Source organism: Campylobacter sp. IFREMER_LSEM_CL1846, assembly GCF_025772105.1.
Classification (GTDB): domain Bacteria; phylum Campylobacterota; class Campylobacteria; order Campylobacterales; family Campylobacteraceae; genus Campylobacter_D; species Campylobacter_D lari_D.
The window spans coordinates 57,077-108,501 of sequence record NZ_JAKMRM010000005.1 but is presented as its reverse complement, the minus strand read 5'-3'; the positions used below and the strand labels follow the sequence as shown (position 1 = coordinate 108,501).

Sequence of the window (51,425 nt, the reverse complement as noted above, 5' to 3'; positions counted from 1 at the left end):
AGTAGGCTTACAAATACTTTATAATAAAGCTAATGAGTATTATATAAAACTTGATGCAGCAAGAGCAGTTCATCAGTATAAATATGATGATGAACATAGAATGAAATTGTATTTAAGTGGAGGGGTGTATTTTTGAGATTGCAAGCTGTTTTAGCTTGCAATTGAAATTAAACATTAAATCTAAAATGCATTACATCGCCATCTTGTACGATATAATCTTTCCCTTCAAGGCGTAGTTTTCCTGCTTCTTTAGCACCACTTTCGCCTTTGCAAGCGATATAATCCTCATAAGAAATTACTTCAGCTTTGATAAAACCTTTTTCAAAGTCATTATGGATCACGCTTGCTGCTTTTGGTGCTTTCCAACCTCTTTGTATAGTCCATGATCTAACTTCTACTTGACCTGCTGTAAAATAGCTAATCAAGTTTAGCTTTGAAAATGCTGTGCGTATAACTACTTCAAGTCCGCTACTTTCTATACCTAAAGATTTTAAAAATTCATAATTTTCTTCATCGCTTAAAGCTATCATTTCTTCTTCTATTTTAGAGCAAAGTTTGATTACTTCATGGCCTGATTTTGCTGCAAATTCTTTAAGATCTTTTACAAATTCATTATCTTCTAAAAGTGAATTCTCATCTACATTTGCTCCATATATCACTTCTTTAGCTGAAAGCAATCTTAGTTCTTTTATAAGAGCATGATAGATTTCATTTTTATTAGCAAAAGAACTTGCGCTATTATTTTGATTTAAATGCTCTAAAAGTTCATTAGCTAATGCCAAGGTTTCTTTTGCGCCTTTTTCATTGGCCTTTGCACCTTTAGTGAGTTTTTCTATTTTTTTGCTAAGTTGTTCTATATCTGCTAGTATAAGTTCTGTTTCTATGATTTGTACATCACGCACAGGATCAACACTGCCCGCAACATGGGTGATATTTTCATCATCAAAACAACGCACAATATGTAAAATCATCTCTGTTTCGCGTATGTTAGATAAAAATTTATTACCCAAACCCTCACCTTTGCTAGCTCCTGCTACTAAGCCTGCTATATCAACAAATTCTATATTTGAGCGTATAATTTTTTGTGGATTAACAATTTTTGCTAGTTCTTTTAAGCGATGATCAGGCACAGGTACCACTGCTTTGTTTGGTTCTATGGTGCAAAATGGATAGTTTGCACTTTCAGCATTTTGTGCTCTTGTTAGAGCGTTAAAAGTGGTAGATTTTCCAACATTTGGAAGTCCTACTATACCAACTGATAAACTCATTTTTGTTTCCTTGAAAGATAAAGTAAATATGAAAGGCACATTCTAACACCTGCTCCGGTTGCACCAAAATTATGATAACCCCAAGCTTTTTCTAAATAAGCTGGTCCTGCAATGTCTAAATGTAGCCATTTGTCTTTGTATTCTTCTCTAATGAAAGAATTTAAAAATAATCCCGCAGTAATGGCTCCGCCATAACGACTTGAAGAGGTATTACTAACATCTGCTATGTTTGATTTTATAAGCTCTTTTAAGTGCGGATTAAAATGTAAAATAGTAGCTAAATCTCCACTTTTTTTACTTATTTTATAAAATTCATTTTGCAAATCTTCATTATTTCCCATGATGGCACTTGTGTATTCTCCAAGTCCTACTACGCAAGCTCCAGTTAAAGTAGCAAGATCTATTAATAAATCAGGTTTTAGATCTTGAGCAAGTGAAAGACAATCTGCTAAAACTAATCTTCCTTCTGCGTCGGTATTTCTAACCTCTATACTCACACCTTCTCTTGAAATAAGCACATCATCAGGTTTATAAGCATTTCCGCCTATCATGTTTTCAGTTGCGCCGATGATAGAATGAACTTCTATATCAAGGTTTAACTCACTTGCACCTTTGATAATAGCCATTGCAGCCGCACCACCGCTTTTATCTGATTTCATCGTTAGCATGTAATCAGCAGGTTTTAAACTAAGTCCACCACTATCATAAGTTAGCCCTTTACCTACAAACACTACTTTCATTTTTGGATTTTGTGGTTTATAAGAAAGATGAATGAGTTTTGGGGGATGAATTGAAGCACGATTTACTGCTAAAAATGCTTGCATTTTTTCTTGCTCTAAGAAATCGCTTTCATAAATTTTACATGAAATATTAGAATTATTTTGGCTCAGTTCAAGCGCATCTTCGGCCATTTTGGCAGGAGTGTAAATTTGTGGGATTTCATTAACGATATTTTTTGCAAAATCACAAGCATTTGAAAAAATTTGACCATAGTTTATACCTATGCAAGCCTCTTCTAGGTTGTATGTTTTATTATTAATTTCATCTTTTGCAATGAAGATATTTTCTAATTTGCTTGGTGTTTTTTCTTTTTTGTATTTGTTAAATTCATAAGCACCAAAAGTAAATCCTTGAATCATAGCATTAAAGCTATTTACTACACATTTTCCTATGACACTTTTTGTTTTTACGCTTCGAATTTCAAGTTTTTTTAAAGCTTTGTATGCATTTGCAAAAGCAAGCCTTATATCTTCATATTCTAAGCTTTTAAGTTCACTGTAAAGAATTTTATTTTGCATATCTATGCAAATTCCTTCACCTTTATAGCTTGAAAGCTTGAAAAGTTCTTGACTTTGAGTGTATTGTTCTATTTTTTTATCTTGTATTAAAATGATTTCAAAATCAGCATTTATAGAGCCGATATTTTCTTCTATAAAATTAAAAGTCATTTGCGAGTCCTTCTTGTAAGTATTGATTTTTCTATTTGTTTCATTCCTAAAAATAAAGCTAATAAAAAGCCAGCAATAATTGGCACTGCAAAATACCAATGATTTCCAGCCCATTCTACTGCAAGCCAAATTTCTTTTCCAAAAAACCATGCAAGTAAAATAGTTATAGCAGCCCAAGCCCACGCACTAATAAGATTAATAAACGCAAATTTTTTAGCACTATAGCGAGTTAATCCTATACTCATAGGTATAATAGTTCTAAAACCATACATATATCTTTGTATGAAGATAATAGGCCAACCAAAACGCTGTAAAAGTAAATGTGCTATGGCAAATTTACGCCTTTGGGTGCGAAGTTTTTTCTGAATGTATTTTTTGTTATATCTTCCTATATAAAAGTATATTTGATCGCCTACAAAGCCACCTAAGCCTGCTATAAAGATAATAAGTCCTAAATTTACATGGCCTTCATGTGCAAAAATACCTGCTAAAATAAGTGCAAGTTCTCCTTCAAGTATGCACCATAAAAACACAATAATATAAGCCCAATTTTTATAATCATACAAAAGTTGTTTTAAAAATTCTTCCATTTTATACCTCTAAAACACTATAAACAGAAGTTAATTTAGCTAATTCTTTAGCACCATCTAGATCTTTTAACTCTAGTAAAAAACAAGCTTCAACACATTTTGCATTGAGTTTTTCTATAAGTTTCACAGCAGCGATAGCTGTGCCACCTGTAGCGATAAGATCATCTATAAGTAAAACATTTGCTTTTTGATTATTAAAAGCATCGATATGAATTTCTATAGTATCACTGCCATATTCTAAACTATAAGATTCTTGTAAGCATTTTGAAGGTAGCTTTCCAGGTTTTCTTATAGGTACAAAAGGAAGTCTTAAACTAGCGCTCAAGGCAGCTCCAAAAATAAAACCTCTACTTTCTATACCAACGATATAATCAAGCTTTGCGTTTTGATATTTTTCAACTAAATGATCCATTAAAAACGCAAATGCTTCTTTGTTGTTTAATAAAGTAGTAATATCTCTAAAAACAATCCCTTCTTTTGGAAAGTCCTTAATAGCTCTAATGCTATCTAGTAAATATTTTTTATCTTGCTCTTTTATCATAATAATGCCTCTATTTTTGCTTCTAATTCTTTGATTCTTTGTCTTAGTTTTTCATTTTCAATACGATATTGTGAATTTCTTGTTCTAAGAGAGGTTAAGTCTGCTTTACTTTTGTTTAATTCTTCAGTTAAAATATCAATATTACCCAAACTTCTTTGAAGTTGTACTTGTAGTTTTCTAATAACAATTTCAGTATCATCAAGGTTGTTTTTTATAAATTCTTTTGCTACTTTTTCTTTATGAAGCAGGGTTTTATAATAAAGTAGCATAATAGTCATATAAATACTAATACAAATTAATACAGTTAATACAAGCCAACTTAAGATCATAATCTTTCCTCTATTTTGCTAATTCTTGCGCAATGTCTTCCGCCGCTAAAAGAAGTGTTGATAAAATTTGAGATAATTTCAAAAGCCATATCAACCCCTATTAATCTAGCTCCTAGTGCTAAAACATTTGCATCATTATGTTCTCTTGAAAGTTTAGCACTTAAAGATTCATTACACAAAGCACAGCGTATATTTTTATGACGATTTGCTGCTATACTCATACCAATTCCTGATCCGCACACTAAAATTCCAAAACTTTTTTCGTTTATTTTAGAGCTTAATAAATGTGCATAATCAGGATAATCACAACGATCCTCACTAAAAGGACCTAAGTCTTCAAAAGTAATATTTTTTTCTTGTAAAAATTTAGTAATTTCTTGCTTTAAAATAAAACCAGCATGATCACTTGCAATATAAATTTTTTCTCTTAACATTTAACATTCACTTTATCATTTTTGAAATTTAAAGTATTAATTTTATCATATTTAATTAAAATTTTTCTTTCTTATATATAATTATTTTTTTATGTTTTCAAATATTTATTTGATATAATAACAATAATTATTTAAGGTAAAAAATGAAGCTTATTCTAATTGGTTCTTCAACAGGTGGCCCAAGCCAACTAAAGTTTTTACTAAATGATGTAGAATTGAAAGATTGTGCAGTAGTGATTGCTCAGCATATGAATCCTGCGTTTATTCCTTCTTTTGTAAATCAATTTAACAAAGAAGCATTAAGCGAGGTGATTATACCAAGTGATAAGGAAGTTTTGAAAAATAAAATTTATATTTGTCAAAGAAATATGATTTTAAGTGGCAACAATACCTTAACATTAAATACTACAGATGAAACTAGTAGTTTTAATCCAGGGATTGATGTGCTATTTAATTCTGCTGTTAATCTTTGCAAATATCATAAAATTTTAGCTTTGATTATGACAGGAATGGGCGATGATGGTGCTAAGTCTTTGTTTGAACTTTATAAAGCAGGAGTAAGGTGTTTGTGCGAAAATGAGGCAGATTCTATAGTATATGGTATGCCAAAAAAAGCTAGAGATACTAATCCAAATTTAAAACCTATGAGTTTAATAGAACTCAAAAAAGAAATAACAAATTTCATCAAATCGTAGGACAAAAAAGATGATAAAGATTACAGAAAATGAAATGAATGATTTTGTAAAAATCGTAGAGCAAATAAGTGGAAATAACTTAAATGCGAAAAAGGATATATTATCTATTAAACTTCCTAAATTTTTACAAGAATTAGGCTTGAGCAGTCTTAGTGAATTAAATGAAAAAGTGCAGTTTCAAAGAAATTTAAAACAAGAAACTATGGATTTTATTACAGTTTGTGAGACTTATTTTTTTAGAGAATTAGAGCAATTAAAAGATGTGATTTTTTATATAAAATCTCTTGATCGCCCTGTAAATGTGCTTTGTGCTCCATGTTCAAGCGGCGAAGAAGTGTATTCTTTAGCTATTTTAGCAAGTGAGAATTTTGTTAAAGGTATGAATATAGTTGGTATAGATATTAATAAAAAAATGATAGATAAATGTAATGAAATGATTTATTCAGAGCGTTCAGTATCTAGATTAAACACTATGCAAAAAACGCGTTATTTTGATGTAAAAGATAGAATGTATCATCTTAAAAAAGAAACCCTAGCTTGTAGATGCCGTTTTGATCTTTGTAATGTCTTTGATGATTCTTTATTTAAATTTGGAAAATTTGATGTGATTTTTTCAAGAAATATGATGATATATTTTGATCAAGATTTTAAAATAAGACTTATGGAGCGTTTTTATAGGATATTGAATAAAGAAGGTAGAATTTACCCAGGAAAGTCAGATCTTGTGCCTGAAACAGCTTATTTTGAAAAAAACTTTTCAGCAGGTGGAGTTTATTATTCTAAGGTGGATTAATTATATTTTTTATTAAACCACCACCAATAAATTGCTGCAAAGATAAAACATACTCCTAAGCCAAAAGTAAAATGACTTAGTTTTATTCCATAAAATTCAAATAAATATCCTGTTGAAAAAGCAATGATTGCACTAAAGGTTAAATATACCATATCATTGTAAGCAATCACTCTGCCATAATATCTTTTGTCGCAATCATTTTGTAAAAGTGTATAGGTATAGCTCCATAAAGATGAAGTGCAAAAACCAGCCATTACCAAGCCTACAAAAGCAAGATAAAAGTTAAATTGCAAGCAAGCCCAAAGCATTATACCCACACCTTGCGCTAAGTATAAATATACCAAAGTGTTTTTATTAATATAAGGACTAAGCACATAAGGGCCTATAAGTAAAGATATGGCTCTTATAGCATTAGAAAGCCCTATGGCTAGAGGTATGGAAATAACTTTTGCGTATTCATATTCTGCTAAAAGAGTGATTAAAACATCATAAGCAGTTATCCCTACAACCCCATGAAGTAAAATCAAATGAATGATTTTTTTATTATTAAATACATAAACTAAGCCTTCTTTGATTAATATAAAAAGATTATTTTGTGTGGTATTTTTTTCATTAGGTAAAATCAAAGTTTTGAGTATAAGCATAGCACAAAATAGCATTAAAGTATCAGCTATAAAGGCTGGCTTTACTCCAAAAAGATCTATAAAAAGCCCTGCTGCACCCATACCCAAAGCATATGATACAGCCCATATGATACTATGAAGCTCATTGCCTAGTTTTAATTCTTGTGGGGTTAAAATTTTAGGTAAAACCGACATTTCTGTTTGAAAATACATACTTGCAACTGCCATACGAACAAAGGTTAAAAAGTATAACAACCAAAGCATGGCTAAAGAATTTACAAAAATTAACATAAAAATAGAAATCATTTCAATGCTAATCATTGTTAGCAATAAATTTTTAGGTTTAAATCTATCCACTATAACTCCATTTATAGGTGCAAGTATAATAGAAGGTAAAAAAACAAAAATAGCTGAAAAACCTATGATATTTGCAGGTGCACCGAGTTCTTTAGTTAAAAGAGTAAAAACACCTACTTGAGAAAACCACGCACCAAAATAACTTATAAATTGTACTATTGCTAAAAGGCGAAAAGTTTTATTATTTTTAAGTAAAGACCTATAAGTCATGAGTATCCTATGAATATATGAAATTAAAGGGCTTGATTATATCGTCTTTAAGATTATTTTACATTTAAATGTTATAATAATCCTTTTTTATAAAAAGGTTTAAGAATGAGTAGATTAGGTAAAAAAGAAGCGTTAAATTTGCTCCAAAATGCACCTTTATATGAACTAGGTGCAATGGCTTATGAGAGAAAATTAGAGCTTCATCCTGAAAAAATAACTACTTTTGTGGTAGATAGAAATATAAATTATACAAATATTTGCTGTATTGATTGTGATTTTTGTGCTTTTTGCAGAAAAGAAAAAGATGATGATTCCTATATTTTAAAATATGAAGAAATAGGGCAAAAAATAGAAGAATTACAAGCTATAGGTGGAACGCAAATTTTATTTCAAGGCGGGGTACATCCAAAACTTAAAATAGAATGGTATGAAGATTTGCTTTCTTATATAAAAACTAATTATCCAACTATTACCGTGCATGGTTTTTCAGCAGTAGAGATAGCTTATATAGCAAGAGTTTCTAAAATTTCTATAGAAGAGGTTTTAAAAAGATTACAAGTCAAAGGACTTTTTTCTATACCTGGAGCGGGTGCTGAAGTATTAAGCGATAGGGTGAGAGATATTATAGCGCCACATAAATGCGACACGGCTACTTGGCTTAGGGTACATGAGAGTGCGCATAATATAGGTATGAAAAGTACTGCTACAATGATGTTTGGTACGGTTGAAAATGATGAGGAAATCATCGAACATTTTGATCATTTAAGAAATTTGCAAGATAAAACAAATGGCTTTAGAGCTTTTATTTTATGGTCATTTCAAAGTGAAAATACCCCTTTGATCAAAAAACATCCTGAAATCATCAAGCAAAGCTCTAATAGATATTTAAGATTGCTAGCTTTGGCAAGATTATATTTGGATAATTTTAAAAATTTACAAAGTTCATGGGTAACGCAAGGCTCTTTAATAGGCCAACTTGCTTTAAAATTTGGTGCAAATGATTTAGGTTCAACTATGATGGAAGAAAATGTTGTAGCCGCAGCTGGTGCAAAATATAGAATGAATCAAGAACAAATGATAGAACTTATTAAAGATATAGGGGAATTACCTGCCAAACGCGATACAGCTTATAATATTTTAGAAAGGTTTTAATGTTAAATTTAGACTTTAATGAAACTAAAATAGACATAATATATGAGTATGAAAATGAGCTTCCTGTAGTATTTTTTAAGCTCATTTTTAAAAATAGTGGAAAAATAGCAGAAAAACACAATAGAGGTTGTGCAAGTATGCTTGCTAGGCTTTTAAATGAAGGAAGTAATGATGAGTTTTTTAAAAGCTTAGAATACCGTGCTATAGAGCTTTATGCTAAGGCTAGTTTTGAACATTTTCAAATTAGTATTAAATGCTTGAAAGAACATTTTGATTTTGCTTTAGAAAAATTACAAGAATTGTTTTTAAGTGTGCGTTTTGAAGAAAAAATTTTACAAAGATTAAAAACTTTAGCTTTGGGTGAACTTGCAAGTTTAAATACTGATTATGATTATCAAGCAAAAAGACTTTTGAATAAGAATGTTTTTAAAGATGAAATTTTTGCTAGTGGTCTTGATGGGACTAAAGAAAGCATAGAAAAGATTAGTTTAAAAGAATTACAAGATTTTATGAGTGAAAATTTAGTACTTGATAATGCTTTATTTGTTTTTGGTGGAGATATTAAAGAAGATGAAGTAAAGATTAAAGTAGAAAAAATTTGCCAAATTCTAAAAAGAAATGCCCCAAATCAAAACAAAAGCTACAAGCTCGTTGATGAGAGTATAGAAGTAAGTGAGCAAAAAAGCACTGAGCAAGCTTATATATACTTTTGCTCTCCATTTAATATACAAATTAATGATGAGAAAATGTATTTAGCTAAACTTGCTTTGTTTATTTTAGGTCAAGGTGGTTTTGGTTCGCGTTTGATGGAAGAAGTGCGTGTAAAAAGAGGCTTGGCGTATTCAGCATATGCTATGCTTGATGTAAATTTAAATTATAGTAGAGTTTTTGGGTATTTGCAAACTAAAAATGAAAGTTCTAATGAGGCTAAAGCTTTAGTTAAGGAAGTTTTTGAAAACTTTGTCCAAAATGGAGTCAATGAAAAAGAATTTCAACTAGCTAAACAATTTTTAGTAGGCTCTATGCCTTTAAGGTATGAAAACTTGGCTAAAAGACTAGATATAATGCTAAATGAATATTTGCATGGTTTAAAACTTGGAAATTTAAAAGAAGAAATGCAAAAGATTAAAAACACTAATTTAGATGAGTTAAATGACTTTATCAAAGCACATAGTGAAATTACCAAAGTGAGTTTTGCAAGCATAGAAAATGAAAGTTGAAGAAAAGGACTTAAAACTACTTCATGCTTTAGGGGTTAAAAATTGTATCGATTTGGCTTTGATTTTACCTAAAAAATTTGATGATTTTAGAATTTCAAAGTTTCCAAAAGATACATTTTGCACTCAAAATGTAAAAATTATTAGCACACAAAATCATCACTCCCAACTTTTTATACTTTGTGAATGTTTAGAATGGGGTATAAAAGCAAATATAGTAATTTTTCATCCTAATAAGTGGCATTTTAAAATTTTTAAACATAATGCTTTAATTTGTATCCATGCAAAGATGAATTTTTTTAATGGAATTTGGCAGTTTATAAACCCAAAAATAGTAAAAAATATAGGTCAAATAGTCCCTAAATACCAAATTAGTTCTATTAAAGATGAAAGCATAAAAAAACTTATTTTAAAATATGTCAATGAAGCTAATTTAAAAGCGCTAAATTTAGAACAAAAATATATCAATTTACTTTTGAATTTACACAATTATGATGATTTAATTCTTTATGAAAATTTTAATGCCATAGTTAAAGACTTAAAATATATAGAAATTTTTAATCATTTAAGGCGTTTAAAGGGTAAAAAAATATCACAAAATGCTTATGAAATAGAACTTTTTGATATAAGCTCTTGGCTTAAGGGTTTAGAATTTAGCCCTACAAATGATCAGTTTTTAGCAATAGAAGATATTAAAAAAGATTTGCAAAATAAAGTCGCTAAAAGGCGTGTGGTGATGGGTGATGTGGGTTGTGGTAAGACTTTGGTCATACTTGCTGCAAGTTTGCTAGTATATCCTAAAAAGGCTATTTTAATGGCTCCAACTAGTATATTAGCAGAGCAAATTTATCATGAAGCAAAAAGACTTTTGCCTGATTTTGTTAATGTATTGCTTTTAAAGGGTGGTAAAAAAGATAAAGATTTAGCAAAATTAAAAGAACAAGCCCATTTTATCATAGGTACACATGCGCTCATTCATCAAGAAGAATTTGAAGCAGTTTTAGTGATGATAGATGAGCAACATCGCTTTGGTTCTAATCAAAGACAAAAAATAAGTGAGCTTAGTAAAAACTCTCAATATGCTCCACATATCGTGCAATTTTCTGCTACACCTATACCAAGAACACTTTCTATGATACAAAGTGAGCTTGTAAATTTTAGTTTTATTAAACAAATGCCTTTTAAAAAAGACATTAAAACTTTTTGCATACAAGATAAAGATTTTAAATATTTGCTTAAAAAAATCGACGATGAACTAGCTAAAAATCATCAAGTGATCATCATTTATCCTTTGGTAAATGAAAGTGAAAATATAGATTATTTATCGCTAGAACAAGCACAAGGGTATTGGATAAACAAATACAAAAATGTTTATGTGACTCATGGAAAAGATAAAAATAAAGATCAAATTTTGCAAGAATTTAGAGAAAAAGGCACGATTTTACTTTCTACGACTGTGGTTGAAGTGGGAATTTCTTTACCAAGATTAAGCGTGATTGTAGTTGTTGGGGCTGAAAGACTTGGGCTTGCTACCTTACATCAGCTTCGAGGTAGGGTAGGTAGAGTAGGGCTTGAGAGCTTTTGTTATTTATATACTAAGCAAAAAGAAATTCCAAGTCGTTTGCTTGAATTTGCTAAAACTTTAGATGGGTTTAAAATAGCTGAGCTTGATTTAAAAAACAGGTTAAGTGGGGATTTGCTAGATGGTAGAGTGCAACATGGAAATCACTTTAAATTTTTTGATTTTGCAGATGATGAAGAGCTGGTTTTAAAAGCAAAAGAAAGTATTAAAAATATGGAAGAAAAAAATGGATAAACATTTTGAAATTTTGATTTCAAAGGGCGAAAAGAAGTATTTTAAGAAAGGAAATATTTTATTTTTTCAAGGTGAAAAAGCAAATAAAATTTACATTTTACTAAGTGGAAAAGTGCGTATATACAAGGTGAATGCAAAAGGTTTTGAGCTAACACTACACGCTCTAACTCCGGTGAATTTTATAGCTGAAATGCCTGTGTTTGAGGGTATTGATTACCCAGCCAATGCAATTTGTGAGCAAGATTGTGAAATTTGTGTTTTTGATTTTAATGAATTTAAAAAATTATGCTTAGAAAATGGAGAATTTAGTTTTTTACTTTTGACTTCTTTAATCGGTAAAATTCGAATTTTAGAAAATTTTATCAGACAAAAATCTTTGGATTTAAAGTCAAGATTAGTCAGCTTTTTACTAGAAAATGAAGAAAAGCTACAAAATTTAAAACAAAAAGAAATCGCTGTGATTTTAAATTTACCCCCAGAATCTTTGTCGCGTTTTTTAAAAGAATTAAAACAAAATGAGCTTATTTGCACAAATAAAGGTAAAATAGTAATTTTAAATAAAGAAAAAATGCAAAATTTAATTAAGTCTTTTTAAGTCTTATTTGTTACAATATTATATTTTAAAGTATGGATGGTTTCATGGATTTTGATTTTTTAGTCAAGTTTAGCCCTATGTTTATACAAGCTTCTTGGCTTACATTAAAACTTGCTATTTATGGGGTGTTTTTTTCATTTTTAGTAGGTTTATTTTGTGTGGGAGTGAGTTATTTTAAATTTTCCTTTTTAAACACAATTTGTAAAATTTATATAGAATTTTCAAGAAACACACCTTTGCTAATCCAACTTTTCTTTTTATATTATGCTTTACCTGAATTTGGAATTCAACTTAGCTCTTTTGCTTGTGCTGTGATAGGACTTAGTTTTTTAGGTGGTTCTTATATGGCTGAAAGTTTAAGAGCGGGTATGGAAGCGGTTAAAAAACAACAATATGAATCAGGACTTTCTTTGGGTTTGAGTAAATGGCAAAATTTCCGTTATATTATTATGCCTCAAGCTTTGGGTATAGCTATGCCAAGCATTAGTGCAAATATCATTTTTTTACTTAAAGAAACTTCAGTAGTAAGCATTATTGCTTTAGCAGATTTAGTATATGTGGCTAAAGATCTTATAGGGCTTTATTATAAAAGCAACGAAGCATTATTTGCTTTGGTGCTTTGTTATTTGATCTTGATTTTACCTTTATCTTTAGTGTTAAACCGTATAGAAAAAAGGTTAAATTATGTTTGAAATTTTAAATCAAGATACCTTTTTTAGACTAGCGCAAGGTTTAAAGGTTACTTTAGAGCTTTCATTGATTAGTGTTTTGATTTCACTCATAGGAGGAGTATTTTTTGGAATTTTAATGCATTCTAAAAACAAATTCCTTTATGTTTTTTGTCGTTTTATGCTTGAGTTTGTGCGTATTATGCCTTTGATTGTTTGGCTTTTTATAGTGCATTTTGGCTTGGCGAAATGGTTTGGATGGCATTTGAGTGCTTTGGGTTCAAGTATTATTGTTTTTAGTATTTGGGGTGTATTTGAGATGATGGATTTGGTTAGATCATCTTTAGCAAGTATACCAAAACATCAGTATGAGTCAGGACTTTCACTAGGTTTTAATAAATTCGAAGTTTATCTTTTTATCATTATACCTTTATCTTTGAGAAGATTATTGCCAATGAGTATTAATCTTTTTACAAGAATTATTAAAAGCACTTCAGTGATTTATCTAATCGGCGGTATAGAGCTTATTAAAGTAGGTCAACAAGTGATTGAGCTTAATTTATTTCAAAATTCTTACGCGGCTTTTGTGATTTATGGTTTGATTTTATTGATTTATTTTATACTTTGTTATCCTTTGTCAGTATATTCAAAGTTTTTAGAGAAAAAATGGAGCTAATATGAGCATTTTAAAAATACAAAATTTACAAAAATATTATGATGATCATCATGTTTTAAAAGATATTAATTTAGAAGTAAATCAAAAAGAAGTAGTGGTTATACTAGGTCCAAGTGGTTGTGGGAAATCTACACTTTTAAGATGTATTAATGGCTTAGAAGAAATGGCTGATGGAGCTATTTTAGTAGATGATGAGAAAATTGATAAAAATTATAAAAAATGGACTCAAATTCGTCAAAAAATAGGTATGGTGTTTCAATCTTATGAGCTTTTTGATCATTTAAATGTTGAGCAAAATATACTTTTAGGACCTTTAAAGGTGCAAAAAAGAAAAAAAGAAGAGGTTTTAGAAGAAGCAAAATACTGGCTTGATAGAGTAGGACTTTTGCATAAAATAAAAGCTTATCCTAAAGAATTAAGCGGTGGACAAAAGCAACGCATAGCCATAGTTAGAAGTCTTTGTATGAACCCTGAAATCATGCTTTTTGATGAAGTTACAGCAGCACTTGATCCTGAAATCGTGCGTGAAGTTTTAGATGTGATTTTAAATTTGGCAAAAGATGGTATGACTATGCTTATAGTTACACATGAAATGGGTTTTGCAAGAGCAGTTGCTGATAAAATAGTTTTTATGGATGATGGTAAAATAGTAGAAATTTCAAATCCTGATGAATTTTTTGAAAATCCAAAGACAGATCGTGCGAAAAAATTTCTCAATTTGTTTGATTTTCATCGTTAATTTTATTTTTTTAAAATATTTATTTAAAAAAATAATATAAGGTTTAAAAATTTAAATTTTTAATCATAAGGATAAAACATGAAAAAAATTTTTCTTTTATCATTTTTGATGGCACTTTTTTTTAGTGCATGCTCAAATTCAAGCTCTAATGAAAATTCCATAGAGAAAATCAAACAGCAAGGTGTAATCCGTATAGGTGTATTTGGCGATAAACCTCCATTTGGCTACCTAGATGCACAAGGGAAAAATCAAGGTTATGATGTATATTTTGCTAAACGCATAGCAAAAGAACTTTTGGGTGATGAGTCAAAAGTGCAATTTGTACTTGTTGAAGCAGCAAATAGAGTAGAATTTTTAGAATCAAATAAAGTAGATTTAATCTTAGCAAATTTTACAAAAACCCCAGAAAGAGAAGCTGTGGTTGATTTTGCATTACCTTATATGAAAGTTGCTCTTGGGGTGGTGGCTCCTAAAGGGTCAGATATTGAAACTTTAGATGATTTAAAAAATAAAACTTTAATTTTAAATAAAGGCACAACAGCTGATGCGTATTTTACAAAAAATATGCCAGATATTAAAACGATTAAATTTGATCAAAATACAGAAACTTTTGCAGCTTTAATTGGTAAAAGAGGTGATGCGTTAAGTCATGATAATGCATTGCTTTTTGCCTGGGCTAAAGAAAATCCAAATTTTGAAGTAGTGATTAAAGAACTTGGAAATCATGATGTTATAGCTCCTGCTGTAAAAAAAGGTGACGAAGCTATGTTAAATTTTATCAATGATTTGATTTTAAAATTACAAAATGAACAATTTTTCCACAAAGCTTATGATGAAACTTTAAAGCCGTTTTTTAGTGATGATATAAAAGCTGATGATGTAGTAATTGAAGGTGGCAAAATTTAATAATGCAAAAAGCTTTTAAAAATACCATCTATGCTTCTTTAGGTGGTATTTTAGAATTTTATGATTTTGTTTTATTTATCTTCTTTGCAAGTGTTTTTGCAAAAATTTTCTTTCCTCAAAATGATGATTTTTGGCCATTAATCTATACTTATGTAGCCTTTGGGGCAGGGTATTTAGCCAGACCTTTTGGTGCTGTTGTTTTAGCGCATTTTGCAGATATAAAAGGGCGTAAGAATGTTTTTTATATTAGTATGCTTTTAATGGTTGTACCAAGTTTTGTTTTGGCCTTTTTACCTACTTATGAAAGCATAGGGCTTTTGGCTACTTTTATGCTTTTTGTTATTAGGATAGCCCAAGGATTAGCCATAGGAGCTGAAGTTAGTGGTGCTTGGATTTTTGTGAGTGAATTTGTGAGTAAAAAAAGACTTGGTTTGGCACTTGGTTTTATTTCAGCGACTTTGACTTTAGGTTTATTGCTTGGAAATTTAGCGACTTTGACTATATATGCGTATTTTGATAAAGAAGAAGTAGAAAGCTTTGCTTGGAGAATTCCTTTTTTTATAGGAGGATTTTTTGGTATATTGGCTTTATTTTTACGCACGAAATTGAATGAAACACCAGCTTTTAAAAATATAAAAGCAAAAGAAAAAATTTTAAATTTCCCACTTTTGCAGGCTTTAAAAACACATAAAAAAAGTATGTTAATATGCGCTTTACTTACTGTGGTTTTAACAAGTGGGGTGGCTACTTTAATGATACTGCCACAATATTTTGAAAGCTTATTAGGAGTTAGCAAAACTACTGCTTTGTTATATCAAAATTTGGCCATAGTGATGATCATACTAGGAAGTTTAGCGCAAGGATATTTAGCAGATTTTTTAGGACATTTTAAAATTTGTTTTATTTTTACTTTGCTTTTTGGAATTTTTGGCATTAGTTTTAGCTTTTATAATGAGTGGTTTTTGTTATTTTATTTGCTTGCTTGTTTTGCACAAGGTATTATAGCTTTTGCTCCTATTTTTATGACTCAAATTTTTACCACAGAGTTAAGATCGAGTGGTCTTTCTTTTGCTTATAATATTTCTTATGCGATTTTGGGTTTTATAACCCCTTTTATTGTTAATTTTGTATATAAGGAGTATTTTTATATTTATATTATTTTTATAATTATTGCTAGTTTGCTAAGTTGTTTTTTAAATAAATTTTTTATTAAATAATTATATATATTAATATTTATTTTATGGATAATACTATTATATATACTACAAAATAAGGAATATTATATATGAAAATATGGACTCAAAAATATACCGTTTGGAATAGTATTATTGATATACAACATAAAAGCTTATTTGATTTAGCTAAAGAAATTTATTTTATAAAAAATAATCATGTAAGTATTAATGAAGTTAGAATGCTTTCGATTGAATTTTTAAAACAACTTAAAGATCATGCAAAATATGAAGAAAAATATATGAAAAGGATTGCTTACCCATATATCGATATACATATGAAAGAGCATAAAAAAATTATGTCTTCATTAGCTTCTTTAGTTAAAAACACATCAAACATAAATGAATTTAAAACAAAATTTAGTGATTTTATAGATGATAATATTATTAAGCATATTTTAGAGGAAGATATAAAATATGCTAATTTTAAGAAAAAAAGAATATGTTTTCTATACTTGTGGATGCTTAAATAAAAAATATAAAATTTCACATAATATGTATCTTAAAATTTTTAATGGTGCTAAGTATGATTGTAAAATTTGTCAGCAAAATATTCGATTGATTTAATCGGCGGGGGATATATGGTAAGTAATTTTCCCTCTTGGAGTGATGAATATTGTTTAGGCAATGAAAAAATAGATTTACAGCATCAGAGATTTTTTGCTTTAACTTTAGAAGTTTTTAGACTTTCAAATAGACATATTTATAAAACAGAATTAAAAAAAGTATTAATGGAGTTATTTTCATATATGAAAAATCATTTTGATGATGAAGAGGAATATATGAGAGAAATTAAATATCCATATTTAGATGAGCATATAATAATGCATAAAAATATTGTAAAATCTATGAAAAGTCTATTATATGAGTGTTGTAGTACTAATGAACTTAAAAATGAACTTTATAATATAGTATCATCATGGTTTTTTAATCATTTTAGTATACATGATATGAAAATAAGAGATTATGTTCAAAATTCATCTAATCAAAATTTATCAAAACAAAACGAGATGATAAAAAGCGAAGAAATATTTGAGTATACATGTGATTGTATTGGTGTTATCCATAAAGTGAATTATGATTTACATATGAAAATAAATTATTTAAATATATCTTATAAGTGCAGCAAATGCTCAAAAAAGTTGGAATTAAAATCAAATGCATAGAAAGTTATCTAGTTGATTTTTAAGTTAAATAGTATATCTAACATAGTAGTTTATTAATTCATTATCTTTTTCCGAGGTATGTTGTAGTAGAATTTATAGTTTGAAGCAACATAAACTACCGTCTGCTAAACTATTTTTTTGTTAAATTTATTAAAATTTATAAATAATAAATTTTTTATTGCAATTACTATTTGTATATCAATAGCATTATTTTACAAAAATTTCTCTCTTTTTGATATTTTTATTTCACTTAAATAGTTGATTCTTGTAAGTTTTATTTTTATTTTGTCTTTAAATATTGTTTTTTATAAAAATTGTTTTATTTAAATGATATAATTTTTATTTTTAAATCTTTAAAGTAGTTTTAGACAAAATGAACTTTTTCTTGTTGATATATTTTAGTTTTAAGATGTTAAATTATTTCTAAATTTGTGATAATTTTATCCAAAAAATATATTATACAGTTTTTTTAAGTAGATTTTAATTGACATGTGAGGAATATTTATTATATCTCTTTAACTTTAAAATCCTTTTATAAGCTAAATAAGTATCCATCATTAAGATTCTTATTGAATGAAAAATAATAATTTTTGTTAATTTAAAAAGATATATTAAGTAGTGGAATATATTTTGAAAAAATAAAAACTTTAAAATATAAACTATAACTTTGCTATAATTATACTTTATATTTTAGAGGTGTGAATGAATAAGATTTTATTACTAGCTGATGGACCTTTTGCGAAAGATTTTTTAAAGAAAATTTATAATAACAAAACCTTCAAAGAGTCTTTGAGTGTTGTGTATTATAATGATGATAGCGTAGACTTAGACTTAGAGAATGAACAAATTTCTTTTTTTAAATTTGATCCTACGAGTTTGATTAAGCTAGAAAATTTATTAAAAGAAAATTTTCATCAAGCTATTATTTATATGCAAGAAGAAGCAGATACATTAGCTTGCTATAAAAATTTAAGAAAATTATACCCAAGATTAAATATAGTTATTATGGATTTGTGGAATAGCCAAATTGATGATAATTTTTGTGAAGTAATTAATATTTATGATACTTTAAGTACAAGATTGACAGGTTGTTTGGATAATATGCCTTCAATGGCACAATTTATAGGGCTTGGACAAGGTGAGATTATGGAAGTTAAAATTCCTGCAGGATCAAGCTTTGCTTATAGGCACATAAGCTCTATTAGTCAAAAACGCTTTAAAATTGTAATGGTTTATAGAAATAATGAATTTATTCTGGCAAGACCTGGGCTTATTTTAATGCCAAATGATAGCATTTTAATCGTAGGTGATCCTAAAGTTTTGCAAAGTGTTTTTACTAATGTTAAAACAAGCTTAGGACGCTTTCCATCGCCTTTTGGAGATAATATACTTTGTATTATAGATATGAAAAAAATGAGTGAGTTTGCTATAGAAAAGCTTATTTTTGCAAGCTTGCTTTTGCATGTAAGAATCAATAGCAAAAAACTTTATTTTAAGGTGATTAATCCTACTTTAACTCCTATGTATTATAAACTTAAATCCTTGCATAAAAATAGCACTGAAGTGATATTTGACTTTGAAAGCACAAATATAAAAAACATTAAACCTTTTGTGGAAAATACTAGCATAGGTTTGCTAGTGGTGGAGGATTATCTTTTTGAAAAAGAAAAAAGTTTTCTTTTTACTTTAAAACTTCCTGTGTTAAAAGCAGGTAAAGGGGATTTTGCAGATTTAAAATCTTCTGTAGTTTTAAGTTCAAATTTTGAAGATGTAGAGGGTATTGCTTCTATTATGCTTGATTTTAACAAGCAAATTCAACTAGGCCTTGCCTTGTATTACTATGCTTTAAAATTAAATAAAGCTGAAATTTTTGAATATCATCAGTATTTTGAAAGCCTTTCAAAACTTCATGATGAAAAATTACTTTTGATAGAAGAAAAAGAACATAATCCTATTAATAAATTTTCTTACAAACAAAATATATTGCATTTTGTACCATTTAATGAAAAAATTTTAGGAAACAATTTCAATAAAATTTTAAAAACGGATTTAAATACGATATATTATAAGATGAATAAAAATTATCAATTGTTTATACCATCATTGTGAGAAAAGAATGCAAGTTAAGGTAAATTTAGATAAAAATACAAGTTATAATGTCTATATAAATGAGTTAGAAAAATTAAATTTTGATACTAAGGTAGTGATTTTAACTAATGAATTAGTTGCAAAACTACATTTGGATACACTTTTGAAAAAAATTCATGCTAAAGAACTTTTTGTTATAAAAATCAAAGATGGCGAAGAGTATAAAAATTTACAAACTATAGAATATATCTTAGATCAAATGTGTACTTATAAGCTAGATAGAAAAAGCTTACTCATAAGCTTTGGTGGTGGGGTGATCTCTGATATGGGTGGTTTTGTAGCAAGTATATATCAAAGAGGGATAGAATTTATCAATATCCCTACAACTTTACTAGCTTGCGTGGATGCAAGTGTGGGTGGTAAAACCGGAGTGAATAATAAATTTGGTAAAAACTTAATAGGCACTTTTTATCAGCCAAAAGCAGTGTATTGTGAGAGTGAGTTTTTAAAAACTTTACCTTCAAGAGAGCTAGCTGCAGGTATGGCTGAATTTACTAAAATGGCTGTGGTTTTTGATGAAGCAATTTTATCTTTTTTGGAAAATTTGGACGAGGATAAAATTTTTAATGCTAAATTAGATGATATTATTTTAGCTCAAATCATCCAAAAAAGTATAGAACTTAAAGCTAATGTGGTTTCACAAGATGAAAAAGAAAGTGGCTTAAGAATGCTTTTAAACTATGGGCATACTTTTGCTCATGTTATAGAAAATCAAACAGGATATAAAAAGTACTTACATGGTGAAGCCGTGGCTATAGGTATGAACATGGCAAATATTCTAGCTTTAAATTTGGGGTTATTAAGCGAGCAAGAATGCCAAAGAGTACAAAAATTGCTTGTGAAATTTAAATTACCCATATCTTATAAAATTTCAAATATAGAAGAGTTTTATAATGCCTTTTTCTTAGATAAAAAAACACATTTTCAAAAGATTAATTTTGTTTTAGCTTGTGGTTTAGGAAAAGCTTGTATAAAAAATGATATATCTAAAGAAGATATTTTACACACTTTAGAGGTGTTTGCATGAAAAAAATTATATTGATTTTGCTCTTACCCTTTACATTACTTTTAGCGCAAGATGATATAGAGCATTTAGAACAAAAATTAAATGAATTACATAATAATTTAGCATATAATACTTGGATAATTAAATATAATAATTTTAACATTTACAGAAAAACTCAAGATGAAATTTTGGCTTTAGAAAAAGAAAGTTTAAAAGCTAATGAACGCAATAAAAGCATTATAGAAAGACAAATTTTAATTTTAAAAGAAAGATTAGAGCTTTTAAGTGAGTATAAAAGTGCAAATTTTTCTAAGATGGTTTTGGCACCTGAAGAAGTTGATAAAATAGATAAGCTAACTAATCCTTTGGCTATTATTTCAGCATACTCACATATAAAAAAATTAAGACGCGACAAAGAAGAATATGTCAATCTTTTAAATAGTTTTAAGCAAACTTTAGATGAGCTTATAAAAGAAAATGTTTTAGTAGCTGAAATAGCTAAATTATCTTCTAATAAAGAGCATGATGAATATTTAAAAATATCCAATCAAATGGTTAGAGATTTTTCACAAACTCTGCGTTTTGGAGAAATTTCTTATTCTGTGTATGAGAAAAAAATTCAAGAAGAGATTGAAAAAACGACAGCTTCAATTAAAATTCAGGGTGTAAGAGCTTTCAATATAGTTTTGGCTATTGTTATAGTTGTAGCCATAGCATTTTTACTCAAATTTATAGCTAGAAAATATATAGGTGATAATGATCGCTTTTATACAGCAAATAAAATCATTAATTTTATTAATATCAATGTAATTGTTTTAATCTTGCTTTTTGGATATATTGAAAATATCAGCTATTTAGTTACTGTGCTTGGTTTTGCTTCTGCTGGTTTGGCTATTGCTATGAAAGATATGTTTATGTCTATGCTTGGTTGGTGTGTGATAGTTTTTGGTGGAAGTTTTAGAGTGGGCGATAGGGTGAGAGTTTTTCAAAACAATACACATTATATCGGCGATATAATTGATATTTCGTTTTTAAGAATAACTTTGTATGAAGATATATCTTTACTAACTTATACAGATAATCGAAGAAGTGGTAGGATAATTTTCATACCAAATAATTTTATTTTTACCAATCTTATATCAAATTATACTCATCATGGGATGAAAACAATTTGGGATGGACTTGATATTACTTTAACTTTTGATTCAAATCATCAAAAAGCCTTAGATATAGTAGAAGAAATCGTTATAAAAGCTTCCAAAGGCTATACAAAAATTGCAAAAGAATCCATGAATAAATTAAGAAATGAATACAGCATTAGAAATCCTAAAGTAGAACCTAGGTTTTTTACATTTTTAGAAGGTTATGGTATGAGAATTTCTGCTTGGTATATGACAAATTCTTATGCGGCCTTGGTTTTAAGAAGTAATATAAGTAAAGAAATTATCAATGAATTTAATAAACATGATGATATAAAAATAGCCTATCCATCACAAAATTTATATATGGCAAAACATGAATTTATAGAAAATAAGGAAGATATTTGAAAAAAAAGGTATATTTTAAAACTTTTGGTTGTAGAACTAATATTTATGATACGCAATTATTAAAAACTTATATTAAAGATCATATTGTCACACAAAATGAACAAGAAGCTGATGTGATAGTGATAAATTCTTGCACGGTTACAAATGGTGCTGATAGTGGGCTTAGAAGTTATATTAATAGTGTAAAAAAAAATGGAGTTAAGGTTATACTTACAGGCTGTGGTGCTGTAAGCAAGGGAAAGGATTTTTTTAATAAAAAAGAAATTTTTGGAGTTTTAGGAGCTTCTAATAAAGATAAAATTAACGAGTTAATCTCACAGGATAAAGCCTTTTATGAGCTTGGAAATTTACGCTTTATTGATACAAAAATCGTAAGTAATTATGAAAATCACACTAAAGCTTTTGTAAAAATTCAAGAAGGATGTGACTTTGCTTGTAGTTATTGCATAATCCCAAGTGTTAGAGGTAAATCAAGAAGCATGCCAAGTGAGGAAATAATAAAACAAATCAAACTTTTGGCTCAAAATGGCTATAGTGAAGTAGTTTTAACGGGTACTAATATAGGAAGTTATGGTTTAAAAGATAAAACTACACTTGGAAAATTACTGCAAGAAATAGGCAAGATTAATGGTATAAAAAGAGTAAGACTTGGGAGTTTAGAACCTGCTCAAATTGATGAGAGTTTTAAAGAAATTTTAGATGAACCTTGGCTTGAAAAGCATTTGCATATTGCCCTGCAACACACTCATGAGAAAATGCTACGCATCATGCGTAGAAGATCACACACGCAAAATGATTTAGCATTGTTTAATGAGTTAAATCAAAAAGGTTTTGCTTTAGGAACAGACTTTATCGTGGCACATCCTGGGGAAAGTGAGTTGATATGGCAAGAAGCTTTAGAAAATTTCAAACAATTTAAACTCACACATATCCATGCTTTTATTTTCTCACCACGCGATGGAACGCATTCTGCTTCTATGAGTGAGCGAATTAATGGTGATATAGCCAAAGAAAGATTAAATATTTTAAAAGATATAGTCGCACAAAATAATTATGAGTTTAGAAAAAACCAAAAAAATATTTTAGAAATTTTAGTCGAGAGTAAAAAAGATGGTTTTTATGAAGGCTATGATCAATTTTTTAATAAAATCAAAATTACAAGCAAAGAAGATATTGCTAAACAATGGATAAGTATTGAAAAATATGAATGCAAAGAAGATTGTAACTATTTAAGGTTAGAGGATGAAAAATAAAAAGATTATCTTGGCTTCATTTTTATTGCTTTGTGTTTTTATATTGATTGCATTTTTAAAAAATCAACCAGATTATATTAGCAAGGCTGCTTATGAAGAGCTTTTAGAACAAAATTTAATCCAAAAGGCTATAGTAGAAAATAATGAAATATTATTAAAAAGCAAAGAAGGAAATTTTTTAATCGCTAAAGATGTAGTGGATTTAAATGCTTTGTGGCAAAAAATTCCTTTAGAATATGCTAAAGATTATGATTTGAGTGAGTTTTTTTTGATATTTATTTTACTTGCTTTTCTCATAAGCTTTTTACTCTTTCTTAATAAAAAAAACAAAGATAGGCAAAATTTACTTTCTTTAGAAAAAAATATTTTAGAAAAAAATGAACAAAATAACACCATACAAGATGTAGTAAGTGAAGTTAAATTTAAAGATGTAGCAGGGGTTGATGAGGCTAAGGTGGAGCTTTTGGAAATCGTTGATTTTTTAAAAAATCCTCAAAAATATAAAGATTTTGGCGTGAAAATGCCAAAAGGCGTTTTGCTAGTAGGTCCTCCTGGAGTAGGTAAAACCTTGATAGCAAAAGCAGTAGCAGGTGAAGCTAGGGTGCCATTTTTTTATCAAAGTGGGGCTAGTTTTGTAGAAATTTATGTAGGTATGGGTGCAAAAAGAGTTAGAGAACTTTTTTTAAAAGCTAAATCAAAAGCTCCAAGTATTATTTTTATAGATGAAATTGACGCAGTTGGTAAAAGTAGAGGGGATTTTTCCAATGTAGAAAGAGATAATACTCTAAATCAGCTTTTAACTCAAATGGATGGATTTGAAGATAATAGTGGTGTTATAGTGATGGCTGCTACAAATAAAATTGACCTTATGGATAAAGCGTTATTAAGATCAGGGCGTTTTGATAGAAGAATTTTTATATCTTTGCCTGATTTTAAAGATAGAATGCATATTTTGCAAAATTATATGAAAGAAAAAAAATCTAGTGTAGATTTAGAAAAAATTGCAAAAGCTAGTGTGGGTTTTAGCGGAGCAGCTTTAGAGACTTTAGTTAATGAAGCAGCTATTAATGCTATAAGAAGAAAATCAGATTTAATAGAAGAAAATGATTTTTTTGCAGTGCTTAATAAGGTTTTAATGGGTAAAAAAAAGATTTTCTCTCTAAGCGATAAAGAAAGAAAAATTCAAGCCACATACCAAGCAGCTAAAGCTTTGTGTGCTTTTTATTTTGATGTTAAATTTGAAAAAATTACCCTAATCGAAGATAGATTTAAAGAGTATGAAAATACCATCAAATCAAAATCAGAATTATTAAATAAAATAAAAGTTTTTCTAGCAGGCTCAGTTGCTATGGAGCTTATTTTTAATGAAAGCTATACTAATGCACAAAGTGATCTTTTAAAGGTTAAAGAATTGCTCACTTTCATGGAAACTTTTGCTATGGCAAATGAGGGTTTATTGCAAGAGCAAAAGCAAGAAGTGAAAGAATTTTTAGAATTAATGAAAGAAAAAGTAGTGAGATTAGCTAGCATTCTTTTAGAAAATGAAAAAATAGAAAAACAAGATGTAGAAAAAATCATAATGGAGTAAAAATGGTAAAAATAGGAATTTTAGTACTTTCAGATAGAGCAAGTAACGGAGTTTATGAAGATAAATCCGGAGTAGAGATAGAAAAAATTTTAGATTCTTATATAAAAAATGAAAAAAGTTTTTATTATGAGCTAATTCCTGATGAGTATGATTTAATTATAGAAAAATTAGCTTATTTAGCTGATGAAGTAAAATGTGATTTGATTTTTACTACAGGAGGTACAGGGCCTGCTTTGCGTGATGTGACACCAGAAGCAACGCAAGCGGTGTGTGATAAAATGCTTCCAGGTTTTGGGGAGTTAATGCGTGCAAAAAGCTTAGAATATGTGCCAACGGCTATACTTTCAAGACAAAGCGCGGGTATAAAAGGAAAATCATTAATTATTAACTTACCGGGTAATCCAAAAGCTATAAGAGAATGTATTGAGCCTATATTTCCTGCTATTCCTTATTGTGTGGATTTAATAGGTGGAGCTTATATTGAAAATAATGAAGAGGTAATTTCTGTATTTAGACCAAAGAAAAAATAAGTCTAACTAGACTTACTTTGAGGTTTTATAACCTTGCGATAAAAGTGCGTTCATACCACCTTTTAAATTAGTAACTTCTATGCCATTTTGATCTAATAAAGCAGAAGCTTTAGCACTTCTTGAGCCGCTTCTACAAACTATAGCGATAGGTTTGTTACTTGAAATCTTTTTAATTTCCTCAACGAAATTTTCATTTACACTGCCATCTTCATTGTAAAAGCTAATTTTAATGGCATTTTTTATTGTGCCAGTTTGTGCCCATTCGCTAGGTTTTCTAACATCAATTACTTGATAATTTTCCAAAATATCCGCATTAATATCTATATTTTTCACTTCTGCTAAAACAAAACTAGCACAAAGTGCTAAAGATAAAAATATTTTTTTCATAATCAACCTTCTTTTTTTGTAGCTTTATAACCTTGTGATAAAAGCGCTACCATGCCACCATCTAGATTAGTGCATTCTATACCTAGAGTATCTTCTATCATCATAGTAGTATGTTTGCTTCTTGAGCCTGTAGCGCACACAAAGGCTATGTTTTTATTTTGATAATCTACTTTTTCTTTAAACTCTTGGATAAAGTTTTCATTCATAAAGCCATTATCATCGCAAAGTGCGATGAGTAAAGCTTCTTTTATAACCCCGCTTTTCCATTCGCTTGGGGTTCTTACATCTATAATGCAAAATTCGTGCAAAATATCTTTAGAAATAGCTATATTTTTCATTTTTCTAAAGCCTTGGAAACGATTTTACTTAAAGCATTGTTAAATTCGCTAGGGTTGTCTATACCCATACCTTCACTAAGCTTAGCCATATTTAAAAGAATATGTGCCATTTCATTAGCTAAAGTATCATTTTCTTTTAAGGCTTTTAAAATTTCATGATTAGGATTGATTTCAAGTATAGGTTTAACTTGCTGTTCTTGCCCCATTTGTTTAAGAATTTGTTGCATAGCAAAATCAGGTTTATTTTGATCATAAACAATACAACTTGGACTATTTGAAAGTCTTTGGCTAAGTTTTACCTCTTCAACTTCATCTTTTAAAACTTCTTTTATTTTGATGAGTAAGCTTGCAAATTCAGTCTTTTGTTCTTCGCTAGTTTCTTCACTAGCTAGATGGTTAATAGCGCTAAATTTTAAACCTTCAAATTCATTCATCATAGGCATAACTATGGTATCAATTTCCTCATCAAGCAATAAAACATTGATATTTTTTTGTTTATAGCTTTCAAGTAATGGAGAATTTCTTAAAAGTTTTTCATTTTTTCCGCTAATATAAAAAATTTCATTTTGACCTTCAGCTAGGTTTTGTTTATACTCTTCAAGATCAATTAATTCTTCTTTGTTTGAGTTTTTAAAGTATAAAAGCTTAGCTATAGCGTCTTTATTTTCGCCAAAACCATATAAACCCTCTTTTAAAACTTTTCCAAAATTTTCATGGAATTTAAGATAATTTTCTTTATCTTTCTCTTTGAATTTTTTAAGTTCAGCTAGGATTTTTTTAACACTTGCTTCTTGAACGCTTTTTAAGATTTTATTTTCTTGTAAGATTTCACGACTAACATTAAGCGGTAAATCTTCTACATCAATAATCCCACGCACAAATCTTAGATAAGTTGGTAATAATTCTTTATCATCATCACTTATAAAAACTCTTTTAACATAAAGTTTTAAACCACTTTTATAATCTACTCTATAAAGATCAAATGGAGCTTGCGCAGGTATAAAGAATAAAGAATTGTACTCTATAGAACCTTCGGCTTTTGTGTGGATATAAAGCATAGGTTTGTTTGAATCATGGAAGTTTTGTTCATAAAATCTTTCATAATCCTCAGCTTTTAAACTTGCTTTATTTTGTCTCCATAAGGCACTTGCTGTATTAATTTGAGTGTTTTTTAATTCTTTTTTAGGTTCTTTTTCGCCTTCTTCTAGTGGTAAATATTCTTCTTTTTCCATGAAAATAGGAAATTGTATATGATTTGAATATTTTTCTACTATGCTTTCAATGCGGTATGAGTTTAAAAACTCTTCATCTTTTAAATGCAAGGTTATGCAAGTGCCTTGTTCATCTTTATTTGCATCTTCTATTTCATAGCCACTAGCATCAGAAGTCCAAAGATAAGCTTTATCATCTAATGCTTTTTTGCTTAAAACTTCTATTTTGGAAGCTACCATAAAAGCAGAGTAAAAACCTACACCAAATTGTCCTATAAGTTGAGAGTCTTTTTTGGCATCACCACTTAAGTTCTCTAAAAAGCTTTTTGTGCCACTTTTAGCAATGGTTCCAAGATGATTGATTAAATCGTCTTTATTCATACCTATACCATTATCACTTATAGTTAAGGTTTTTGCTTCTTGATTGAAATTAATTTGAATTTTTGGCTCAAATTTTAAATTTTTATAAGCATCATCACTCACGCTTAAATAACTAAGTTTATCAAGTGCATCACTTGCATTAGAAATAAGCTCTCTTAAAAAAATTTCTTTGTTAGAATACAAAGAATGAATCATAAGTTGTAAAAGTTGATTAACTTCAGTTTGAAATTGCATTTATATCTCCTTTATTTAAAAATTAAAAAACCAATCCATACTGCCAAAAGACAAAGGATAACATTTAAAATAATATTTATAAAAAAGTGAAAATAATCACCATTTTGCAAAAATAACAAATTTTCATAAGAAAAAGTTGAAAAAGTTGTAAAGGCACCCAAAAAACCAGTGCTAATTAAATTTTTAGTAAAAATATGCACACCTTTAGAATTTACATAAGAAAAAAATAAACCTATTAAAAATGATCCTATTATATTGACCATTAATGTCCCATAAGGAAAGTTATGAGGAATGATTTTATTAAAAAAGTTGCTAGTAAGCATTCTGGATATGGCCCCTAAAAAGCCTCCAAAACCTACAGCTAAAATCGTACCAATCAAGCTTGTGACCTTTCGCTATCTAAGATTGTTTGCATTTTTTCTCTAGTTTGCTCAAGCCAATCATCTTTACTTGTATCAACAAGATCCAGAAATACCACTTTTAAAACACCACTATTTGCGCTAAAATTTTGGGTATCTAAAATTTTAGCTGAATCAACAATTACCACAGGCTGGACTTTTAACTTAAGCTTTTCACTTAAAATTTTAGCTCCGACTTTAAATTTTAAAAGTTTTTGTGTTTTAGATCTTGTGCCTTCTGGAAAAATGGCTAAAATTCTATCCTCGTTTAATCTTTCTTTGGCTTCTTTTAAAAGCTTTACTAGGCCTTTTGGACTTCTATCTATACAAATAATTTTTGGTTTTTTAATCAAAGTTTTAAAAACAGGGAGTTCGCCTAGTTCTTTTTTAGCTATCCAAGATATATTTTTTGGGCATAAATCTTCCAAAATAACTATATCTAGCAAGCTTTGATGATTGATTAAAAGCAAATTAGCTTGAGGGTGTATAGAACCTTGGGTTTGAATTTTATAGTTTATTACATATTTTTGCAGTTTTGACCATACTTTTCTGATTTTCCAAATTTTTTCTTGCGATTGCAATAATAAAAAGGCAATACATAAAAATATAATAGATAAAATAAATTCTACCCAAAATATTAAAGCTTTAAATCTTTGATAAATCTTCACTTTTCACCCAGCCTATTTTTCCATTATTAAATAAAATTTTTCTGTATTCATCTCTTGAATCTAACACTTCTACTTCTTGTTTGTATTTCCCAGAATAAAAATGAGTTGAGTTTAGAGTTGGTAAAATTTGTACTTTACTTTCAGCTTTTAATATAGCTTTATATATGTTATTTTGAGCTAAAAAACTTGCTATTAGAGCCAAAATTGCCAAACCTAAAGCCGTATAGCTTTTTTTAAATACAAACCATAAAGCGAAAATACCACACAAGCTCCATAAAAAAACTTGTTTGTAAAAATTAAAATCATTAGTTTTTGGATTTAAATCACTTTGTGTACTTATGCTATCTTCTTTAAGTTCTATTTTTAAGGAAAAATCTTTTAATTCTTTAGAATTTAAATTAAAGTAAGAAAAATCAAAACGCGTTTTACTTTTATCTAAAATAGCATAATAAAATCCACTTTGTTTTTCAAAATCGCCTTTAATAGCCTCTACACCTTGTTTTTGAATATCTTTTATGTTAAAACTTGCTAGATTTGTGTTTTCACCTGCAAGTTCTATAAATAAAATTATACTATCATTATCAAAACTACTCGCTTTTACTTGTTTAACTTCCAAATTGCTTGCAACTATATGTGAGTATTTATTAGAAGGAGCATCGATTTTTTTAAGTTTAATGGGCTTTATAATTAATGATGAGCTTTGAAAAATATGATCATTTCTGCTTAATGAAACGATGATTTTGTTTAAACTAGCATTTAAACTTTTAGCTTCAAACCATAATTTTGTATGATATGAATTAGCCTTTTGTTCCCAAATAGGATTAGGATTTATCCAAAGCATATCATCACTTTTTTCAAAACTCACATTTAAATCAAAACTCACATTAGTTGTGGTAATAACCTCAAGATCTATAGTAAAAGCCTCATCTATATAGGCTTCATCGGTGTATTCTTTTGCGTTTAATACTAAAGAACCTTGAGGGATGAAATTTTCATCATCGATTTTACTTTCATAATTACTCTCATCACTTGGAGCGATGGTTTGATAAATTTGCTTAGCTTGATCATCTAATTGATTGTAATTTTTTTCTAAAGTGTTATAATCTTCAAAAACACTATTTTCTTGAGCATATAAGTTAAAAGTTAGTAAAAAAAGACAAAAAAATTTGAAGATTTTTAGCAATTTAAAAATCCTTCAAACATTTTAAGTCCTACTTTTGATCCAAGAATATCATCGCACATTCTTTCAGGATGTGGCATTAATCCAAAGACTTTTTTATTTTCATCGCAAATTCCTGCTATATCGTTTAAAGAGCCATTTGGATTGTTGATATATCTTAGTAAGATCATATCTTTATCTTCTAGCATTTTAATACCATCTTCGCTATTAAAATAATTTCCTTCTCCATGAGCAATAGGTAATTCTATGATATCATTTTTTTGAAAATTTTTCAAAAAAGCATTATTATTTGATACTACTTGCAATGCTTGCATCTTAGAAATAAAACTTAAACTATTGTTATGTTTCATAGCTCCTTTTAAAAGTCCAAGTTCTAATAAAATTTGAAAGCCGTTACATATGCCTAGAACATATCCACCTTTTTGAACATGCTCTTTAAGTGTTTTTATAGCAGGAGCAAGTTTTGCAATAGCAGCACATCTTAAATAATCTCCATAAGAAAAACCTCCAGGTAATACGATTAAATCTGCACTAAAATCTTGTCTTTCATGCCAAATGATTTCAGTTTTTACCCCTAATTTTTCAAAGGCATAAGCTGTATCAAACTCACAATTAGTTCCAGGAAAACGAATAATAGCTACTTTCATAATATTATCTCATAATCTTCTATCACAGTATTTGCAAGTAATTCTTTACACATTAAATCAACTTGTTTAAAAACTTCTTCTTTATCATCACAAGCTATATCAAAACTAATTTGTTTTGAGGTTTTAACATTTGCAATATTATTAAAATCCAAAGAATGCAAAGCCTTTTCTATGGCTTTGCCTTGAGGATCTAAAACCCCATTTTTAAGTGTGATATTTATAGTTACTTTCATTATTTTTCCTAACTTAAAATTCTTTTTAAGACTTCTTCGTAAGCCATTTTTACATTACCTAAGTCTTGTCTAAAGCGATCTTTGTCTAATTTTTCATTAGTTTTACTATCCCAAAATCTACAGCTATCAGGACTAATTTCATCAGCTAAGATCATATTTCCATCATTATCAATACCAAATTCTAATTTAAAGTCAATCAATCTTAGGCCTTTAGATTCAAAGAATTTTACTAGAATAGAATTGATATGTCTTGCGGTATTTTTGATTAATTCTAAATCTTTTTCACTTTTCACTAGATTTAAAATCAAACAATGCTCATCATTGATAATAGGATCACCTAAATCATCATTTTTATAACAAAACTCAACTACAGCAAAAGGTAAAATCGTGCCTTCTTTAATGCCTAATCTTTTCGTTAAAGATCCTGTAGCTACATTTCTAGTAATAACTTCGATGGGTATAATATTACATTTTTTAACAATTTGTTCTTTTTCACTGATGGTTTCTACTAGATGGGTTTTAATGCCTTCTTTTTCTAAGAGATGAAAAATTTCAGTACTAATTTTACAATTTAATGCACCTTTTCCTGCTTCATTACCCTTTTTTTCTGCATTAAAAGCTGTTAAATCATCTTTGAATTCTGTGATGAGCAAATTCTCATCATCAGTTTTAAACATTTTTTTACCTTTTCCTTCATATAAAAGATCTAATTTCATAGCCATTTTACTCTCCTTTTGTAATGTTTAAAATTTTAATCGCATCTATTGCGGTTTTTAGTTGTATGTCATTATTAATTTGTTCTTTTGTAATGATATTTTTATCTTCTTTGTTGTCTTTTTTCTTTTCTTGATGTCCGATTTTATCTAGTTCAGCTTGTAAGTGTTTTTTAAGATCACTTTCTTTGATCTCAAAGCCGTGATTTTCTTCTTTACTTACTTTTCCTGGAAATACTTCTATATCAGGATTAACTCCAACAGCTTGTATAGTTCTACCACTTGGTAAATAATATTTTGCTATAGTAAGTCTCAAGCCTTCTTTACCTTTTTCATCCATAGGTAATATAAGTTGCACACTACCTTTTCCAAAGGTTTTTTCTCCTATGATAATAGCGCGTTTAAAATCCTGCAAAGCCCCACTTACAATCTCGCTCGCACTTGCACTGCCACCATTTACAAGCACTACTAAAGGTGCATTGGTGATTTTTTTACTAGGATTTGCTTTAAATTCTACATTCTCGCTTTCAATTTTACCTTTTTGTGAAACGATTACTCCTTTATCTACAAAAAGATTTACTAAACCAACTGCTTGATTTAAAATACCGCCTGGATTGGTTCTAAGATCTAGTATAATTCCTTTTGTATTAGAATGTTTTTTGATTGCTTTACTAGCTTCATCTACAACATTTTTATCAAAATTAGTCACTCTTAAATAAAGTAAATTTTCATTTTCAATTAATTTTGTATAAACACTATCTACTTTTATGATATCTCTTTTTAAATTTACATCAAATGGCTTTGCATCGCCTTTTCTATAAATAGTTAGAGTAACCTTTGTTTTGGGCTCTCCACGCATTTTAGAAACAGCTTCATTTAAAGTCATACCTAAAGTCGATTCATTATTGATTCTTAAGATAATATCATCAGTTTTAATACCTGCTTTATCCGCTGGACTTCCTTCTATAGGAGCTACAACACTAATTGCTCCATCTTTTTGGGTAATAGTAAAGCCAAGTCCACCAAATTCCCCATTAGTTTGTTCTTTAAGTTCTTTATAACCTTTTTCATCTAAGAAGGAAGAGTGGGCATCTAAATTTGTAAGCAAACCTGCTATGGATTTATCAACCAAATCTGTATAATTAACATCATCAACATAATATTGTTCTATGATAGACATAGTTCTTGTAAGTTTAGATAAAGCTTCTATTTTTTTTTCTGCTTCGCTAGGAGCGGGATTTTTAGCTTGCAAGTTAGTAAAAATAAAAGAAGCGGTTATTAAACTACAAATGCTAGCTGCGATAATAAGATTTCTTTTTGTCTTCAAAGGAAAAACTCCAAAATAAATATGAATTCATAAAATAATTATCTAATTTTAGTTATTTTTGCTTAAAAAATCGTAAATAAAGTAAATATTTTTATGATATTAGTGTATATATATAAAAAATTATTTATAAATATAACTAAATAAACTTGACAATAATAGACTAAAGTTATATAATACACTTCATATAAAAGTAAAAAGGAGTAAAAATGGCAAATATACAAGATTTTTTAACAGATTCTATGCTTTCAAATATAGAAAGTGCAATTTCTTTGGCCATTCATTCTAAGAATAGTGAAATAAAACCTTTGCATTTATTATGGGCTTTAAGTGTTGATAGCTCTAGTTTGCTTAATCAAGTTTTTAATAAATTAAATGTTTCTAAAGAGGCATTTGAGTTAGAAGTAAAAAGTAAAATTTCATCTTTTCCTACTAGCTCAAATGTAAATAAAGACAATATTAAATTTTCAAATGAATTTATTAATTCTTTAGAAAAAGCAAAAGGCTTGGCTTTAGAAAATAAAGATAGTTATTTAGCTGTGGATATGTGGCTTGTTTCAGAAAGTGCTAGCGGGGTTATTAAAGAACTTTTGTCTAAATTTGTAGATTTAAATGAGTTTAAAAAAGAATTGGAATTTATTAGAGCAGGAGCTAAAATAGAAACCAAAACAAGTGATGAAACACTTGATTCTTTGTCTAAATTTGGTATTGATTTGACTATGAAAGCTAAAAACAATGAGCTTGATCCTGTTATAGGTAGGGAAGAAGAAATTCAAAGATTAATGCAAATTTTAATCAGAAAAACTAAAAATAATCCTATTTTATTAGGTGAGCCAGGGGTGGGAAAAACTGCTGTGGTGGAAGCTTTAGCACAAAGGATAGTAAAAAAAGATGTTCCTACTTCGTTGCAAAATAAAAAAGTTATAGCTTTAGATATGAGTGCTTTAATAGCAGGGGCAAAATACAGAGGTGAATTTGAAGATAGATTAAAAGCAGTTGTAAATGAAGTAATAAAACATAAGAATGTAATTTTATTTATAGATGAAATTCACACCATTGTAGGTGCAGGTGCAAATGAAGGGAGCATGGATGCAGCAAATATTTTAAAACCTGCTTTAGCAAGAGGTGAACTCCATACTATAGGTGCTACAACCTTAAAAGAATATAGAAAATATTTTGAAAAAGATGCAGCTTTACAAAGAAGATTTCAGCCTGTAAATGTAGCCGAACCTAGTGTAAATGAAGCTTTGGCTATGCTTAGAGGTATAAAAGAAAAATTAGAAATTCATCATAATGTAACTATCAATGATAGTGCTTTAGTGGCAGCTGCAAAGCTATCTAAGCGTTATATAGCTAATAGATTTTTACCTGATAAAGCGATTGATTTAATTGATGAGGCTGCAGCGGAATTAAAAATGCAAATAGAAAGTGAGCCAAATTCTTTAAGAAAGGTTAGAAAGCAAATTGAAAGTTTGGAAGTAGAAAATGAAGCTTTAAAAATGGAAGAAAATGAAGCTAATGAAAAAAGATTGGAAGAGATTAAAAAAGAATTAGCAAATTTAAAAGAAGAGCAAATCAAACTTAATGCTAAATTTGAAAATGAAAAAGCAGTATTTAATGGCATAAGTGCAAAGAAAAAAGAAATCGATACTTTAAAAAATGAAGCTATTTTGGCTAAAAATAAAGGAGATTTCCAAAAGGCTGCTGAAATAGAATATGGCAAAATTTTAGAGTGTGAAAAAGAGGTTTTAAATTTAGAAGAAAAATGGAAACAAATGACCCAAGAAGGAGTTTTGCTTAAAAATCAAGTAGATGAGGATTTAGTAGCTGGTATTTTAAGTAAATGGACAGGCATTAGTGTGCAAAAAATGCTCACTTCTGAAAAACAAAAATATTTACATATTCAAGAGTATTTACAAGAAAGCGTCATAGGGCAAGATGAGGCTTTGAGTGCTTTAGCTAAAGCTATTAAGCGTAACAAAGCAGGGTTAAATCAAGCAACTAAGCCTATAGGAAGCTTTTTATTTTTAGGGCCAACTGGAGTAGGTAAAACAGAAAGTGCGAAGGCTTTGGCTAAATTTTTATTTGATGATGAAAAAGCTATGGTGCGTTTTGATATGAGTGAATTTATGGAAAAACACAGTGTATCAAGACTTTTAGGTGCACCTCCAGGATATATAGGGCATGAAGAAGGTGGGGAATTAACTGAAGCTGTTAGAAGAAAGCCTTATAGTGTGATTTTATTTGATGAAGTAGAAAAAGCCCATAAAGATGTATTTAATATACTTTTGGGAATTTTAGATGATGGTAGGGCTACAGATAGTAAAGGCGTAACGATTGATTTTACTAATACTATCATTATCTTAACTTCTAATATAGGTGCAAATTTTATTATGGAGTTAAAGGGCGAAGAAAAAGAAAAAGCTATTAAAGAAGCTCTTAGAAACTTTTTTAGACCGGAGTTTTTAAATCGTTTAGATGATATTATCACTTTTAACCCTTTGGGAGAAAGTGAAGCTAAAAAAATAGTTAAATTACTTTTTAATACCTTGCAAAAAAGTCTTGAAAATAGGGGTATTAAAGCAAGCTTGAGTGATAATGCTGCTAGTTTAATAGCAAAAGTTGGTTTTGATGTGGATTTTGGTGCAAGACCATTAAAAAGAGCTTTGTATGATATGGTAGAAGATAAATTAAGTGATATGATATTATCTGATCAATTACATGAAAACGATGAGATTGTTATAGATTCTAAAGATGATGAAATCATCATTGTTAAACAATAAGCAAGTGTAATACTTGCTTATTTAGAGTAAAATTATCTTAATAATACTAAATTGTAAATACTTCGTATATTTGATTAAAAAATTATCATTTTTTATCTATTCTTAACAATAAATATTTTAAAATCTTTAATGATATTTCTATAATTTAAGGAACAACAAATGAGTGATTTAGATATTTTTAATCGCCGTTTAGACGCATTAGAAAAACTTCCTCTTTTGAAAAATGAGATTTCTATCTCTAAAGCCTTAGAGCAATCAGGTTTTTCAAGAAGAGATTTTATGAAATGGGCTAGTGCTATGACTGCATTTTTAGCATTACCTGCTAGCTTTACTCCAGTAGTTGCAAGAGCTGCTGAGCTTAGTGATAGACTTCCAGTGATTTGGCTTCATATGGCTGAATGTACAGGATGTTCTGAAAGTTTGTTAAGAAGTGATGCTCCTACTATTGATAGTTTGATTTTTGATCATATTTCTTTAGAATATCATGAAACTATAATGGGTGCTGCAGGTTGGCAAGCTGAACATAATCTTGAAGCTGCTATGGAAAAATACAAAGGTAGATATATCTTAATGGTAGAAGGTGGTATACCAACAGGTGCTACAGAAAACTTTTTAACTATAGGACCACATGGAAAAACAGGAAGACAATTAGCAGAACAAGCCTGTAATGATGCTTTAGCTATTTTTGCTATAGGTACTTGTTCAGCTTTTGGTGGTATCCAAGCTGCTAGACCTAATCCAAGTAATGCTGTAAGCTTAAGTAAAGTAACAAATAAAACAGTTATCAATGTACCAGGTTGTCCTCCAAGTGAAAAAAATATTATAGGTAATGTGATTCATTACATATTGTATCAAACATTGCCAGCACTTGATGTCTACAATAGACCAAAATGGGCTTATGGGTTAAGAATTCATGATCTTTGTGAAAGAAGAGGACGCTTTGATGCGGGTGAATTTGTGCAACAATTTGGTGATGAGGGAGCAAAAAAAGGATATTGTCTTTATAAAGTAGGTTGTAAAGGCCCTTATACTTTTAATAATTGCTCAAGAGAGAGATTTAATCAACATACTTCATGGCCAATCCAAGCAGGACATGGTTGTATAGGCTGTTCTGAACCTGATTTTTGGGATACTATGGGACCTTTTGAAGAAGTGATAGCAGGAAGATTATTTGATACTGTTTATGGCTTGGGTGCTGATAGCATTTCAGATAAAATTGGTATAGGTGTGCTTTGTGTAACAGGCGTAGCTGTTGCTGCGCATGCTGTAATTGCTTCATTAGAAAAAAATAAGGATTAAAAATGTCAAAAAGAATTATTATAGATCCACTTACTAGAATAGAAGGACATTTAAGAGTTGAAGTAGTGGTTGATGAAAATAATGTCATTAAAGAAGCATATTCAGGATCGACTTTATGGAGAGGGATTGAAACTATTGTAAAAGGTCGTGATCCAAGAGATGCAGGCTTTTTAACTCAAAGAATTTGTGGTGTTTGTACTTTTTCACATTATAGAGCAGGGATTATCGCAGTAGAAAATGCTTTAGGTATTACTCCGCCACTAAATGCAGTTTTAACTAGAACTTTAATGAATGCAGCTTTATACATGCATGATCATCCTGTACATTTTTATCAACTTCATGGTCTTGATTTTGTTGATGTTGTAAGTGCTTTAAGTGCTGATGTAAAAAAAGCAAGTGATGAAGCATTTAAATATACTGATATGCCTTATGCAACAGGTGCAGATAAGCTTTTAGAAGTTCAGCAAAGACTAAAAATCTTTGTAGATAAAGGAAATCTTGGACCATTTGCAAATGCTTATTATGGACACGCAACTTATCGCTTTACTCCTGAGCAAAACCTTATTGCACTTTCGCATTATTTAGAATGTTTAAGAATTCAAAGAACAATAGCTCAAGCTATGGCGATTTTTGGTGCTAAAAATCCTCATCCACAAAGTTTAACAGTAGGTGGTGTAACTTGTGTTATGGATCTTTTAAACCCATCAAGAATGGCTGAATATATGACTAAATTCCAAGAAGTAGCTGATTTTATTAATCGTGCTTATTATCCGGATTTAATCATGGCAGCTAAAGCTTACTCTAAAGAAGCAAGTGTATTAAATGATGTAGGGGTAAATAACTTCTATACTGAGAGAGAATTCCAAATTTCAAGTGATGAATGGTTGTTTGAAGGTGGTATTATTAGAAATGGTGATTTGAGTAAGGTTGAAGAAGTAGATGAAGCTAAAATCACTGAAGAGGCTACAAGATCATGGTATGCAGACAATGAAGCTTTACATCCTTATGATGGTAAAACTAATCCAAACTATACAGGCTTAATTGATGGTGAAAGCATTGATGATAAAGGTAATATGGTTCATAGTAAGGTATTTGATATTAAAGGCAAATATAGCTGGATTAAAGCTCCAAGATATGAAAATTCGCCTATGCAAGTTGGGCCATTAGCAAATATTTTAGTAAATTATGCTAAGGGTAATAAAATTGTAGTAGAAGCAGTTGATTCATTCTTAAAATCTACGAATTTACCAGTTCAAGCACTTATGAGCACTTTAGGAAGAACAGGCGCTAGAGCAATTGAAGCTAAAATTATTGCTGATCATGGCTTGAAAGCATTTAATTCTTTGGTTGAAAATTTAAAAACAGATGAAAGCACTTGTACTACTTATGTAATTGATAAAAACAAAGAATACAAAGGTAGATTTATGGGAAGTGCACCTCGTGGTGCGTTAAGCCATTGGTGTAGGATTAAAAATGGTGTAATTGAAAATTGGCAAGCAGTAGTTCCTTCTACTTGGAATGCAAGTCCAAAAGATGCAAATGGAGTAGGTGGTAGCTATGAACAATGTCTTATTGGTATGAAACTAGCTGATGTTAAACAGCCTTTAGAAGTAATAAGAGCTATTCATTCTTATGATCCTTGTATAGCATGTGCTGTGCATGTAATGGATACTAAAGGTAATAATCTTAGCGAGTATAAAGTTAATGTAAATTTATAAGGAAAGGACTTTAGTATGGATTCTAAACATTCCTTAAAATCAAACAGAAAGGCTGAATACGAATTTAGTATCGGTCTTCGTTTTACACATTGGTTAAGAGCGGTTGCAATCGTGATTTTAGTGGGGACTGGGTATTATATTTCTTATGTATTTCAATCTCCATCTATTTCATCTGAACCGACTTTATTTATGCAGGCAAAATATCGCATGGTGCACCAAATTTTTGGTTTTATCTTAATAGCTTGTGTGATTTTTAAAACATATTTGTTCTTTTTTGATTCAAAAAGTGATGGTGAGAGAAAGAGTATAAAAGATATTTTTAATGTAAAATTATGGATAGAGCAAATTAAATTTTACATTTTCTTAGGAAAGCACCCGCATTTACAAGGTGTATATAATCCTTTGCAATTTGTAACTTACCTTTTCTTTTATCTTGTTATGTTTGGGCTTATTTTAACAGGTCTAATCCTTTATATGCATGTATATCATGAAGGCTTGGGTGGATTTTTATATAATATTTTAAGACCTATTGAGGTAATGTTAGGTGGATTGGCTGATGTTAGAACCTATCATAGAATTTTAATGTGGGTTGTGTTGATTTTTGTTCCAGTGCATATTTATATGGCTGTATTTAACTCAGTTAAAGGTAAAGATGGTGCTTTAGATGCTATCTTTAGCGGTTATAAATTTGTAAGAGAAAATCGTTGAAACTTCTAGTTTTAGGTATTGGTAATATTATGTTTGCAGATGAGGGCTTAGGCGTTCATCTTTGCAAACTTTTAGAAAAAAATTATAAGTTTTATCATGAAAAAGACTCGGTGAGTTTTGTAGATGGTGGAACTTTGGCTTTACAACTTAGCTATATTATAGCCGAATATGATGAAATGATTGTGATTGATTGTATTGCAGCAGATGATGCTAAGATTGGAGATATTTTTTTCTTTCCTTATGATGCAATGCCAAAAAAAGTTAATTGGAGTGGTAGTGCGCATGAGGTTGAAATGCTTCAAACTTTACAATACATGGAACTTATGGGAGATTTACCTAAAACTCAAATTTTAGCTTGCGTGCCAAAGCGTATAGAGCCATTGAGTTTTGAACTTTCAAAAGAAGTCTTAAATGCTTTAGAAAAAATGGAGAAAATTTTACTTGATTTTTTAGAGAAAAAAGGCTTCTCTTACAAGAGAATTGCTAATTATAATATACAAGAGCTTGCTCTAAATTCTTATAAAAGCTAAGCAAAAAAGCTTAGCTTAAATTCTAATCATCAAATTTTTGTCCCAAGAAATTTCCATTTACATCAGTATAAATTTCCATCATATTATTAAGTTTGAATTTATAACCTTGAATTTCTTTTTCAACTTTAATTATACTTGCATTTGGGTGCATTTTTTTAATCGTTGCTAAAACATTTGGACTTAAAAAAGAAGTATCAATTGGTCTGTATTTTGCATCGATTTCTTTCCAATCTCCATTGATAAAAAACTCAAGCTCAGTTCCATTGTCTAAATAAACATCAAAGCTATCAATATCTTGTTTAACTAAAGCAATATTTGAACCTGTAAAATGTTTTTGTATGAAATTTTTAGAATTTGCTGGTAAAGCATTAACTCCTACAATCATATCTTGTGCAAAAACAAAACCTGCAGTAACTAATGTTGCTAAAGCTATTTTTAATTTCATTTTTTATCCTTTATGTTGAATTATTTATGAAATCATATTGCTATTGAGTGAATTTTGTGTGAACTTAAAAGAAATAGCAAGTATTTAATTGTATAATGATAAAAAAGTTTTTTAAAAGGATAAATAATGTATAGGTTTGCACCATCGCCTACTGGAGATATGCATATTGGAAATTTAAGAGCAGCTTTATTTAATTATATTAAAGCAAGACAAGAAAATTCTGATTTTATTTTGCGTATTGAAGATACGGATAATGCTAGAAATATAGCTGGAAAAGAAGAAGAAATAAAAGCTATTTTAAAAGAATTTGGTATAACTTGGCAGCATTATTATGTGCAAAGTGAGAATTTGAAATTTCATCGTCAAATGGCTTTAAAGCTAGTAAGTGAAAAAAAAGCTTTTGCTTGTTTTTGTACTGAGGATGAATTAGCTCATAAAAAAGAACTAGCTAAAAGTAAAAATCAAGCATATAGATACGATGGTACTTGTGAAAAACTTGCAGATATTGATGTATTAAATTGTGAAAAACCTTTCGTAATCCGTCTTAAAAAACCTCAATCGCAAATGAAATTTATAGACTATATTAAAGGTGAGATTAGTTTTAATCCTGAAGATATTGATAGTTTTGTAATTATGAGGGCTGATAAAACCCCAACTTATAATTTTGCTTGTGCAGTTGATGATATGCTAGAAGGTGTTACTTGTATTATAAGGGGCGAAGATCATGTTTCAAATACTCCTAAGCAAGAACATATTAGAGCAAGTTTGGGTTATGATAAAAGCATGACTTATGCACATTTGTCTATCATTTTAAATGAAGAAGGTGTTAAAATGAGCAAAAGAGAGGCTCATTCTAGTGTAAAATGGATGCTTGATAATGGATATTTAGCAAGTGCTATTGCAAATTATTTAATACTTTTAGGTAATAAAACTCCAAAAGAGATTTTTACTTTAGAAGAAGCCATAGAATGGTTTGATTTGAAAAAAGTTTCAAAATCTCCTGCAAGATTTGATACTAAGCGTTTAATGCAAATTAACCGTGAGCATATAAAAATGCTTGATAATGATAAATTAAATTCTTTATTAAATTTAGGTAAGGATGTAGCTGAGCTTGCAAAATTTTATACTCAAGAAGCTAGCACGCTAAATGAGATAAGAGAAAAAATACAAGCAATTTTTGCAGTTAAAAATTATAATGAATTTGAAAAAGAACGTAAGTTGATTAAAGAAGTTTTAAAAGATTTAGATTTACCTCAAGAATATGATGAGTTTAAAAAGATTTTGATGGAAAAAACAAATTTAAAAGGTAAAAATTTCTTTATGCCTTTGCGTTTGGTATTAACAGGAGTTACTCACGGACCTGAAATGAGTGAAATTTATACTCTAATCAAGCCTTTTGTTAAAGAAATTATAAAGGAGTAAAATGGGAGTTGGAACAAGTTTGATTGTATCTTTGGTGCAAATTTTTTCTTTAGTTATTGAAATTTATGTATGGATTATAATCATTGCAGCATTGATTTCTTGGGTAAGGCCTGATCCATATAATCCTATAGTGCAAATTTTATATCGTTTAACTAATCCTGCTTATGCTTTTGTAAGAAGGTTTATTCCTACTACTATAGGGAGTATTGATTTAGCACCTTTGATTATTATTTTAGGATTAAAATTTATCCAAATATTTTTATCAAATTTAATTTTAGGAAGTTTATAAGTGTTGAAAAAAAGTGTAGTGTTACTTTTAGCTGGAGTTGTTTTTGCAAATAGTGCAATGTATTCTTATAAAGAATTAGAGCAAAGACCAAATTCTTTAGCTAAGGATTATTATTTATATCGTTTATTAGAAAAAAATGAATTTAAAAAAGAAGAAGTTGAAGGTTTAAAAGAACATATTTATCGTTATGCAGGGCGTATTAAAAATGCCATTGAAGCCATTATTCCGCCTTTGGGGTATAATAAAGAATATGAAGCTTGTTATAAATTTAATACGCAAAATATCTTAGATGCTAATGCTACTTGTCAGCTTATAAGATTAAATAGTTTAACTTTTATACAAGATCTTAATGCTTCAGTGCGTAATGAGATGAAAAAAAATATCCCACAGGATAATCCAAATTTAACAAAACTTTTAGAAGCTTTTGATGCTAAAGATCCTCTAAGTTATGCGGTTTTAAATTATGATAGTGCTAATTTTTATAAAATCTATAATTTCTTAAAAGATAAAAAAGATTTTTTCTTAGAAAAAGATTTTGTAAATGAATTAGCTAAAGAAAAAGAATTTACAAATTTTGTAAAAGAAATTATCATTAAGAAAAAAAGTCCATTGATAAGAAAATCTCTAGTCAATGTAGATGCAAATTTAACTTTTCAAGATAATGCTTTTTATCTAGGTGTAAATGCTATTTTAGAAAATGACGATAAAAAAGCATTGGAATTTTTTCAAGTAGCAAAAGATACTTTTAAAAGCAAACCTTTAGCAGATAATGCAAATTTTTGGCTATATTTGATCACTCAAGATAAAAAGTACATTGATGAGCTTGCTCAAAGTGATTCTTTAAATATTTATAGTCTTTATGCAAGAGAGTTAAAAGGCTTACCATTACCTAAAATAGAAGAATTAAAGCCAAAAAAACAAAAAAATAATTTTGATATGAAAGATCCTTTTGCTTGGCAAAAGCTCGCAAAAGAAATTGCAAAAGGTACTCCTAATGAGCTAGAAAAACTTGCAAAAGATTTTTATACCAAGGAAAATATCGCTATTTATGCCTATATTAAAGAAAGGGCCGAAGGTTTTAAAAAACATTATTTTATTATGCCTTATTTTGAATATTTAAAAGATTATTCTACGCAAAGAAAAGCTATGATTTTAGCTTTAGCTAGACAAGAAAGTCGTTTTATACCAACAGCCATTTCAACTTCTTATGCTTTGGGTATTATGCAATTTATCCCATTTTTAGCTAATCATATAGGCAATAAAGAACTGCAAATTCCAAATTTTGATCAAGACATGCTTTTTGAACCAAAAACAGCTTATACTTTTGCAAATCATCATTTAGATTATTTAGAATCTAAACTTAATTCCCCGGTTTTTGTGGCTTATGCTTATAATGGAGGTATAGGATTTACCACTAGAATGCTCAAAAGAGAAGATATGTTTAGAGCGGGAAAATATGAGCCATTTTTATCAATGGAGCTTGTTCCTTATGCAGAAAGCAGGGTATATGCTAAGAAAGTTTTAGCTAATTATGTTGTTTATTTGCATCTTCTGAACGATAATACACCGATTTCGAAATTTTTTGAAACTTTAGCTCAAAACACTGATTCTCAAAACACAAATCAAGTTTTAAAATAGGTTTTTGCACTAATTCATTAAGAGTGATTTTATAATAACTTGCATAATCACTCTTAATGATATATTTAAATAATTCATCATTTTGATCTAAGGTTTTTATGTTAGTTTTTTCTCCATCTATGAGTATTGAAATTTGCTCTTGTTTGATGTTGATATTTGGCAAAAAACTAAGTACAAAAACTTCTTTTTGACTTTTTTCATCTAATACAGGGTTTAAATAGCTCAATAAAGCAACTACTCTATTATCTTTATAATTAAAATTAATTTTTTGTGCATACATTAGAGTTTGACTTTTTAAATTAATTTCACTTTGCTCTTGGGTTTTATTAGAGCATGCGGTAAAAATAAGTGTTAAAAAAATAATCATATAAACTTTTTTCATATTTTTGTTCCTAATTTTTTTATAATTATAAGCTTTTAACTTTTAAAAAGATATAATTTCATTTATTTTATTTGATTTAAGGAAGTTATGAAAAGATTAGCAATGGCTTTTAGCGGGCCTTCCAATTCAGGTAAAACGACTTTGATTACTCAAGTTGCTAAGTATTTTATGGAACAAAATTATAAAGTATGCATTATAAAACATGATCCAAAGGATAAAGCAAGCTTTGATATAGCAAAAAAAGATAGTTTTAAATTTTTTCAAAGTGGTGCTGATGTAATGGTTTTAAGTCCTACAAGGACAACTTTATTTACACATTCTCCAAGTACTTTAGATGAAGCTATTTCTAAACTAGGAGAATTTGATTTTTTATTTATAGAGGGCTTAAAAACCTTAGATATGCCAAGAATTAGCGTTTTTTGTAAAGAAGTAGATGAGAGCTATTTTGCTTATTCTAAGGCTATTGCAAGCTATGAGAAAATTGAAAATAAAAATTTAACTTGGCTTTATTTGGATGATTTGGAAAGTATTTGTGATTTTATATTAAAAAATTCAAAAAAAGTATAGAGGTAAAATATGCAAGAATTAATTGACGATATACAAAAAGCAGTGATTGAAATTTCAAAAGAACTTAGATATTTAAAAGATTTTGATTATACCACTTCTCAAAATGCCACAGGAGATAATCAATTAAAACTTGATGTGAAAAGCGATGAGATTATCACTAGAATTTTAAAGCAAAGCAAAGGTTTAAAAAGCTTAATTAGCGAGGAAAAACAAGAGCAATTGCTAATCAATGAAAATGAAAAATATGTTGTTGCTTATGATCCTTTAGATGGTTCTTCTTTAGTAGATGTGAATTTTGCTATAGGTTCTATTTTTGCTATTTATGAGCAAAAGGCTAGTGCAAAAAATCTAAAAGCAGCAGTTTATGCTATTTATGGCGTGCGTTTAGAGCTTATAGTGTGTATAGACACTCCTAAGCTTTATAGATTAAACGAAAAAGATGAATTTGTTTTTGTTAAGGATTTAAAATTAAATGAACAAGGCAAATTAAATGCAAGCGGTGGGACACAAAAAAATTGGTCAAATACTCATAGAGCCTTTATAAAAGCTTTATTTGATGAGGGTTATCGCTTGAGATATTCTGGTGCTATGGTGAGCGATTTACACCAAATTTTACTCAAAGGTGGAGGATTATTTTCATATCCTGCAACAAGTGATGCGCCAAATGGAAAATTAAGAGCATATTTTGAGGTATTTCCTTTTGCTTTTATTTTTGAAAAAGCAGGAGGGTTTTCTACTAATGGAGAAAATGATTCTTTACTTGATTTAGAATTTGAAAAAATCCATGCAAGTACGCCATGTTTTTTGGGTTCAAAATATGAAATTGAAAAATTAAAACAAGCTTATAAAGGGCTTTAATGGCTGAAGTTAAAGATGAATTTGAACTAGCTTTGGAAGTTAAAAAAAATGAACTTCAAACTTGTCAAAACGATAAAAACTTAAAATCTTGTTTACCTTGCTCTATGATTTTTGAATGCTCTTTAAGAAAAGAGTATATTGATGCAGTTTATAAGAGTATGTCTAAAGGTAAAGAAGGTGGATTTGATTTTTAATTAAAGGTTTAAAATGCGTTATATTACTACTCCGATATATTATGTAAATGATGTGGCACACATAGGTCATGCTTACACTACGATTATAGCAGATACTTTGGCTAGATTTTATCGCTTGCAAGGAGAAAAAACATTCTTTTTAACAGGCACAGATGAACATGGTCAAAAAATAGAGCAAGCTGCTAGCGTTAGAAATTTTACCCCTAAAGAATATGCAGATGAAATTAGTGCTAAGTTTAAAAAACTTTGGGATGAGTTTGAAATTTCTTATGATTATTTCATTAGAACTACGGATGAAAATCATAAATTAAGCGTTCAAAAAGCATTTAAAAAAATGTATGATAAAGGTGATATTTACAAAGGAACTTATGAAGGCTTTTATTGTGTTTCTTGTGAGAGTTATTTTACTCAAACTCAACTTATAAATGAGTGTCATTGTCCAGATTGTGGTAAGAAAACACAGCTTTTAAAAGAAGAAAGTTATTTTTTCAAGCTTTCTAAATATCAAGATCAAATTCTTAAATGGTACAAAGAAAAAGAGCCGATTTTACCTAAAAATAAGGCTAATGAGTTGATTTATTTTGTAGAAGGTGGCTTAAAAGATCTTTCCATTACAAGAACGAGTTTTGAATGGGGTATAAAGCTTCCAAAAGAACTAAATGATGAAAAACATGTGGTGTATGTTTGGCTTGATGCTTTGATGAATTATGTGAGTGCTTTGGGCTATGGACTTGATGATAAAAATATGGATCTTTGGCCTGCTCATATACACTTTGTAGGCAAAGATATTTTGCGTTTTCATGCAGTGTATTGGCCTGCGTTTTTGATGAGTTTAGAACTTCCTTTACCTAAATTTATAGCAGCACATGGTTGGTGGACTAAAGATGGTGAAAAAATGAGCAAATCTAAAGGCAATGTTGTAGCGCCTAAAGAAGTAGCAGATACTTTTGGTTTAGAAGCTTTTAGATATTTTTTACTCAGAGAAGTTCCTTTTGGTAATGATGGGGATTTTTCGCAAAAAGCATTAATCACTAGAATCAATGCAGAATTGAGCAATGAGCTTGGAAATTTATTAAATAGAATTATCGGTATGAGTGCTAAGTATTCTCAAAATATTATTGAGTGTAAAGATGTGAATTTGTATTTTAATCAAGAATTAAATGAATGCAAAGAGTATTTAGATAATGCAATCAATGCTTTGGAAAATATCCAGCCAAATCGCTATTTAGAGGAACTTTTCAAGGCTTTATCTTTAGCAAACTTAAGTATTAGTAAATATGAGCCTTGGAATTTGATTAAAAATAATCAAACGCAAAAAGCTAATGCTTTAGTGGCTTTATGTGCTAATATTTTAACAAAAGCAACTATTTTACTTTCAGCTGCTATGCCAAAGACAGCATTAAAAATTGCAAAGGCTTTAAATTTTGAAATATCAAGCGAAAATTATCAAAAACTAATTTTAAATAATCAATTATGTGATTTAAAATCAAGTGCATGTGAAGCTTTGTTTCCAAAAGTTGAATTAACCCAAGAAAACAAAAAAGAAGAAAAATTAGAAGAGAAGTCAAATTTAGCTCAAATTAAAATAGATGATTTTAAAAAAATCGAAATCAAAGTAGCATTAGTAAAAGATTGTCAGAATATAGAAGGCAGTGAAAAGCTTTTAAAATTTCAACTTGAACTTGAAAATGGCGAACTAAGACAAGTGCTTTCAGGTATTGCTAAATTTTATAAAGCTAGTGAGTTAATAGGCAAGCAAGTTTGCGTAATTACAAATCTAAAAAAAGCTAAAATTTTTGGTCATGAAAGCCAAGGTATGATTTTAAGTGCTCAAAAAGATGAAAAATTAGTTTTGATAAGCCCGCAAGGTTTTATCGAAAATGGAGCTTTAATAGGCTAGATGAATATTTCTAACTTTATCGAACTTATTAATGCTCGAGTTTTAAATTATGGAGCAACTTCTAGTGTTTATGATTTTAGTATAGATTTAAACAAAGTCAAACAAGCAAGTGTTTTTTTTGCTAAAAATAATGAACAAGCAAGCTTTGCTATAAAACTTGGTGCTTATGTTATAGTAAGTGAGGAAAGATTAAAACTTGAAGATAAAGATGTGTTTTATCTTCAAGTTGATGATTTAGAAGCAACTATTTTTAGACTTTTTAGATTTTTAAGTGAAGAAAAATCTTATGAATTTATATATTGCAATCATGTAGAATTAAAATTTGCAAAGGCATTTAATTTTAAAGTCTTAAACTCAAATATTTTATTAGATTTTGATCTTTTGAAAAATTCAAAAGAAAAAACTTTCTTTTGCTCTGATGATGAAAAATTTATTTTAAAACTTAAATCAAATTTTCATACTTTAAAAGCATGTAAATACGAAATTTTAGGCTCTAAATCTTTATTTCAAACAAGTTTGCTTTGTAAAAATTTGTATTTTAAAGATTTAAAATTTGCATTTTTTTATGCAGATATTTTTGCTAGATTTATTGATTTTGCTGAAAAGCAAAATCTATCTTTTAATTTTAATGAAAAAAAGTTAGATCTTTTTAAGGCATATTTTTTAAACTCAAAAAATGAAATTTGTGCTTTTGGTGGAAGTTCTAGAGTAATTTTACTTGTGGAAAACGAAAAAGATTTTGAATTTATATGCCAAAAGCTCCAAGGCGTTAAAGATTTCAAAATAGCATTAAAAAATTCATTATTTTGTGATTTTTCTTATATAAATTTGAGTGAATTAAAGAATTTTTTTGATTTTAAATATTGCCTAATCAAAGAAAGCGAAGAAGAGTTTTTGGAGTATTTTTTAGCACGAGAGAAAAAAATTAGTTTATTTGATTAAAAAAATATCAACTTTAAAAAGATATATTTACGATTTTATTTTATTAATTTAAGGAAAAAATATGAAAAAATTTTTATTTTTAAGTTTATTTGCTGCAGCTGCATTAAATGCTGAAATTTTAGTTTATGGTCCAGGTGGTCCTGCTCCTGTTTTGAAAGAGCTTGCTAAGCAATTTGAAGAAAAACATGGAGAAAAAGTTATTATTAATGCAGGACCAACACCTAAATGGATAAAAAAAGCAAAAACAGATGCTGATATTATTTATTCAGGTAATACTTCTATGATGGATGGTTTTGTTAAAGCAATGCCAAAACAAATCAAAATACAAGATGTTCAGGTTTTAAATGCTAGAGGCTCGGGTATGATTGTGAGAGCAAATAATCCAAAAAAAATTAAAAAATTTGAAGATCTTTTAAAAGATGGTGTTAATGTTATGGTGGTTGATGGAGCAGGGCAGGTTGGCTTATATGAGGATATGGCTTTAAAAACAGGAAAAATTGAAAACCTAGAAAAATTAAGAAAAAACATTAAAGTATATGCTAAAAATTCAAAAGCAGCGGTTGATGAGTGGAAAAATAATCAAAATATCGATGCTTTAATCATTTGGACACATTGGATTAAAGCAGTTGGAGAGAAAGAAAATAAATTTATTTTAGCGGATAAAAATTCAATCATTTACAGAGCGGCTGAAATAGTTCCAACGCAAAAAGGTTTAAAAAATCCAAAAGTAGCTGAATTCATCAAATTTACACAAAGTAAAGAAGCTCAAAAAATTTGGAAAAAAGAAGGTTGGGTAGCTAAATAAAAATCAAAGCATTTTACAAAAAGTAAAATGCTTTTATAGTATTATTTTTCGTTGATTTCTGCTTCGATGCTAATTTGTACTTCATCGCTAAGTGTTAAGCTAGAAGTATCAGGAGCAAATTTGAAATCACTTCTTTTAATTTGTCCTTGTAGAGTAAAACCTGCTTTTTCTTTGCCACTATCTGTTTTAATAACGCCGCCAATTTCAGTATCTAAAACAACATCTTTGCTTACTCCAGCAATGCTTAATGAGCCATACATTTTACCTTTTTCATTAGAGATTTTTTCATATTTACTCATAGTAAAAGTAATGTTTGGATGAGTTTTTGCTTTAAAAAAATCATCTTGTTGTAAATGCGCATCTCTTGCTTTATTTTCTGTGTTTATAGAAGCAACTTTTATATTTGCTTGAAGTTTGTTAAATTCAAATTTAGCACTATCAAAATCAATTACTGCATCATAATCTTTAAAATTTCCATTTACATTGCTAATTTGTAAATGTTTGATTTTAAAAGCTACATTTGTGTGTGCTTTATCTAAGCTAAATTCTTTACTCAAAGCACTACTTGCCAAAATCGAAGCAGCTAAAAATGAACCAAATAATATTTTTTTCATGTTTTCTCCTTAATGTTTAAAAAAGCAAATTATACAAACTAAAATAAAATGAAAGTAAATTTTTAAACATATTCTATAAAATCTTTTACATTAGCCTCTTTAAAGCCTTTTAGTCTTAATAAACAACTATCACATTTACCACAAGCTTTATCTTCTCTTTCATAGCAAGACCAAGTGTATTCTAAGGCTACCTTTTCTTTTAGGGCTAATTCAACTATTTGTCCTTTACTTAGATGAACTAATGGGGTTTTTATTTGCACTTTGCAAGTTTTTGTTGTTCCTTCATTGATAAATTCATTGGATTTTTGTATAAATTTCGCACTACAATCAGGATAACCACTGCTATCTTCTTGTACCACTCCTATAAAAATACTTTCACAATTTTCCTTTTCAGCTATAGCACCTGCGATAGATAAAAAAATACCATTTCTAAAAGGAACATAGGTATTTGGGACTTCTTTTTCATGTAGTTTTTCTTTGGGAATTTCTAAATTTAAATCTGTTAATGAGTTTCCTCCAATATTTGCTATAAATGACACATCTAAAATATATTTTGTTTTTATGTTAAGTTTTTCACAAATTTTATTAAAACATTCCCTTTCTTTAAGCATGGTGCGTTGGTTATAGTCAAAATGTAAAGCAATGATCTCATATCCTTCTTTTTTAGCTAAATATGCACATAAAGTACTATCCATACCACCACTTATAATACAAAGAGCTTTTTTCATGCTTTTCCTTAATTTTGATATAATTTGAAATTATAAAATCAAAAGGATAATAATGATTTTTTATGAAGAAGAAATGGATATTTCTTTTCTTGAAAAAATAGCCCAGAAAATGAGCGATCAAAATGTAGAGCTTGTTTTGGTAGATGAAAGAGTTATGCGTGAGATTAATTTTAGTCAAAGAGGTATAGATAAAACTACAGATGTGTTATCTTTTCCTTTGATGCAAAATTGTGAAAATTTACTTGGCAGCATTGTGATAAATTTAGATGAAGTAAGTAAAAAAGCAATGGAGTATAAACACAGTAATGAAGAAGAGATGGCATTACTTTTTATACATGCTATGCTTCATTTACAAGGATATG

General features: G+C 28.9%; 55 protein-coding genes (1 of these 55 cut by a window edge). 34 read left to right on the top strand and 21 right to left on the bottom strand.

What is annotated here, in order from left to right; all coding sequences use genetic code 11:
• Positions 1-167 precede the first annotated feature (167 nt).
• The 6 genes from ychF to rpiB are packed head-to-tail and all read right to left on the bottom strand — an operon-like array spanning position 168 to position 4,610.
• The gene (gene ychF, locus L8W40_RS03935) at positions 168-1,268 is read right to left on the bottom strand and encodes a redox-regulated ATPase YchF (RefSeq protein WP_263664711.1); all 1,101 of its coding nucleotides are present in this window, start codon (positions 1,266-1,268) and stop codon (positions 168-170) included.
• On the bottom strand, positions 1,265-2,716 hold the full coding sequence (locus tag L8W40_RS03930) for a leucyl aminopeptidase (RefSeq protein WP_263662407.1): 1,452 nt from the start codon (positions 2,714-2,716) through the stop codon (positions 1,265-1,267). The genes ychF and L8W40_RS03930 overlap by 4 nt, the downstream gene beginning before the upstream one ends.
• Complete coding sequence (locus tag L8W40_RS03925; protein WP_133318967.1) at positions 2,713-3,306, bottom strand: DedA family protein; 594 nt, start codon at positions 3,304-3,306, stop codon at positions 2,713-2,715. The genes L8W40_RS03930 and L8W40_RS03925 overlap by 4 nt, the downstream gene beginning before the upstream one ends.
• A 1-nt stretch (position 3,307) precedes the next feature.
• The gene (apt, locus tag L8W40_RS03920) at positions 3,308-3,847 is read right to left on the bottom strand and encodes an adenine phosphoribosyltransferase (protein WP_412175234.1); all 540 of its coding nucleotides are present in this window, start codon (positions 3,845-3,847) and stop codon (positions 3,308-3,310) included.
• A complete protein-coding gene (locus L8W40_RS03915; RefSeq protein WP_133318965.1) occupies positions 3,844-4,176 on the bottom strand; it encodes a hypothetical protein in 333 nt (110 codons plus the stop codon). The genes apt and L8W40_RS03915 overlap by 4 nt, the downstream gene beginning before the upstream one ends.
• Positions 4,173-4,610: a ribose 5-phosphate isomerase B gene (gene rpiB, locus L8W40_RS03910; protein WP_133318964.1), complete on the bottom strand. Its 438-nt coding sequence runs from the start codon at positions 4,608-4,610 to the stop codon at positions 4,173-4,175. The genes L8W40_RS03915 and rpiB overlap by 4 nt, the downstream gene beginning before the upstream one ends.
• A 143-nt stretch (positions 4,611-4,753) precedes the next feature.
• On the opposite strand from rpiB, the gene L8W40_RS03905 reads away from it, so the two are divergent.
• Positions 4,754-5,305 (top strand): CheB methylesterase domain-containing protein, encoded by a 552-nt coding sequence (locus L8W40_RS03905; RefSeq protein WP_133318963.1) that lies wholly within the window; start codon positions 4,754-4,756, stop codon positions 5,303-5,305.
• A gap of 10 nt (positions 5,306-5,315) precedes the next feature.
• The gene (locus L8W40_RS03900) at positions 5,316-6,098 is read left to right on the top strand and encodes a CheR family methyltransferase (protein ID WP_133318962.1); all 783 of its coding nucleotides are present in this window, start codon (positions 5,316-5,318) and stop codon (positions 6,096-6,098) included.
• Here L8W40_RS03900 and L8W40_RS03895 read toward each other — a convergent pair.
• A complete protein-coding gene (locus tag L8W40_RS03895) occupies positions 6,095-7,288 on the bottom strand; it encodes an MFS transporter (RefSeq protein WP_133318961.1) in 1,194 nt (397 codons plus the stop codon). The two genes, L8W40_RS03900 and L8W40_RS03895, sit on opposite strands and share 4 nt — an antisense overlap.
• A gap of 105 nt (positions 7,289-7,393) precedes the next feature.
• On the opposite strand from L8W40_RS03895, the gene L8W40_RS03890 reads away from it, so the two are divergent.
• From L8W40_RS03890 to mog, 17 genes are all read left to right on the top strand, one after another.
• Positions 7,394-8,440, top strand: a complete 1,047-nt coding sequence (locus tag L8W40_RS03890) for a dehypoxanthine futalosine cyclase (protein WP_263664710.1) — start codon at positions 7,394-7,396, stop codon at positions 8,438-8,440.
• Positions 8,440-9,660, top strand: coding sequence for a M16 family metallopeptidase (locus L8W40_RS03885; RefSeq protein ID WP_263662410.1), 1,221 nt, complete (start codon positions 8,440-8,442; stop codon positions 9,658-9,660). Before L8W40_RS03890 ends, L8W40_RS03885 begins: the two co-directional genes overlap by 1 nt.
• Positions 9,650-11,473, top strand: coding sequence for an ATP-dependent DNA helicase RecG (gene recG / locus L8W40_RS03880; protein WP_263662411.1), 1,824 nt, complete (start codon positions 9,650-9,652; stop codon positions 11,471-11,473). Before L8W40_RS03885 ends, recG begins: the two co-directional genes overlap by 11 nt.
• Positions 11,466-12,068 carry a Crp/Fnr family transcriptional regulator gene (locus L8W40_RS03875; protein WP_263664709.1) on the top strand — a complete coding sequence of 201 codons (603 nt, stop codon included), beginning with the start codon at positions 11,466-11,468 and terminating at the stop codon, positions 12,066-12,068. The genes recG and L8W40_RS03875 overlap by 8 nt, the downstream gene beginning before the upstream one ends.
• A 44-nt stretch (positions 12,069-12,112) precedes the next feature.
• Positions 12,113-12,760: an amino acid ABC transporter permease gene (locus tag L8W40_RS03870; RefSeq protein ID WP_133318956.1), complete on the top strand. Its 648-nt coding sequence runs from the start codon at positions 12,113-12,115 to the stop codon at positions 12,758-12,760.
• On the top strand, positions 12,753-13,412 hold the full coding sequence (locus L8W40_RS03865) for an amino acid ABC transporter permease (RefSeq protein WP_133318955.1): 660 nt from the start codon (positions 12,753-12,755) through the stop codon (positions 13,410-13,412). Before L8W40_RS03870 ends, L8W40_RS03865 begins: the two co-directional genes overlap by 8 nt.
• A 1-nt stretch (position 13,413) precedes the next feature.
• Positions 13,414-14,151, top strand: coding sequence for an amino acid ABC transporter ATP-binding protein (locus L8W40_RS03860; RefSeq protein WP_133318954.1), 738 nt, complete (start codon positions 13,414-13,416; stop codon positions 14,149-14,151).
• Positions 14,152-14,259: 108 nt separating this feature from the next.
• Positions 14,260-15,057 carry a cysteine ABC transporter substrate-binding protein gene (locus tag L8W40_RS03855; RefSeq protein WP_375154872.1) on the top strand — a complete coding sequence of 266 codons (798 nt, stop codon included), beginning with the start codon at positions 14,260-14,262 and terminating at the stop codon, positions 15,055-15,057.
• Between the two features lie 2 nt (positions 15,058-15,059).
• Complete coding sequence (locus tag L8W40_RS03850; RefSeq protein ID WP_263664708.1) at positions 15,060-16,274, top strand: MFS transporter; 1,215 nt, start codon at positions 15,060-15,062, stop codon at positions 16,272-16,274.
• Positions 16,275-16,342: 68 nt separating this feature from the next.
• Positions 16,343-16,762 carry a bacteriohemerythrin gene (locus L8W40_RS03845; protein ID WP_263664707.1) on the top strand — a complete coding sequence of 140 codons (420 nt, stop codon included), beginning with the start codon at positions 16,343-16,345 and terminating at the stop codon, positions 16,760-16,762.
• Between the two features lie 108 nt (positions 16,763-16,870).
• Positions 16,871-17,455: a bacteriohemerythrin gene (locus L8W40_RS03840; protein ID WP_263664706.1), complete on the top strand. Its 585-nt coding sequence runs from the start codon at positions 16,871-16,873 to the stop codon at positions 17,453-17,455.
• A gap of 702 nt (positions 17,456-18,157) precedes the next feature.
• Complete coding sequence (locus L8W40_RS03835; protein ID WP_133318949.1) at positions 18,158-19,564, top strand: COG3400 family protein; 1,407 nt, start codon at positions 18,158-18,160, stop codon at positions 19,562-19,564.
• Between the two features lie 7 nt (positions 19,565-19,571).
• The gene (gene aroB, locus L8W40_RS03830; RefSeq protein ID WP_263664705.1) at positions 19,572-20,630 is read left to right on the top strand and encodes a 3-dehydroquinate synthase; all 1,059 of its coding nucleotides are present in this window, start codon (positions 19,572-19,574) and stop codon (positions 20,628-20,630) included.
• Positions 20,627-22,156 carry a mechanosensitive ion channel family protein gene (locus L8W40_RS03825; protein ID WP_263659670.1) on the top strand — a complete coding sequence of 510 codons (1,530 nt, stop codon included), beginning with the start codon at positions 20,627-20,629 and terminating at the stop codon, positions 22,154-22,156. The genes aroB and L8W40_RS03825 overlap by 4 nt, the downstream gene beginning before the upstream one ends.
• Complete coding sequence (gene mtaB / locus L8W40_RS03820; RefSeq protein ID WP_133318946.1) at positions 22,153-23,409, top strand: tRNA (N(6)-L-threonylcarbamoyladenosine(37)-C(2))-methylthiotransferase MtaB; 1,257 nt, start codon at positions 22,153-22,155, stop codon at positions 23,407-23,409. The genes L8W40_RS03825 and mtaB overlap by 4 nt, the downstream gene beginning before the upstream one ends.
• A complete protein-coding gene (locus L8W40_RS03815) occupies positions 23,399-24,997 on the top strand; it encodes an ATP-dependent metallopeptidase FtsH/Yme1/Tma family protein (RefSeq protein WP_263664704.1) in 1,599 nt (532 codons plus the stop codon). The genes mtaB and L8W40_RS03815 overlap by 11 nt, the downstream gene beginning before the upstream one ends.
• Before the next feature lie 2 nt (positions 24,998-24,999).
• On the top strand, positions 25,000-25,527 hold the full coding sequence (gene mog, locus L8W40_RS03810) for a molybdopterin adenylyltransferase (RefSeq protein ID WP_263664703.1): 528 nt from the start codon (positions 25,000-25,002) through the stop codon (positions 25,525-25,527).
• A 12-nt stretch (positions 25,528-25,539) separates the two neighbouring features.
• Here mog and L8W40_RS03805 read toward each other — a convergent pair whose 3' ends face one another.
• Genes L8W40_RS03805 through L8W40_RS03760 form a run of 10 tightly spaced genes read right to left on the bottom strand, consistent with a single transcriptional unit; the run spans position 25,540 to position 33,244 of the window.
• Entirely contained in the window at positions 25,540-25,914 is a 375-nt protein-coding gene (locus L8W40_RS03805) for a rhodanese-like domain-containing protein (RefSeq protein ID WP_263664702.1), read from the bottom strand.
• Between the two features lie 2 nt (positions 25,915-25,916).
• Complete coding sequence (locus L8W40_RS03800) at positions 25,917-26,252, bottom strand: rhodanese-like domain-containing protein (protein ID WP_263664701.1); 336 nt, start codon at positions 26,250-26,252, stop codon at positions 25,917-25,919.
• Positions 26,249-28,078: a molecular chaperone HtpG gene (gene htpG, locus L8W40_RS03795; RefSeq protein ID WP_263664700.1), complete on the bottom strand. Its 1,830-nt coding sequence runs from the start codon at positions 28,076-28,078 to the stop codon at positions 26,249-26,251. The genes L8W40_RS03800 and htpG overlap by 4 nt, the downstream gene beginning before the upstream one ends.
• 11 nt (positions 28,079-28,089) lie before the next feature.
• On the bottom strand, positions 28,090-28,458 hold the full coding sequence (gene crcB, locus L8W40_RS03790; protein ID WP_220566236.1) for a fluoride efflux transporter CrcB: 369 nt from the start codon (positions 28,456-28,458) through the stop codon (positions 28,090-28,092).
• Complete coding sequence (locus L8W40_RS03785; RefSeq protein WP_263660309.1) at positions 28,455-29,144, bottom strand: lysophospholipid acyltransferase family protein; 690 nt, start codon at positions 29,142-29,144, stop codon at positions 28,455-28,457. Before L8W40_RS03785 ends, crcB begins: the two co-directional genes overlap by 4 nt.
• On the bottom strand, positions 29,122-30,327 hold the full coding sequence (locus L8W40_RS03780; RefSeq protein ID WP_263664699.1) for a hypothetical protein: 1,206 nt from the start codon (positions 30,325-30,327) through the stop codon (positions 29,122-29,124). The genes L8W40_RS03785 and L8W40_RS03780 overlap by 23 nt, the downstream gene beginning before the upstream one ends.
• Positions 30,321-30,971 carry a phosphoribosylformylglycinamidine synthase subunit PurQ gene (gene purQ / locus L8W40_RS03775; protein WP_133318939.1) on the bottom strand — a complete coding sequence of 217 codons (651 nt, stop codon included), beginning with the start codon at positions 30,969-30,971 and terminating at the stop codon, positions 30,321-30,323. Before purQ ends, L8W40_RS03780 begins: the two co-directional genes overlap by 7 nt.
• Positions 30,968-31,204, bottom strand: a complete 237-nt coding sequence (gene purS / locus L8W40_RS03770; RefSeq protein WP_220566240.1) for a phosphoribosylformylglycinamidine synthase subunit PurS — start codon at positions 31,202-31,204, stop codon at positions 30,968-30,970. Before purS ends, purQ begins: the two co-directional genes overlap by 4 nt.
• A gap of 8 nt (positions 31,205-31,212) precedes the next feature.
• Positions 31,213-31,920, bottom strand: coding sequence for a phosphoribosylaminoimidazolesuccinocarboxamide synthase (purC, locus tag L8W40_RS03765; RefSeq protein ID WP_263664713.1), 708 nt, complete (start codon positions 31,918-31,920; stop codon positions 31,213-31,215).
• 7 nt (positions 31,921-31,927) lie between these two features.
• Positions 31,928-33,244, bottom strand: a complete 1,317-nt coding sequence (locus tag L8W40_RS03760; RefSeq protein ID WP_318529479.1) for a S41 family peptidase — start codon at positions 33,242-33,244, stop codon at positions 31,928-31,930.
• Between the two features lie 206 nt (positions 33,245-33,450).
• Between L8W40_RS03760 and L8W40_RS03755 the strand changes: the two genes are divergently transcribed.
• The 5 genes from L8W40_RS03755 (at position 33,451) to L8W40_RS03735 (ending at position 40,279) form a co-directional block, all read left to right on the top strand.
• Positions 33,451-36,024, top strand: coding sequence for an ATP-dependent Clp protease ATP-binding subunit (locus L8W40_RS03755; protein WP_263664698.1), 2,574 nt, complete (start codon positions 33,451-33,453; stop codon positions 36,022-36,024).
• A 159-nt stretch (positions 36,025-36,183) separates the two neighbouring features.
• Positions 36,184-37,323 (top strand): hydrogenase small subunit, encoded by a 1,140-nt coding sequence (locus L8W40_RS03750; protein WP_263664697.1) that lies wholly within the window; start codon positions 36,184-36,186, stop codon positions 37,321-37,323.
• 2 nt (positions 37,324-37,325) lie between these two features.
• A complete protein-coding gene (locus L8W40_RS03745; RefSeq protein WP_263664696.1) occupies positions 37,326-39,041 on the top strand; it encodes a nickel-dependent hydrogenase large subunit in 1,716 nt (571 codons plus the stop codon).
• A gap of 15 nt (positions 39,042-39,056) precedes the next feature.
• Entirely contained in the window at positions 39,057-39,749 is a 693-nt protein-coding gene (gene cybH, locus L8W40_RS03740) for a Ni/Fe-hydrogenase, b-type cytochrome subunit (RefSeq protein WP_258107368.1), read from the top strand.
• Positions 39,746-40,279, top strand: coding sequence for a HyaD/HybD family hydrogenase maturation endopeptidase (locus tag L8W40_RS03735; protein WP_263664695.1), 534 nt, complete (start codon positions 39,746-39,748; stop codon positions 40,277-40,279). Before cybH ends, L8W40_RS03735 begins: the two co-directional genes overlap by 4 nt.
• A 22-nt stretch (positions 40,280-40,301) precedes the next feature.
• Here L8W40_RS03735 and L8W40_RS03730 read toward each other — a convergent pair whose 3' ends face one another.
• Positions 40,302-40,724 carry a PepSY-like domain-containing protein gene (locus L8W40_RS03730; RefSeq protein WP_133318931.1) on the bottom strand — a complete coding sequence of 141 codons (423 nt, stop codon included), beginning with the start codon at positions 40,722-40,724 and terminating at the stop codon, positions 40,302-40,304.
• 126 nt (positions 40,725-40,850) lie between these two features.
• On the opposite strand from L8W40_RS03730, the gene gltX reads away from it, so the two are divergent.
• Genes gltX through L8W40_RS03715 form a run of 3 tightly spaced genes read left to right on the top strand, consistent with a single transcriptional unit; the run spans position 40,851 to position 44,073 of the window.
• Entirely contained in the window at positions 40,851-42,146 is a 1,296-nt protein-coding gene (gltX, locus tag L8W40_RS03725) for a glutamate--tRNA ligase (protein WP_263664694.1), read from the top strand.
• Between the two features lies 1 nt (position 42,147).
• Positions 42,148-42,435 carry a YggT family protein gene (locus L8W40_RS03720; RefSeq protein WP_012661430.1) on the top strand — a complete coding sequence of 96 codons (288 nt, stop codon included), beginning with the start codon at positions 42,148-42,150 and terminating at the stop codon, positions 42,433-42,435.
• Positions 42,436-44,073, top strand: a complete 1,638-nt coding sequence (locus L8W40_RS03715) for a lytic transglycosylase domain-containing protein (RefSeq protein WP_263659682.1) — start codon at positions 42,436-42,438, stop codon at positions 44,071-44,073. It begins immediately after the preceding gene.
• Here L8W40_RS03715 and L8W40_RS03710 read toward each other — a convergent pair.
• Positions 43,961-44,455 carry a hypothetical protein gene (locus L8W40_RS03710; protein ID WP_263661337.1) on the bottom strand — a complete coding sequence of 165 codons (495 nt, stop codon included), beginning with the start codon at positions 44,453-44,455 and terminating at the stop codon, positions 43,961-43,963. The genes L8W40_RS03715 and L8W40_RS03710 overlap by 113 nt on opposite strands.
• 87 nt (positions 44,456-44,542) lie before the next feature.
• Between L8W40_RS03710 and mobB the strand changes: the two genes are divergently transcribed.
• The 6 genes from mobB (at position 44,543) to L8W40_RS03680 (ending at position 49,721) form a co-directional block, all read left to right on the top strand.
• The gene (gene mobB, locus L8W40_RS03705) at positions 44,543-45,022 is read left to right on the top strand and encodes a molybdopterin-guanine dinucleotide biosynthesis protein B (RefSeq protein WP_220566249.1); all 480 of its coding nucleotides are present in this window, start codon (positions 44,543-44,545) and stop codon (positions 45,020-45,022) included.
• Positions 45,023-45,031: 9 nt separating this feature from the next.
• Positions 45,032-45,880 carry a class 1 fructose-bisphosphatase gene (locus tag L8W40_RS03700; protein ID WP_263664693.1) on the top strand — a complete coding sequence of 283 codons (849 nt, stop codon included), beginning with the start codon at positions 45,032-45,034 and terminating at the stop codon, positions 45,878-45,880.
• Positions 45,880-46,074: a hypothetical protein gene (locus L8W40_RS03695; protein WP_039618221.1), complete on the top strand. Its 195-nt coding sequence runs from the start codon at positions 45,880-45,882 to the stop codon at positions 46,072-46,074. Before L8W40_RS03700 ends, L8W40_RS03695 begins: the two co-directional genes overlap by 1 nt.
• Positions 46,075-46,087: 13 nt before the next feature.
• Positions 46,088-47,974 (top strand): methionine--tRNA ligase, encoded by a 1,887-nt coding sequence (gene metG, locus L8W40_RS03690; protein WP_263664692.1) that lies wholly within the window; start codon positions 46,088-46,090, stop codon positions 47,972-47,974.
• Complete coding sequence (locus L8W40_RS03685; protein ID WP_263659685.1) at positions 47,975-48,916, top strand: hypothetical protein; 942 nt, start codon at positions 47,975-47,977, stop codon at positions 48,914-48,916.
• A 61-nt stretch (positions 48,917-48,977) separates the two neighbouring features.
• Positions 48,978-49,721: a substrate-binding domain-containing protein gene (locus tag L8W40_RS03680; protein WP_263660322.1), complete on the top strand. Its 744-nt coding sequence runs from the start codon at positions 48,978-48,980 to the stop codon at positions 49,719-49,721.
• 41 nt (positions 49,722-49,762) lie between these two features.
• Here the strand turns inward: L8W40_RS03680 and L8W40_RS03675 are convergent, their stop codons facing one another.
• Both L8W40_RS03675 and queC read right to left on the bottom strand, forming a co-directional pair.
• On the bottom strand, positions 49,763-50,335 hold the full coding sequence (locus L8W40_RS03675) for a YceI family protein (protein ID WP_133318921.1): 573 nt from the start codon (positions 50,333-50,335) through the stop codon (positions 49,763-49,765).
• A 62-nt stretch (positions 50,336-50,397) separates the two neighbouring features.
• Entirely contained in the window at positions 50,398-51,063 is a 666-nt protein-coding gene (gene queC / locus L8W40_RS03670; RefSeq protein WP_263664691.1) for a 7-cyano-7-deazaguanine synthase QueC, read from the bottom strand.
• Between the two features lie 52 nt (positions 51,064-51,115).
• Here queC and ybeY point away from each other — a divergent pair, with 52 nt between their 5' ends.
• Positions 51,116-51,425, top strand: the 5' portion of a protein-coding gene (gene ybeY, locus L8W40_RS03665; protein WP_263664690.1) for an rRNA maturation RNase YbeY. 101 nt of this gene lie beyond the right edge of the window; 310 of the gene's 411 nt are visible here — the first part of the coding sequence; the start codon lies at positions 51,116-51,118; its stop codon lies beyond the right edge, outside the window.

Coding starts and splice junctions, on each gene's coding strand:
- ychF (WP_263664711.1), bottom strand. CDS start 1,268: ATGAGTTTATCAGTTGGTATAGTAGGACTTCCAAATGTTGGAAAATCT.
- L8W40_RS03930 (WP_263662407.1), bottom strand. CDS start 2,716: ATGACTTTTAATTTTATAGAAGAAAATATCGGCTCTATAAATGCTGAT.
- L8W40_RS03925 (WP_133318967.1), bottom strand. CDS start 3,306: ATGGAAGAATTTTTAAAACAACTTTTGTATGATTATAAAAATTGGGCT.
- apt (WP_412175234.1), bottom strand. CDS start 3,847: ATGATAAAAGAGCAAGATAAAAAATATTTACTAGATAGCATTAGAGCT.
- L8W40_RS03915 (WP_133318965.1), bottom strand. CDS start 4,176: ATGATCTTAAGTTGGCTTGTATTAACTGTATTAATTTGTATTAGTATT.
- rpiB (WP_133318964.1), bottom strand. CDS start 4,610: ATGTTAAGAGAAAAAATTTATATTGCAAGTGATCATGCTGGTTTTATT.
- L8W40_RS03905 (WP_133318963.1), top strand. CDS start 4,754: ATGAAGCTTATTCTAATTGGTTCTTCAACAGGTGGCCCAAGCCAACTA.
- L8W40_RS03900 (WP_133318962.1), top strand. CDS start 5,316: ATGATAAAGATTACAGAAAATGAAATGAATGATTTTGTAAAAATCGTA.
- L8W40_RS03895 (WP_133318961.1), bottom strand. CDS start 7,288: ATGACTTATAGGTCTTTACTTAAAAATAATAAAACTTTTCGCCTTTTA.
- L8W40_RS03890 (WP_263664710.1), top strand. CDS start 7,394: ATGAGTAGATTAGGTAAAAAAGAAGCGTTAAATTTGCTCCAAAATGCA.
- L8W40_RS03885 (WP_263662410.1), top strand. CDS start 8,440: ATGTTAAATTTAGACTTTAATGAAACTAAAATAGACATAATATATGAG.
- recG (WP_263662411.1), top strand. CDS start 9,650: ATGAAAGTTGAAGAAAAGGACTTAAAACTACTTCATGCTTTAGGGGTT.
- L8W40_RS03875 (WP_263664709.1), top strand. CDS start 11,466: ATGGATAAACATTTTGAAATTTTGATTTCAAAGGGCGAAAAGAAGTAT.
- L8W40_RS03870 (WP_133318956.1), top strand. CDS start 12,113: ATGGATTTTGATTTTTTAGTCAAGTTTAGCCCTATGTTTATACAAGCT.
- L8W40_RS03865 (WP_133318955.1), top strand. CDS start 12,753: ATGTTTGAAATTTTAAATCAAGATACCTTTTTTAGACTAGCGCAAGGT.
- L8W40_RS03860 (WP_133318954.1), top strand. CDS start 13,414: ATGAGCATTTTAAAAATACAAAATTTACAAAAATATTATGATGATCAT.
- L8W40_RS03855 (WP_375154872.1), top strand. CDS start 14,260: ATGGCACTTTTTTTTAGTGCATGCTCAAATTCAAGCTCTAATGAAAAT.
- L8W40_RS03850 (WP_263664708.1), top strand. CDS start 15,060: ATGCAAAAAGCTTTTAAAAATACCATCTATGCTTCTTTAGGTGGTATT.
- L8W40_RS03845 (WP_263664707.1), top strand. CDS start 16,343: ATGAAAATATGGACTCAAAAATATACCGTTTGGAATAGTATTATTGAT.
- L8W40_RS03840 (WP_263664706.1), top strand. CDS start 16,871: ATGGTAAGTAATTTTCCCTCTTGGAGTGATGAATATTGTTTAGGCAAT.
- L8W40_RS03835 (WP_133318949.1), top strand. CDS start 18,158: ATGAATAAGATTTTATTACTAGCTGATGGACCTTTTGCGAAAGATTTT.
- aroB (WP_263664705.1), top strand. CDS start 19,572: ATGCAAGTTAAGGTAAATTTAGATAAAAATACAAGTTATAATGTCTAT.
- L8W40_RS03825 (WP_263659670.1), top strand. CDS start 20,627: ATGAAAAAAATTATATTGATTTTGCTCTTACCCTTTACATTACTTTTA.
- L8W40_RS03815 (WP_263664704.1), top strand. CDS start 23,399: ATGAAAAATAAAAAGATTATCTTGGCTTCATTTTTATTGCTTTGTGTT.
- mog (WP_263664703.1), top strand. CDS start 25,000: ATGGTAAAAATAGGAATTTTAGTACTTTCAGATAGAGCAAGTAACGGA.
- L8W40_RS03805 (WP_263664702.1), bottom strand. CDS start 25,914: ATGAAAAAAATATTTTTATCTTTAGCACTTTGTGCTAGTTTTGTTTTA.
- L8W40_RS03800 (WP_263664701.1), bottom strand. CDS start 26,252: ATGAAAAATATAGCTATTTCTAAAGATATTTTGCACGAATTTTGCATT.
- htpG (WP_263664700.1), bottom strand. CDS start 28,078: ATGCAATTTCAAACTGAAGTTAATCAACTTTTACAACTTATGATTCAT.
- purQ (WP_133318939.1), bottom strand. CDS start 30,971: ATGAAAGTAGCTATTATTCGTTTTCCTGGAACTAATTGTGAGTTTGAT.
- purS (WP_220566240.1), bottom strand. CDS start 31,204: ATGAAAGTAACTATAAATATCACACTTAAAAATGGGGTTTTAGATCCT.
- purC (WP_263664713.1), bottom strand. CDS start 31,920: ATGAAATTAGATCTTTTATATGAAGGAAAAGGTAAAAAAATGTTTAAA.
- L8W40_RS03755 (WP_263664698.1), top strand. CDS start 33,451: ATGGCAAATATACAAGATTTTTTAACAGATTCTATGCTTTCAAATATA.
- L8W40_RS03750 (WP_263664697.1), top strand. CDS start 36,184: ATGAGTGATTTAGATATTTTTAATCGCCGTTTAGACGCATTAGAAAAA.
- L8W40_RS03745 (WP_263664696.1), top strand. CDS start 37,326: ATGTCAAAAAGAATTATTATAGATCCACTTACTAGAATAGAAGGACAT.
- cybH (WP_258107368.1), top strand. CDS start 39,057: ATGGATTCTAAACATTCCTTAAAATCAAACAGAAAGGCTGAATACGAA.
- L8W40_RS03730 (WP_133318931.1), bottom strand. CDS start 40,724: ATGAAATTAAAAATAGCTTTAGCAACATTAGTTACTGCAGGTTTTGTT.
- gltX (WP_263664694.1), top strand. CDS start 40,851: ATGTATAGGTTTGCACCATCGCCTACTGGAGATATGCATATTGGAAAT.
- L8W40_RS03720 (WP_012661430.1), top strand. CDS start 42,148: ATGGGAGTTGGAACAAGTTTGATTGTATCTTTGGTGCAAATTTTTTCT.
- L8W40_RS03710 (WP_263661337.1), bottom strand. CDS start 44,455: ATGAAAAAAGTTTATATGATTATTTTTTTAACACTTATTTTTACCGCA.
- mobB (WP_220566249.1), top strand. CDS start 44,543: ATGAAAAGATTAGCAATGGCTTTTAGCGGGCCTTCCAATTCAGGTAAA.
- L8W40_RS03700 (WP_263664693.1), top strand. CDS start 45,032: ATGCAAGAATTAATTGACGATATACAAAAAGCAGTGATTGAAATTTCA.
- L8W40_RS03695 (WP_039618221.1), top strand. CDS start 45,880: ATGGCTGAAGTTAAAGATGAATTTGAACTAGCTTTGGAAGTTAAAAAA.
- metG (WP_263664692.1), top strand. CDS start 46,088: ATGCGTTATATTACTACTCCGATATATTATGTAAATGATGTGGCACAC.
- L8W40_RS03685 (WP_263659685.1), top strand. CDS start 47,975: ATGAATATTTCTAACTTTATCGAACTTATTAATGCTCGAGTTTTAAAT.
- L8W40_RS03680 (WP_263660322.1), top strand. CDS start 48,978: ATGAAAAAATTTTTATTTTTAAGTTTATTTGCTGCAGCTGCATTAAAT.
- L8W40_RS03675 (WP_133318921.1), bottom strand. CDS start 50,335: ATGAAAAAAATATTATTTGGTTCATTTTTAGCTGCTTCGATTTTGGCA.
- queC (WP_263664691.1), bottom strand. CDS start 51,063: ATGAAAAAAGCTCTTTGTATTATAAGTGGTGGTATGGATAGTACTTTA.